General features: G+C 63.7%; 49 protein-coding genes and 1 other RNA gene. 32 read left to right on the top strand and 18 right to left on the bottom strand.

The features are described 5' to 3' along the window. Positions 1-628 precede the first annotated feature (628 nt). From U4Y90_RS30445 to U4Y90_RS30435, 3 genes are all read right to left on the bottom strand, one after another. A complete protein-coding gene (locus U4Y90_RS30445; protein ID WP_321800229.1) occupies positions 629-1,945 on the bottom strand; it encodes an MFS transporter in 1,317 nt (438 codons plus the stop codon). 177 nt (positions 1,946-2,122) lie between these two features. Further along, complete coding sequence (locus U4Y90_RS30440; RefSeq protein ID WP_321800227.1) at positions 2,123-2,899, bottom strand: SDR family oxidoreductase; 777 nt, start codon at positions 2,897-2,899, stop codon at positions 2,123-2,125. A 21-nt stretch (positions 2,900-2,920) separates the two neighbouring features. Next, on the bottom strand, positions 2,921-4,360 hold the full coding sequence (locus U4Y90_RS30435) for an aldehyde dehydrogenase family protein (protein ID WP_321800225.1): 1,440 nt from the start codon (positions 4,358-4,360) through the stop codon (positions 2,921-2,923). Positions 4,361-4,560: 200 nt separating this feature from the next. Here U4Y90_RS30435 and ppa point away from each other — a divergent pair, with 200 nt between their 5' ends. Further along, complete coding sequence (gene ppa / locus U4Y90_RS30430; protein WP_321800223.1) at positions 4,561-5,088, top strand: inorganic diphosphatase; 528 nt, start codon at positions 4,561-4,563, stop codon at positions 5,086-5,088. Positions 5,089-5,140: 52 nt separating this feature from the next. Here ppa and U4Y90_RS30425 read toward each other — a convergent pair whose 3' ends face one another. Beyond that, complete coding sequence (locus U4Y90_RS30425; RefSeq protein ID WP_321800221.1) at positions 5,141-5,434, bottom strand: GIY-YIG nuclease family protein; 294 nt, start codon at positions 5,432-5,434, stop codon at positions 5,141-5,143. 175 nt (positions 5,435-5,609) lie between these two features. Between U4Y90_RS30425 and U4Y90_RS30420 the strand changes: the two genes are divergently transcribed. The 5 genes from U4Y90_RS30420 (at position 5,610) to U4Y90_RS30400 (ending at position 12,843) form a co-directional block, all read left to right on the top strand. Beyond that, positions 5,610-6,752, top strand: coding sequence for a GNAT family N-acetyltransferase (locus tag U4Y90_RS30420; protein WP_321800219.1), 1,143 nt, complete (start codon positions 5,610-5,612; stop codon positions 6,750-6,752). Positions 6,753-6,830: 78 nt separating this feature from the next. Continuing rightward, complete coding sequence (locus U4Y90_RS30415; RefSeq protein ID WP_321800265.1) at positions 6,831-8,885, top strand: NAD(+) synthase; 2,055 nt, start codon at positions 6,831-6,833, stop codon at positions 8,883-8,885. 149 nt (positions 8,886-9,034) lie between these two features. Next, a complete protein-coding gene (glnK, locus tag U4Y90_RS30410; protein WP_008342452.1) occupies positions 9,035-9,373 on the top strand; it encodes a P-II family nitrogen regulator in 339 nt (112 codons plus the stop codon). 196 nt (positions 9,374-9,569) lie between these two features. Next, positions 9,570-11,327 (top strand): cation:proton antiporter, encoded by a 1,758-nt coding sequence (locus U4Y90_RS30405; protein ID WP_321800211.1) that lies wholly within the window; start codon positions 9,570-9,572, stop codon positions 11,325-11,327. Positions 11,328-11,487: 160 nt separating this feature from the next. Beyond that, positions 11,488-12,843: a gamma-glutamyl-gamma-aminobutyrate hydrolase family protein gene (locus U4Y90_RS30400; protein ID WP_321800209.1), complete on the top strand. Its 1,356-nt coding sequence runs from the start codon at positions 11,488-11,490 to the stop codon at positions 12,841-12,843. 110 nt (positions 12,844-12,953) lie between these two features. Here the strand turns inward: U4Y90_RS30400 and U4Y90_RS30395 are convergent, their stop codons facing one another. From U4Y90_RS30395 to U4Y90_RS30385, 3 genes are all read right to left on the bottom strand, one after another. Next, on the bottom strand, positions 12,954-13,688 hold the full coding sequence (locus U4Y90_RS30395; protein WP_321800207.1) for a DUF2968 domain-containing protein: 735 nt from the start codon (positions 13,686-13,688) through the stop codon (positions 12,954-12,956). Between the two features lie 65 nt (positions 13,689-13,753). After that, complete coding sequence (locus U4Y90_RS30390) at positions 13,754-14,917, bottom strand: hypothetical protein (RefSeq protein WP_321800205.1); 1,164 nt, start codon at positions 14,915-14,917, stop codon at positions 13,754-13,756. Between the two features lie 184 nt (positions 14,918-15,101). After that, a complete protein-coding gene (locus U4Y90_RS30385; RefSeq protein WP_321800203.1) occupies positions 15,102-15,641 on the bottom strand; it encodes a GNAT family N-acetyltransferase in 540 nt (179 codons plus the stop codon). A gap of 244 nt (positions 15,642-15,885) precedes the next feature. Here U4Y90_RS30385 and U4Y90_RS30380 point away from each other — a divergent pair, with 244 nt between their 5' ends. Further along, positions 15,886-17,181 (top strand): MFS transporter, encoded by a 1,296-nt coding sequence (locus U4Y90_RS30380; protein WP_321800201.1) that lies wholly within the window; start codon positions 15,886-15,888, stop codon positions 17,179-17,181. Positions 17,182-17,229: 48 nt separating this feature from the next. On the opposite strand, the gene U4Y90_RS30375 is transcribed toward U4Y90_RS30380, so the two are convergent. Further along, positions 17,230-19,089, bottom strand: a complete 1,860-nt coding sequence (locus tag U4Y90_RS30375; RefSeq protein ID WP_321800199.1) for a tetratricopeptide repeat protein — start codon at positions 19,087-19,089, stop codon at positions 17,230-17,232. A gap of 124 nt (positions 19,090-19,213) precedes the next feature. Between U4Y90_RS30375 and U4Y90_RS30370 the strand changes: the two genes are divergently transcribed. The 3 genes from U4Y90_RS30370 (at position 19,214) to U4Y90_RS30360 (ending at position 22,401) form a co-directional block, all read left to right on the top strand. Then, positions 19,214-19,573 (top strand): metalloregulator ArsR/SmtB family transcription factor, encoded by a 360-nt coding sequence (locus tag U4Y90_RS30370; RefSeq protein WP_321800197.1) that lies wholly within the window; start codon positions 19,214-19,216, stop codon positions 19,571-19,573. Between the two features lie 22 nt (positions 19,574-19,595). After that, entirely contained in the window at positions 19,596-20,591 is a 996-nt protein-coding gene (locus U4Y90_RS30365; protein ID WP_321800195.1) for a cation diffusion facilitator family transporter, read from the top strand. Between the two features lie 73 nt (positions 20,592-20,664). Continuing rightward, positions 20,665-22,401 carry an FAD-dependent monooxygenase gene (locus tag U4Y90_RS30360; RefSeq protein WP_321800193.1) on the top strand — a complete coding sequence of 579 codons (1,737 nt, stop codon included), beginning with the start codon at positions 20,665-20,667 and terminating at the stop codon, positions 22,399-22,401. 46 nt (positions 22,402-22,447) lie between these two features. Here U4Y90_RS30360 and U4Y90_RS30355 read toward each other — a convergent pair whose 3' ends face one another. From U4Y90_RS30355 to U4Y90_RS30340, 4 genes are read right to left on the bottom strand one after another with little or no spacing between them, the layout of a single operon-like run. After that, positions 22,448-22,693 carry a formate dehydrogenase subunit delta gene (locus tag U4Y90_RS30355; RefSeq protein WP_321800192.1) on the bottom strand — a complete coding sequence of 82 codons (246 nt, stop codon included), beginning with the start codon at positions 22,691-22,693 and terminating at the stop codon, positions 22,448-22,450. A gap of 3 nt (positions 22,694-22,696) precedes the next feature. Further along, positions 22,697-25,627 carry a formate dehydrogenase subunit alpha gene (gene fdhF, locus U4Y90_RS30350; protein ID WP_321800191.1) on the bottom strand — a complete coding sequence of 977 codons (2,931 nt, stop codon included), beginning with the start codon at positions 25,625-25,627 and terminating at the stop codon, positions 22,697-22,699. Positions 25,628-25,642: 15 nt separating this feature from the next. Continuing rightward, the gene (locus tag U4Y90_RS30345; RefSeq protein WP_321800190.1) at positions 25,643-27,199 is read right to left on the bottom strand and encodes a formate dehydrogenase beta subunit; all 1,557 of its coding nucleotides are present in this window, start codon (positions 27,197-27,199) and stop codon (positions 25,643-25,645) included. Next, the gene (locus U4Y90_RS30340) at positions 27,196-27,684 is read right to left on the bottom strand and encodes an NAD(P)H-dependent oxidoreductase subunit E (protein ID WP_321800188.1); all 489 of its coding nucleotides are present in this window, start codon (positions 27,682-27,684) and stop codon (positions 27,196-27,198) included. Before U4Y90_RS30340 ends, U4Y90_RS30345 begins: the two co-directional genes overlap by 4 nt. A 127-nt stretch (positions 27,685-27,811) precedes the next feature. Here U4Y90_RS30340 and U4Y90_RS30335 point away from each other — a divergent pair, with 127 nt between their 5' ends. After that, positions 27,812-28,882: a substrate-binding domain-containing protein gene (locus U4Y90_RS30335; RefSeq protein WP_321800187.1), complete on the top strand. Its 1,071-nt coding sequence runs from the start codon at positions 27,812-27,814 to the stop codon at positions 28,880-28,882. A gap of 144 nt (positions 28,883-29,026) precedes the next feature. Further along, on the top strand, positions 29,027-29,299 hold the full coding sequence (locus U4Y90_RS30330) for a hypothetical protein (RefSeq protein WP_321800185.1): 273 nt from the start codon (positions 29,027-29,029) through the stop codon (positions 29,297-29,299). A gap of 431 nt (positions 29,300-29,730) precedes the next feature. On the opposite strand, the gene ssrA is transcribed toward U4Y90_RS30330, so the two are convergent. The 4 genes from ssrA to ompA form a co-directional block, all read right to left on the bottom strand. Next, positions 29,731-30,089: a transfer-messenger RNA gene (gene ssrA / locus U4Y90_RS30325) on the bottom strand. 81 nt (positions 30,090-30,170) lie between these two features. Further along, positions 30,171-30,935, bottom strand: coding sequence for a phosphoglycolate phosphatase (gene gph, locus U4Y90_RS30320; protein ID WP_321800183.1), 765 nt, complete (start codon positions 30,933-30,935; stop codon positions 30,171-30,173). Between the two features lie 4 nt (positions 30,936-30,939). Continuing rightward, complete coding sequence (gene ubiG, locus U4Y90_RS30315) at positions 30,940-31,638, bottom strand: bifunctional 2-polyprenyl-6-hydroxyphenol methylase/3-demethylubiquinol 3-O-methyltransferase UbiG (RefSeq protein WP_321800181.1); 699 nt, start codon at positions 31,636-31,638, stop codon at positions 30,940-30,942. A gap of 193 nt (positions 31,639-31,831) precedes the next feature. Continuing rightward, positions 31,832-32,491, bottom strand: coding sequence for an outer membrane protein OmpA (gene ompA, locus U4Y90_RS30310; protein WP_321800180.1), 660 nt, complete (start codon positions 32,489-32,491; stop codon positions 31,832-31,834). A gap of 694 nt (positions 32,492-33,185) precedes the next feature. Between ompA and gyrA the strand changes: the two genes are divergently transcribed. From gyrA to cysM, 16 genes are all read left to right on the top strand, one after another. Continuing rightward, positions 33,186-35,831 carry a DNA gyrase subunit A gene (gene gyrA / locus U4Y90_RS30305; protein WP_321800178.1) on the top strand — a complete coding sequence of 882 codons (2,646 nt, stop codon included), beginning with the start codon at positions 33,186-33,188 and terminating at the stop codon, positions 35,829-35,831. 161 nt (positions 35,832-35,992) lie between these two features. After that, positions 35,993-36,607, top strand: a complete 615-nt coding sequence (locus U4Y90_RS30300; RefSeq protein ID WP_321800263.1) for a DUF2059 domain-containing protein — start codon at positions 35,993-35,995, stop codon at positions 36,605-36,607. A gap of 197 nt (positions 36,608-36,804) precedes the next feature. Next, on the top strand, positions 36,805-37,887 hold the full coding sequence (serC, locus tag U4Y90_RS30295; protein ID WP_321800176.1) for a 3-phosphoserine/phosphohydroxythreonine transaminase: 1,083 nt from the start codon (positions 36,805-36,807) through the stop codon (positions 37,885-37,887). Positions 37,888-37,928: 41 nt separating this feature from the next. Further along, a complete protein-coding gene (gene pheA / locus U4Y90_RS30290; RefSeq protein ID WP_321800175.1) occupies positions 37,929-39,011 on the top strand; it encodes a prephenate dehydratase in 1,083 nt (360 codons plus the stop codon). Between the two features lie 79 nt (positions 39,012-39,090). Next, positions 39,091-40,017, top strand: coding sequence for a prephenate dehydrogenase (locus U4Y90_RS30285; protein ID WP_321800174.1), 927 nt, complete (start codon positions 39,091-39,093; stop codon positions 40,015-40,017). A gap of 33 nt (positions 40,018-40,050) precedes the next feature. After that, complete coding sequence (aroA, locus tag U4Y90_RS30280; protein ID WP_321800173.1) at positions 40,051-41,355, top strand: 3-phosphoshikimate 1-carboxyvinyltransferase; 1,305 nt, start codon at positions 40,051-40,053, stop codon at positions 41,353-41,355. Between the two features lie 75 nt (positions 41,356-41,430). Next, complete coding sequence (gene cmk / locus U4Y90_RS30275) at positions 41,431-42,111, top strand: (d)CMP kinase (protein WP_321800261.1); 681 nt, start codon at positions 41,431-41,433, stop codon at positions 42,109-42,111. 121 nt (positions 42,112-42,232) lie between these two features. After that, positions 42,233-43,963, top strand: a complete 1,731-nt coding sequence (rpsA, locus tag U4Y90_RS30270) for a 30S ribosomal protein S1 (protein WP_321800171.1) — start codon at positions 42,233-42,235, stop codon at positions 43,961-43,963. A 22-nt stretch (positions 43,964-43,985) separates the two neighbouring features. After that, complete coding sequence (locus U4Y90_RS30265) at positions 43,986-44,315, top strand: integration host factor subunit beta (protein ID WP_321800169.1); 330 nt, start codon at positions 43,986-43,988, stop codon at positions 44,313-44,315. A 281-nt stretch (positions 44,316-44,596) separates the two neighbouring features. Then, positions 44,597-44,890 carry a LapA family protein gene (locus U4Y90_RS30260; RefSeq protein ID WP_321800168.1) on the top strand — a complete coding sequence of 98 codons (294 nt, stop codon included), beginning with the start codon at positions 44,597-44,599 and terminating at the stop codon, positions 44,888-44,890. A 42-nt stretch (positions 44,891-44,932) separates the two neighbouring features. Continuing rightward, on the top strand, positions 44,933-46,108 hold the full coding sequence (gene lapB, locus U4Y90_RS30255; protein WP_321800167.1) for a lipopolysaccharide assembly protein LapB: 1,176 nt from the start codon (positions 44,933-44,935) through the stop codon (positions 46,106-46,108). 82 nt (positions 46,109-46,190) lie between these two features. Next, positions 46,191-47,594, top strand: a complete 1,404-nt coding sequence (locus U4Y90_RS30250) for a UDP-glucose/GDP-mannose dehydrogenase family protein (RefSeq protein WP_321800166.1) — start codon at positions 46,191-46,193, stop codon at positions 47,592-47,594. Continuing rightward, a complete protein-coding gene (gene rfaE1 / locus U4Y90_RS30245) occupies positions 47,560-48,534 on the top strand; it encodes a D-glycero-beta-D-manno-heptose-7-phosphate kinase (RefSeq protein WP_321800165.1) in 975 nt (324 codons plus the stop codon). The genes U4Y90_RS30250 and rfaE1 overlap by 35 nt, the downstream gene beginning before the upstream one ends. 19 nt (positions 48,535-48,553) lie before the next feature. Then, complete coding sequence (rfaD, locus tag U4Y90_RS30240; protein ID WP_321800163.1) at positions 48,554-49,546, top strand: ADP-glyceromanno-heptose 6-epimerase; 993 nt, start codon at positions 48,554-48,556, stop codon at positions 49,544-49,546. A gap of 75 nt (positions 49,547-49,621) precedes the next feature. After that, on the top strand, positions 49,622-49,996 hold the full coding sequence (locus U4Y90_RS30235) for a helix-hairpin-helix domain-containing protein (protein WP_321800161.1): 375 nt from the start codon (positions 49,622-49,624) through the stop codon (positions 49,994-49,996). A 290-nt stretch (positions 49,997-50,286) separates the two neighbouring features. Continuing rightward, positions 50,287-51,189, top strand: coding sequence for a cysteine synthase CysM (cysM, locus tag U4Y90_RS30230; RefSeq protein ID WP_321800159.1), 903 nt, complete (start codon positions 50,287-50,289; stop codon positions 51,187-51,189). Between the two features lie 74 nt (positions 51,190-51,263). Here the strand turns inward: cysM and mltB are convergent, their stop codons facing one another. Beyond that, positions 51,264-52,436 carry a lytic murein transglycosylase B gene (gene mltB / locus U4Y90_RS30225; RefSeq protein ID WP_321800157.1) on the bottom strand — a complete coding sequence of 391 codons (1,173 nt, stop codon included), beginning with the start codon at positions 52,434-52,436 and terminating at the stop codon, positions 51,264-51,266. 307 nt (positions 52,437-52,743) lie between these two features. On the opposite strand from mltB, the gene U4Y90_RS30220 reads away from it, so the two are divergent. Further along, positions 52,744-53,667: a histone deacetylase family protein gene (locus U4Y90_RS30220; protein ID WP_321800155.1), complete on the top strand. Its 924-nt coding sequence runs from the start codon at positions 52,744-52,746 to the stop codon at positions 53,665-53,667. Here U4Y90_RS30220 and U4Y90_RS30215 read toward each other — a convergent pair. Continuing rightward, positions 53,664-54,548 carry an alpha/beta hydrolase gene (locus U4Y90_RS30215; RefSeq protein WP_321800153.1) on the bottom strand — a complete coding sequence of 295 codons (885 nt, stop codon included), beginning with the start codon at positions 54,546-54,548 and terminating at the stop codon, positions 53,664-53,666. The two genes, U4Y90_RS30220 and U4Y90_RS30215, sit on opposite strands and share 4 nt — an antisense overlap. Positions 54,549-54,713: 165 nt before the next feature. Between U4Y90_RS30215 and U4Y90_RS30210 the strand changes: the two genes are divergently transcribed. The 3 genes from U4Y90_RS30210 to U4Y90_RS30200 are packed head-to-tail and all read left to right on the top strand — an operon-like array spanning position 54,714 to position 57,200. Next, positions 54,714-55,748: a methionine ABC transporter ATP-binding protein gene (locus U4Y90_RS30210; protein ID WP_321800151.1), complete on the top strand. Its 1,035-nt coding sequence runs from the start codon at positions 54,714-54,716 to the stop codon at positions 55,746-55,748. Then, positions 55,738-56,391 (top strand): methionine ABC transporter permease, encoded by a 654-nt coding sequence (locus U4Y90_RS30205; protein WP_061120486.1) that lies wholly within the window; start codon positions 55,738-55,740, stop codon positions 56,389-56,391. The genes U4Y90_RS30210 and U4Y90_RS30205 overlap by 11 nt, the downstream gene beginning before the upstream one ends. 14 nt (positions 56,392-56,405) lie before the next feature. After that, complete coding sequence (locus U4Y90_RS30200) at positions 56,406-57,200, top strand: MetQ/NlpA family ABC transporter substrate-binding protein (protein ID WP_321800149.1); 795 nt, start codon at positions 56,406-56,408, stop codon at positions 57,198-57,200. The last annotated feature ends 192 nt before the right edge of the window (positions 57,201-57,392 follow it).

The following is a 57,392-nucleotide window of genomic DNA, read 5'->3' as shown; positions in this document are numbered from 1 at the left end:
CTTTCTTTGCTGCTGCAAAGAAAGTAACCAAAGAAAGCAGCTCTCCCCATCCAAAGTACCTCACACCGGCCGCGGCACAGGCGATTGGCCTAATGGTCCGGCAGTAGAGAGCGCCCTCACAAGCAGAACACGGCTTGGACCGCGCACGGTCCGTCCCATCGCACCACACAACCAACTGGTACAGCACAAGACTGCTCCGGCCCGCTTCGCGGCCGATGGGTTCATCGGGGATGCGTGTGCTTCTTTGCTAACGCTTCCATCTCACTGCATGCGCAGCCCGCTGGTTTCCCTTGTGGACCCGGCGGCAGCGCGTAGCGCTGTGCCGGTGCAGTTTTGTGCTGAACCGGTGCCCTCGAATTACTAGCTTGTCGGATCGTGCGCGAGCCAAGCCCGGTTCGGTTTTGGGGGCACTCGCTACAGGCGGACCATTAGGCCAATCGCCTGTGCCGGGGCCGGTGTGAGGTACTTTGGATGGGGAGAGCTGCTTTCTTTGGTTACTTTCTTTGCAGCAGCAAAGAAAGTGACTGCCGCCCCGCACAGGGGCAGTGCTAATAGACCGACGCGAAATCGGGATCCGGCGAAGCCAAGCACCAGCAGCCACTCAAGAGAAAGAGAGAGAGAAGAGCCCTCAGCGGTTAACCAGCCGCGCCGGCACACTCAACACGAGCACCGCGCCGAGCACCAGAAACCCCGCGAGCATATACATCCCGCTCGCATTGGAAGCTGTCGTCTGCTTCAGCCATCCCACCAGATACGGACTCAAAAACCCCGCCAAATTCCCGAGCGAGTTGATCATCGCGATACCCGCAGCCGCGCCCGTGCCAGCGAGGAAGGCCGTCGGCAGACTCCAGAACAGTGGCAGCGTGGTGAGAATGCCCATCGTCGCGAGCGTGAGGCCCAGCATCGCGAGCGCGGTGTTGTTGAGCCACACCACCGACAGCACCAGACCGATCGCGCCGATGAACGCCGGAATCGCGATATGCCAGCGACGCTCGCCGGAACGATCCGCGCTGCGCGCCGCGCACAGCATGCCGATCACCGCCGCGCCGTAGGGAATCGCCGAAAGCAGGCCCACGTGGAGCGCATCCGAAATGCCCATCGACTTGATGATGGTCGGCAGCCAGAAGCTCACGCCGTAAAGCCCCATCACGAACGAGAAGTAGATGAGGCTCATCAGCCAGACCTTCGGGCTCGACAGAATCTTGCCGAGAGACAGATCCTCTTTCTCGACGTTATCCGCCGCGATATTGCGTTCGAGCAGTTCGCGCTCTTCCTGCGTGAGCCACGACGCCTTCGCGATGCGATCGTCGAGCTTCAGGAACACGACGATGCCGACCACGATCGACGGAATGCCTTCGAGCAGCAGCAGCCATTGCCAGCCGTGCCAGCCGTTCTTCATGTGAAACGCGTCCATGATCCAGCCGCTGATCGGCCCGCCGATCAGACCCGACAGCGCGATCGCCGTCATGAACAGCGTCGTGATGCGCCCGCGGCGCTGCGCCGGAAACCAGTACGTCAGATAAAGAATGATGCCGGGGAAGAAGCCCGCTTCCGCCGCGCCGAGCAGAAAGCGCATCACGTAGAACATGGTCGGCGTGGTGATGAACATCGTCAGCGCCGAAATGATGCCCCACGTGATCATGATCCGCGCGATCCAGACACGCGCGCCGACCCGATGCAGGATGATGTTCGACGGTATCTCGAAGATGAAGTAGCCGAAGAAGAAAATGCCCGCGCCGAAGCCGTACACCGCGTCCGACAGTTGCAGGTCGGCGGCCATCTGCAATTTGGCGAAGCCGACGTTCACGCGGTCGAGATACGCAACCACGTAACAGATGAGCAGGAGCGGCGCGAGCCGCCAGACGACCTTTCGGTAAGTCGCCTCCTCGAACGCGGAAGGCGCGCCCGCGCCGGGGCGAGGCATGGGATTGGCGGTGCTGGCCATGGTGCTTGTCTCCAATAATTATTGTGTGCGCCAGCCAAACGGATGGGCCCGCTCGCGATTACAGGCGCGTAAGGATTCTAGCCCTTCGGCAACGACGCCAAGCGGCTGGTCCTGCTAGGGAAAGCACCGATGCTCGAACGCACGCCGCATGTGTCGCGCGGCGTGCGCGGACCGGGCTCAGACGCAGCGTCCTCCGTCCACTTCGAGCGCGACGCCGGTGATGAACTCGGCATCGTCGGAGGCGAGATAGAGCGCCGCGTTGGCGATGTCCTGCGGCGTCGAAAGGCGGCCGAGCGGTATCGTCGCGAGAAACTTGCGGCGGTTCTCGGGCGTGTCTTCCATGCCCATGAACTCGGAGAGCAGGGCGGTCTCGCCCATCACCGGATTGATGCAGTTCACGCGGATGCGATCCGCGCCCAGTTCGACGGCGAGCGCCTTGCTCGCGATGATCACCGCCGCCTTGCTGCCGTTGTACCAGACGAGCCCCGGGCGCGGCCGCACGCCCGCCGTCGACGCGACATTGATGAACGCGCCGCCGCCTTGCTCGCGGAAATACGGCACGAACTGCTCGACGCTCCAGTAGATGCTCTTCACGTTCACCGCATAGACGCGGTCGAACTCGGCCTCGGTCACGTCGAGCACGGGCTTGTTACGGTGCGTGGTGCCCGCGTTGTTCACGACGACCTGCACGCTGCCGAAGTCCTGAATGGCCGCATCGAAGAGCGTTTGCCAGTCGGCGCGTTTCGTCACATCGCCCTGAACGGCGATCGCGCGGCCGTGCTTCACCTCCGGCGACGACGCGAGCGCGATCTCGCTCGCCACGCGCTCGGCGGCCGGCCCGTTCAGATCGTTGACGACGACGTTCGCGCCTTCGCGCGCGAAGGTCTTCGCGATGCCTTCGCCGAATCCCGAGCCGCCGCCCGTCACGATCACCGTTTTGCCTTGCAGTCGCATGCCTGTCTCCTGTTGTTCACGTTATCCATGTTTGATGGCAATGGTCTTCAGCGTCGTGAAGCCGTACAACGCCTCGAAGCCTTTTTCACGTCCGTGTCCCGAATGCTTCACGCCGCCGAACGGCAATTCGATGCCGCCGCCCGCGCCGTAATTGTTGATGAACACCTGCCCCGAGCGCACGCGGCGCGCAAGGCGCATCTGCCGCGCGCCGTCGCGCGTCCAGATGCCGGCGACGAGGCCGTAGTCGGTGCCGTTCGCGAGCCTGAGCGCGTCGGCTTCGTCGTCGAAGGGCATCGCGGCGAGCACCGGGCCGAACACTTCCTCGCGCGCGAGACGGTGCGTCGGCGGTACGTCGCGCAACAAGGTCGGCGCCTGATAGAAGCCCGCTTCGGGCGCATCGCCGACGACTTCGCCGTGCGCGGCCATCGGGATGCCGTCGTGCTGCGCATCGGACAGGAAGTCCCACACGCGCTGCTGCTGCTTCGCGCTGATGAGCGGGCCGCAGTCGAGATCGAGCTTGCTCGGGCCGACCTTCAGCGCCGCGAACGCGTGCGACAGGCGCTCGATCAGCGGCTCGTACGCCGCGCGCTCGATCAGCACGCGGCTGCCCGCCGAGCACGTCTGTCCGGCGTTCTGCACGATCGCGGCGACGAGCACGGGCAGGGCGGCGTCGAAATCGGCATCGGCGAAAACGATTTGCGGCGACTTGCCGCCCAGTTCCAGCGTGACCGGCACGTGATTGTCGGCGGCCATCTTGGTGACGGCCGCGCCGGTCGCGGGCGAGCCGGTGAACGAAATATGATCGATGCCCGGATGCCGCGCGAGCGCCGCGCCCGCTTCGTGTCCGTAGCCGGTGACGATGTTCAGCGCGCCATCGGGCAAGCCGGCTTCCGCCGCCAGTTCCGCGATGCGCAACAGCGACAGGCACGCGTCCTCCGCCGGCTTCACGACGCACGCGTTGCCGGCGGCGAGCGCCGCGGCCACGCTGCGCCCGAAAATCTGCAGCGGATAGTTCCACGGCACGATATGGCCCGTCACGCCGTGCGGCTCGCGGATCGTGAGCACGGTGTAGCCGTGCTGATAGGGCAGGGTTTCGCCGTGAAGCTTGTCGGCGGCGCCCGCGTAGAACTCGAAATAGCGCGCGATGCCGGTGACGTCGGCGCGCGCCTGCCTGAGCGGCTTGCCGGTGTCGCGCGCCTCGACCTGCGCGATTTCCTCGTGGCAGGCGGCGATCAGCATCGACAGGCGCGCGAGCACGCGTCCGCGCTCGGCGGCGCTCGTGGCGCCCCAGCCGCCGTCGAAGGCGGCGCGCGCGGCGGCGACCGCGCGGTCGATGTCGGCGGCCGTGCCCCGCGCGATCTGCGCGAAGATCTGGCCGTCGGACGGATCGACGACGGGAATCGTCTCGTTGCCCGATGCCGCGACCCAGCGGTTATCGATGAAATGCTTCGCGTCTTCCATGCATGTCTCCTGAATTCGTATGTTCTTCTGCGTCAAACCGGCGCTGAGCCCGATTATCGCGCCAACGCCCGGCGTGCGCCGGGCGTACAAAGGCGATTGGCTATAATGACGTATTCAAGCGCCGACACGCGCGACGGGCCGCGAAAGACCGTCCGCCCGTGCGATTCCATCTCCGACCTCAACTTCTCCAGAGAGTGCTCATGAGCTTCAACAACGTACCTCCCGGCAAGGATCTCCCTCAGGATTTCAACGTCATCATCGAGATTCCCGCGCAGAGCGATCCGGTCAAATACGAAGCGGACAAGGACATGGGCCTGCTCGTCGTCGACCGCTTCATCGGCACCGGCATGCGCTATCCGGCCAACTACGGCTTCATTCCGCAGACGCTGTCCGGCGACGGCGACCCGGTCGACGTGCTCGTCATCACGCCGTTCCCGCTGCTCGCGGGCTCGGTCGTGCGCGCGCGCGCGCTCGGCATGCTGCAGATGACCGATGAATCGGGTGTGGACGCTAAGCTCATCGCCGTGCCGCACGACAAGATCTGCCCGATGACGGCGAACATCAAGTCGATCGACGACGTGCCCGAATATCTGAAAGACCAGATCAAGCACTTCTTCGAGAACTACAAGGCGCTCGAAAAAGGCAAGTGGGTGAAGGTCGAGGGCTGGGCCGGCATCGATGCCGCCCACAAGGAAATTTCGGAAGGCGTCGCGAACTTCAAGAAGTAAGCGCGTTTGCCCGACGAAACGCCGCCGCCTGATCGAAGGGCGGCGGCGTTTTTTATGCTTCTTCGCTTGCCTCGTCCTGCGGCAGCAACGATTCGAGCGTCCTTTCCCCCGCGATCAACGCGCGCTTTTGCTGCGCGCTCAGCCGCTTCACGCGATACTCGGCGCGCAACGCCTCCGATTTCCCCGCCAGCTCGAACGACGCCAGCACGCGCAACGCTTTTCTCGCCCGCGTGTAGCGCGCGCCCTTGCCGCTCGCGTGCGCGATGAAGCGCGCTTCGACGTCCGTCGCGATGCCCGTGTAGAGGCTGCCGTCGGCGCATTCGATCAGATAGAGGAACCACGGCATCGCGTGTGATGGGCGCTCGTGAAGGATGTGCCGCGCATTATCGCCGAAAGCACCGCGCCGGGGCGCTTTTGTCCGCTTCGGCGAGCCGCTGCGACTTGCGCGAGAATAGCCGCTTTCGGGCGCGTGTCGCGGGGTATCGAGCGCGCTCGTCGATCCATCACAGTGAGGTAGCCTGTTGAATCGCGAGGTCGAAATTCATGTGGTCGATGCGCTCGCCGACATCCCGGCCGGCGACTGGAACTCGCTCGCCGGCGATAACCCGTTCGTGCGGCACGCGTTTCTCTCGGCGCTGCAGGAGACGGGATGCGCCGTCAAGCGCAGCGGCTGGCGCGCGCATCATCTGATACTGAAGCGCGGCGGCGCATTCGCCGGCGCGATGCCGCTGTATCTCAAGTCGCACTCGCGCGGAGAATACGTGTTCGATCACGCGTGGGCCGATGCCTTCGAGCGGCACGGTCTGCGCTATTACCCGAAGGCGCTGTCCGCCGTGCCGTTTTCGCCGGTGACGGGCCCGCGCCTCATCGCCGCGCATCACGAGGATCGCGTGTTGCTCGCGCGCGGCGCGATCGAATTGACGCGGCGGCTCGAACTCTCGTCGCTGCATGTGCTGTTTCCGCATGCGCAGGATGTCGAGGCGCTGACGGACGCGGGCTATATGTTGCGCGAAGGCGTGCAGTTTCATTGGGAGAATCTGCCCGGCGACGGCTACGAGAGCTTCGAAGCCTTCCTCGCGACGATGAGCCACGACAAGCGCAAGAAGGTGAAGCAGGATCGCCGGCGCGTGGCGGACGCGGGCGTCACCTACACATGGCTGCGCGGCACGCAGATCGATGAAGGCGCGCTCGACTTCTTCTACGACTGCTACGACAACACGTATCGCGAGCACTGGAACGCGCCGTATCTGACGCGCGAATTCTTCGGCCGGATTCACGCCGATGCCCCCGACAGCATGCTGCTCGTGATCGCGCAAGCCGACGGCGAGCGGCTCGCGTGCGCGCTCAACATGATCGGCGGCGACACGATGTACGGCCGATACTGGGGCACGCGCGAGTTCGTCTCGGGGCTGCACTTCGAGACGTGCTACATGCAGGGCATCGCGTATTGCATCGAGCACGGGCTCGCGCGCTTCGAGGGCGGCGCGCAGGGCGTGCACAAGATGTCGCGCGGACTGTTGCCTACGCCTACGTGGTCCGCGCACTGGATCGCGGATCAGCGTTTCGCGCACGCGATCGCCGAGTTTCTCGATGCCGAAACTCAGGCGATGGATCAGCATATCGAGGAACTCGAAGCGCACACGCCGTTCAGAAAAAAAAGCTGAAATGCGATAATCGTCAGCGCTTTTCGCAAGGTCCAACCGCATCGCTTTCGCCGCAACACGCGCACATCCATGTCGACCATGAGCAGAAACTTCTTCAACCTGTATAGCCACGACTTCGCGCGCGTCGCGGTCGGCGTGCCGTCCTGCAAGGTGGCCGATCCGGCGTTCAACGCCGCGCGGACGATCGAGCTGGCGAGCGAGGCCGCCACGCACGGCGCGGTGCTCGTCGCGTTTCCCGAGCTCGGCGTTTCCGCCTATACGTGCGACGACCTCTTCCATCAGCGCGCATTGCTCGACGCCTGCGAAGATGCGCTGCAAAGCATTCTGGACGCGTCGAAGACGCTCGATATCGCGATGATCGTCGGCGCGCCGATCAGGGCCGGGCACAAGCTCTTCAACTGCGCGATCGTCATCGCCGGGGGCTTCATTCGGGGCGTCGTGCCGAAGAGCTATCTGCCCAACTACGGCGAGTTCTACGAGGCGCGTCAGTTCAGCCCGGCCGATGCCGCGGTCGCCAACACCATCACGCTCTGCGGCCAGGACGTGCCGTTCGGCGCGTCGCTGCTGTTCCAGATCGAGGATCTGCCGCTCTTCCGGTTCCACGTCGAAATCTGCGAAGACGTGTGGGTGCCGATTCCGCCGTCGTCGTTCGCGGCGCTCGCGGGCGCGACCGTGCTCGTGAATCTGTCGGCGTCGAATATCGTCGTGGGCAAGTCGGCGTACCGGCATCAGCTCGTCGGGCAGCAGTCGGCGCGTTGTGTCGCGGCGTATCTGTACACGTCGGCGGGCAACGGCGAATCGTCCACCGATCTGGCCTGGGACGGGCAAGGCCTCATCTACGAGAACGGTGAACTGCTCGCGGAATCCGAGCGCTTCTCGGACCGGTCGCATCTCCTCTATGCCGATGTCGATCTCGAACGGCTCTCGCGCGAGCGCATGCGGCAAACCACGTTCGGCCGCTCGACGCATCGGCATGCCGAGGAAGTCGCGCGGTTCGACGTGATCGAATTTCCGCTGCCGATTCCGGCCGACGGGAAACTGCCGCTCGAACGCCGCGTCGCGCGCTTTCCGTACGTGCCCGCCGACGCGGCGCGCCGCGACGAACGATGCAACGAGGTCTACAACATCCAGGTGCAGGCATTGCTGCAACGGCTGCAGTCGTCGGGCATGTCGAAGGTCGTCATCGGCATATCGGGCGGACTCGATTCGACCCATGCACTGCTCGTGTGCGCGAAAGCGATGGATCGTCTCGGACTGCCGCGCTCGAACATCCTCGCCTACACGATGCCGGGCTTCGCGACCAGCGACCGCACGCTCAAGCAGGCGCGCGAGCTGATGGAAGTCGTTGGCTGCACGGCGAGCGAGATCGACATTCGCCCGAGCTGCGTGCAGATGCTGTCCGACATCGGTCATCCGCACGGCACCGGCGCCGAGCAGTACGACATCACGTTCGAGAACGTCCAGGCCGGCGAGCGCACGAGTCACCTGTTCCGGCTCGCGAACTTCAACAATGCGATCGTCATCGGCACGGGCGACCTGAGCGAGCTGGCACTTGGTTGGTGCACCTACGGAGTGGGCGATCACATGTCGCACTACAACGTCAACGCGAGCGTGCCGAAGACCCTGATCACGCATCTGGTGCGCTGGGTCGCGGAGTCGGGGCAGATCGGCGGCACCGGAACCGACGTGCTCGAAAACATCCTGAGCACCGATATCAGCCCGGAGCTCATCCCCGGCAAGACGAGCGGCGTGGTGGAGCAGAAAACGGAGAGCGTCATCGGTCCGTACGAACTGCAGGACTTCAATCTCTACTACACGCTGCGCTTCGGCTTTGCACCAACGAAGGTCGCGTTTCTCGCGCTGCATGCGTGGCGCGATCGCGATGCGGGCGCGTGGCCGGAAGGCCCGACCGTCGCGCGGAATCAATACGACCTCGGCGAGATCCGCAAGAATCTGCGGATCTTTCTGGATCGATTCTTCCGCACGAGCCAGTTCAAGCGCTCATGCATTCCGAACGCGCCGAAGGTCGGCTCGGGCGGCTCGCTCTCGCCGCGCGGCGACTGGCGCGCACCGAGCGACGGACAGGCGACGGTGTGGCTCGCGGACCTCGAACGCGTCCCCGCGAAAGAGTGATATCGCGCGTTATTCGATCATCTCGTGGACACCTCGCGATTTTCCGGACCGCCTGCTCGATGAAACGCGGCTAGAATCGAAGTCATCTGTCCCGCGAGGGACACGACCTTTTTCGAACCCCTTGAATCGATATTTTCGCGAGGCACGCCATGAAACGCATCACCGCCATCATCAAACCGTTCAAGCTCGACGAAGTTCGCGAAGCGCTCGCCGAAGTGGGCCTCACGGGTCTCACGGTCACGGAAGTGAAGGGCTTTGGCCGCCAAAAGGGGCACACCGAGCTTTATCGTGGTGCAGAGTATGTCGTCGACTTCCTGCCGAAGGTGAAGATCGAAGTCGTCGTCGCGAACGATCAAACCGATCAGGTCATCGACGCGATCATCGGCGCCGCGCGCACCGGCAAGATCGGTGACGGCAAAATCTTCGTCGCCGATGTCGAGCGCGTGATCCGCATCCGCACCGGCGAGGAAAACGAAGCGGCGGTCTGAGCGCCGTTTTTTCACGCCATGCCGGCCCGCCGTTCGCGCGGGCCTTCTTTTTCGCGTCTTCCGGATCGCGCATGCACCAGCGCGATGCGCGCCGTCATCCCTGATTTTTTCAACCGCATCGCTTGCGAGAAGGCAGGAATTCGCCTCCGTGCGGTAACATCGGTTATCCCATAATCATTCTGTAAGGAAGTAGTTGATGCATCACGCGATCGGCTTCATTCAGGATCTTGCGGTGATCATGGCCATCGCGGGCGTCGTGACGGTGCTGTTTCACCGGCTGCGGCAGCCGGTCGTCCTGGGCTATATCGCGGCGGGAGTGATCATCGGGCCGTACACGCCGCCGTTCAACCTCATCCACGACGAAGCGACGATCCAGACGCTCGGCGAGCTCGGCGTCGTCTTTCTGATGTTTTCGCTCGGCCTCGAGTTCAGCCTGCGCAAGCTCTTCAAAGTGGGCGCGACGGCCTTCGTCGCCGCGCTCTCGGAAATCGTGCTGATGATCTGGGTCGGCTACGAGATCGGGCGCTGGTTCGGCTGGAATTCGATGGACTCGCTCTTTCTCGGCGCGATGCTCGCGATCTCCTCGACGACGATCATCGTGAAGGCGCTCTCCGAGCTCGGCATGAAAGGCGAAAACTTCGCGCAGATCGTGTTCGGCATTCTGATCGTCGAAGACATTCTCGCGATCGCGATGCTCGTGCTGCTTTCCGGCATCGCGCAGACGGGCTCGGTGAGCGCGGGCGTCGCGGTCGTGACGCTCGGCAAGCTGCTGCTTTTCATGACGGTGTCGCTCGTCGTCGGCATTCTCACGGTGCCGCGCGCGCTCAACTATGTCGCGCAGGCGAAGAGCGACGAGATGCTGCTCGTCACCGTGCTCGGGTTCTGCTTCGGCTTCTGCCTGCTTGTCGTGAAGCTCGATTACTCGATCGCGCTCGGCGCGTTCCTGATCGGCGCGATCATGGCGGAGTCGCGGCATCTCGCGCGCATCGAGCATCTGATTGCGCCGGTGCGCGACATGTTCTCGGCGATCTTCTTCGTCACGATCGGCTTGCTGCTGAATCCGACGGTGCTCGTCGATTACGCATGGCCGATCGCCGTCATCACGATCGCGGTCGTGCTCGGCAAGATCGTGTCGTGCGGGCTCGGCACCTTTCTCGCGGGCAAGGACGGACGCACGTCGATGCGCGTCGGCATGAGCGTCTCGCAGATCGGCGAGTTCTCGTTCATCATCGCGTCGCTCGGGCTGTCGCTGAAGGTCACGAGCCCCTTTCTCTATCCGATCGCGGTGGCCGTGTCCGCGCTGACGACGCTCTTCACGCCGTATCTGATCCGTGCCGCCGATCCGATCACGATGCGCCTGTCGCGCGCGATGCCCGCGCCGCTCGCCCATACCTTCGGCCTGTACTCGCAGTGGCTCGCGAGCCTGACGCCCGTCTCCGGCGGCCCGACGCTCTTTTCGATGACACGGCGCATCGTCTTGCAGATCGCGGTCAATCTCGCGCTCGTCGCGGCGATTTTCCTCGGTGCGTCGTATTCGGCGCCGTTCGCCGCGGGCTATCTCGCGCGCTGGCTCGACACCGACAACGCGCAGCGCGTCGTGCTGTGGAGCGCGGCGCTCGTCGTGGCGTTGCCGTTTCTGGTCGCCGTGTATCGCAAGCTCGAATCGCTTGCGCTGCTGCTGGCGGAAGTGAGCGTGCAGCCCGCGAAGGCGGGGCGCTTCACGCGTGCGATCCGCTCGGCGATTTCCGGGCTCATTCCGATCGTCGCGATGTTCGGCGTCTTTCTGCTCGTCGCGGCGCTGTCGGGCGGCATCCTGCCGCCGTTCGGCCTGATGCTCGGCGTGCTGCTGTGCGTGGCGCTGTTGCTCACAGTGCTGTGGCGCTGGTGCGTGAAAATTCACGCGACGATGCAGATCGCGTTGCGGGAAACGCTCGAGGAGCCGCGCGACCATTGACGGCTTTCTTCACGGGATAGCCCTGACAGCGGCGCGCGGCGGGTTCCCGCGATAATGTGAGCCAATGTGACCAAATGTGTGCTGGTTTGCCCCGTGCTGGTCCGAAGCGGATAATTGGGGTTTGTCCATTCTCCTTGGCGTTCGAGCGCCTGAATCCGGAATGAGCGATAACAAAACGTCCAACGACGCAAGCAGCACCGACGCGCGCCGAAGCGGCGCCGATTCTCAGGCCGCGCCGCGAAGCGCGAATCCCACGGCGCCGCCCGAAGCGGCGGCAGCGGCTTCGGCGCCCGGCCCGAAGGCGAGCGCGACCGAAAGGGCATCGACGGATGCGCCGTCGAGCGCATCGAACGTCGAAACGGTCGATCCGTTGCCGGCCGGGCGCAATGACGTGCAAGACGCCGCCGTGCACGAAAAGCCGCGCGCGCCGGCAAGGCCCAGGGCGAGCCTCGCGGAGAATCTCGAAGCCGCGACCGAAGCGGAGGCCGCGAGCACGGCCAACGCGCAATCCGCCGCCTCCGATTCCCCGACGGGCCGCGCCACGGTCCTGCCGCCCGAATTCACCGAAGCGCCGGACTTCGGCAAGCTCAATCCGCCGCCGCTGCCGTCGATGGAACAGGCGTCCGCGGCGGCGCAACCCGCGTATCTCAAGCAATCCGACTCGGCGTGGTCCGTGTTCGGCCGCGTGATCGCGGCGCGCGCGCGTCAGATTTTCGATCGCGCGGGACAGCGGATGACGCAGCGTACGTTGCGCATCGGCGTATCGGCGCGGATCTTTCACCCGGAGCCGGGCGCGAAAGGCTTGCGCGGCAAGACGCTGCAGTACCTCGAGGAATCCATCGCGCATTGGGTGATGTCGCGCGACGTGCTCGTGTTCATGATTCCGACGGTCGGCAATCAAGGCATGCTGCACACGAGCAACATCCGTCTGCGCGATTACGCGAAGCATCTCGACGGGCTGCTGCTGCAAGGCGGCGCGGACGTTTCTCCGCAGTCCTACGAGGAAGCGACGACACGTCCCGAATGGCCGGGCGACCGCGTGCGCGACATGTACGAGCTAGAGCTGCTGCACGAGTTCGTCGAGTCGGGCAAGCCGGTGCTCGGCGTGTGCCGCGGCTGTCAGCTGATCAACGTCGCGTTCGGGGGCACGCTCTACGGCGACATCGCGACCGACGTGCCCACGGCCGGCATCCACGTCAACGAACAATACGACCAGCATCGCCATTCGATTCGCTTTCCCGATGGCTCCACGCTCGCCAACATGTTCCCGCACCAGCGCGAGGCGATCGTCAATTCGATTCACCATCAGGCGGTGAAGACGATCGGGCGCGATCTGAACATCGAGGCGGTGTCGGCGTCGGACGGGATCATCGAGGCGGTGCGGTATCGGAAAGCGCCGTTCGTCGTCGGCGTGCAGTGGCATCCGGAGTTTCATCGCGCGGGCGGCGCGGAACTGCTCGATTGCACGCCGCTGCTCGATACGTTCCTGCGCGTCGCGCGCGAAACCCGCTTTTGACGGGAAGCACGTTCTTCGTGCATGTCGCAAAGCAAGAAGGCCCGCTCGGTTCGAGCGGGCCTTTTTCGTATCGGGCGGGTGCTGCTTCGTGTTGCTTGGTGTCGCTTCTATCAGCGAGACGGCGTCACGCTCACCGGCGCGAGCCCTGCTTCCGTCTGCTTCTGAAGCTGTTCGACCTGCAATTGCAGCGTGCGCAGCTTGCGTTCGGCTTCGAGCTTGTCCGACTGCAGCACGGCCGATTCGGCCTGCAACTGCTGCTGACGCTGTGATACCTGCGAATCCTGCTGCTGCGCGAGTTCGAGATCGGCGGTGAGGCGATTCGCCCGATCCGCCGACTTCGCGATCACACGCTCGAGCAACGCTTTCTGCGCCTGCAATTGCGTGCGGCTGATTTCGCCGTCGGCGAGCTCGAAGCTCTTGCGCGAAAACTGCGCGTAGATCGATTCCGCGCGGGCCGCGTCCTGCGTCTTCACGACGCGCCACCAGCGCGCGTCCTGCGACAGCGCGACGTAATAGAGCATCTCCTGCGCAAGGAAAAAGAGCCGCGCGCCGTAGCTGCCGTTGCGGGTCGCGCGCAATTCCGTGAGGGTTCCGGCTTGCACGAGATTCTGCAATTCGGCGATGTTGCCTTCGACGCGCGGCGCGTTCGAATCGGCATTCAGGTCGGACAGGTCTACGGTCGCGACCTGCGCGGAATCGGTTGCCGAGGACGCCGGTTGCGTGGCCTTTGCGCCGGCTTTCGCGGTCGCAGGCGCGGCGAACGTGCTCGTGTACGGCGCGAAGAAGCCAAAAATGGACAGGGCGAGGGTGAGCGTCGCGTAACGGAGAAAACGTAGTTGCTTCATGTTGGCGTCGTGGCCGAAAGGGTTGATTGGGCTGGCGCTGCGTGTTGCGCTGCTTAGTGCGCTGCTTAGTGCGCGCCGTTCGCAGCGCCGCCGGACGAGGCCGCGTTGCTGTCGAGAGTCGGCGAATGCTGGAGCATCTGATAGAGGGTTGCCGGGTCCATCGACACGGAAGGCTTCGACGGCGCCCTTGCGATCGTTTCGACCGGCTTCGCGCGCACGTGCCGTATGGCCCGTGGCCTCACGGCGGGCTCGATGGCTACGTGGGCGCGGTCGGGAACGGCCTCGGTGTGCGGCATCGGTGCAGTTCTGACGTGGGTGTCGTGCTTGCGCTCCGCGGTTGCCACGACCGAAAGCCTGACCGGTTTTGCCGGGGCGGTCGCGACGCGGGCGTGTCGGGCTTCTGGCAACGCAGAGGCGCTGGTGGTGGCGCCATGAAGCGCGCCGGACGCCAGATGCGTCGGTTTCGCTGACTTTCGTGGCGTCGTCTTCATTGCCGATGTCTGCTCGAACTTGGCACGGCGATGCGGTGTGGACGCGATGGTGGACGCGGGCGCTGGTGCGGTAACCGCTGCCGGCTCCTGCTTGACTTCCACGGGTTGATACGGCGCGGATGCGATGGTGGAAGTAGGCACCGTCGTCGTCCCCGCAACCGACGTCTGCTCGGGTCGATTCGGCGCGGGTTCAACCGTGGTCGTCGACACTGCTGGCACCGAGGCGTTCTCTCCCGGTTGTGCGCGCTGCGAGATTTGCTCGGGCAGCGCGGCGCTCGTCCCGTCCTGCGAAGCGGGCCCTTGCCTGAACAGCAGCCATACGATGAACACGCTACTGGCAGCCGCAATGGCCGTGACGACCGGTTTGCTGAAGCGAATCTTTCGCGCGGCCGCCGGCGTGCCGACCGACAAATGGATGGGGTCGGGACGCGCTCCGTCGGCGTCGACTTTAGCGTGCAAGCCTTGCGTCAGGTGCAGCATCGCGCGCGGTATCTCTTCCTTGGCGAAGACGCCCCACAGGCTCGCCGTGCGGTAGGGCGAGTCGACGTCGGACAGGCCGACAGCCGGCACATACGCCGTGACGAAGCGCGCGGCGAAGAGCGCAAACTCGGAGCGCGACTGAACGGGGCGCGTAGGCGCGGGCAACCACTGGAAACCGTAGTTCAAGGACGGGTCCGTCAGCGCGTGCAGCGTCGGCAGACGCAGATTGCCTTCCACTACGATCAAGGGTTCGGACATGAAGATTCCACATGCATGAGCCCGGGCGCGGGCAACGAGACAGCCCGCCCGGACCGTCGTGGCGCATGAACACAGCACCGCGGGCTCGACGCGAGGATGACCGAAATTTCGACCCGCGATCATACGAAACGCTGGCGTGTCCGACGACCAGAAGAATCTTATTGTCTGTTTTTGACAGGAATGCTTATTGACCGGTTTGGCATTCTTGTGCTTGATCGAGTGGGTACACGTAGCGCAGCGAAAAGAGGTCGATGCCTGCCATGTGGTCCGCTTCGCGCTCGGCGAGCTTCCAGCCGCGCGATTCGTAGAAACCGATCGCCGCTGCGTTTTGTTCGAGCACGGAAAGATACAGTTGCCGCGCCCCTCGCGCGCGCGCCCAGCGCGCTGCTTCGGCGAGCATGACGGTGCCGGCGCCGAGACCGCGATATCCGGGAAGCGCGTGCAGATTGTCGACGAGCACGTTGCCTGCTTCATCCGGCTCGACGAGGCAGACGAAGCCGACCGGTGCGCCCTCGTGTTCCGCGATGAAGACGCTCGCCGCGCCGGCAGCGACATCCTTCATGCGCGCCTCCCAATAGGCGGCGCGGTCCGCGCTCAGATCGCGATCGAGATACGTGTCCGGCAGGATGCCGCGATACGCCGACACCCAGCTCCGCGCATGCATCGACGCGATGAGCGCCGTTTCGTCGGAGCGAGCCGCGCGAAGCGAAATTCGTGTGTCCATGTTTTGTGTGTCGTCAGATTTTAGTTAGATACATGTAATGCTATTTTAAGCAATTTTAGGCGATATAGAGCGAAGTTGCGTGCAGCCGTGGGCGAGGCGGCGTTAAGATTGGGGGCATCGCATTTACAAAAAAACGAAACAGAGTCGACCTCCGTCGTTGCGGCCGGCATGCCCCCGGCGGCCGTGAACGGTTCTTGCGCCGCGCAGAACCGAAGTGCGCCCACAAAAGTCTTTCGAGAAAGTCATGTCCACAGCCCACGTAGCACCCGCCAACGAGTCCAAATTCAAGACCGTGTTTCGCGTCGTCAGCGGAAACTTTCTTGAAATGTACGACTTCATGGTCTACGGCTATTACGCTTCCGCGATCGCCAAGACCTATTTTCCGAGCGGCAACGAATTCGCCTCGCTGATGCTCGCGCTGTCCGTCTTCGGGGCGGGCTTTCTGATGCGGCCGGTCGGCGCCATCGTGCTCGGCGCGTACATCGACCATCACGGACGGCGCAAGGGTTTGATCCTCACGCTCGCGCTGATGGCGGTCGGCACTGCGTGCGTCGCGCTCGTGCCGGGCTACGCGACCATCGGTGCGCTCGCGCCGATCGTCGTGCTGGGCGGGCGGCTGCTGCAAGGCTTCTCGGCGGGCGTGGAACTGGGCGGCGTCTCGGTGTATCTGTCCGAGATCGCGACCAAGGGCAACAAGGGCTTCTATTGTTCCTGGCAGTCGGGCAGCCAGCAAGTCGCCGTCGTGTTCGCCGCGCTGATCGGCGTAATCATGAACCGCCTCCTGCCGCCGGAGCAGATGACCGCCTGGGGCTGGCGCGTGCCGTTTTTGATCGGCTGTCTGATCGTGCCGTTTCTGTTCATCATCCGCCGGTCGCTGCGCGAAACCGACGAGTTCCTCGCGAAGAAGCATCGCCCGAGCATGGGCGAGATCGCGCGCTCGATCGGGCAGAACTGGGGCGTCGTGCTCGCCGGCATGGGCATGGTCATCATGACGACGGTGTCGTTCTACATGATCACCGCGTACACGCCGACCTTCGGCAAGGAAGTTCTGAAGCTGTCCGCCGTCGATGCGCTCGTCGTGACGGTGTGCGTCGGCATCTCGAATCTGGTCTGGCTGCCGGTGATGGGCGCGGTGTCGGATCGCGTCGGGCGCCGTCCGGTGCTGCTCGTATTCACGATTCTCACCATTCTGACGTCGTATCCGGTGGTGCAGTGGCTCGTCGCGGATCCGTCGTTCGCGCGCCTGCTGATGTGCGAGCTGTGGCTGTCGTTCCTGTACGGCAGCTACAACGGCGCGATGGTGGTCGCACTGACCGAAGTAATGCCCGCCGATGTACGCACGACCGGATTCTCGATGGCCTATAGCCTCGCCACGACCATAGGCGGCTTCACGCCGGCGATCTCCACGTACCTGATCCACACGACGGGCAACAAGGCCGCGCCCGGCCTGTGGATGGGGCTTGCCGCGATCTGCGGCCTGATCGCGACGCTCGTGCTGTATCGCTCGCCCGAGGCGCGCAACCAGTACAAGACGGCCTGACGCATCGGAACGGTCAAGAGACATCCCTCGCTTCGGCGGGGGATTTTTTTATGAAGGGAGCGAAGCCAGCGCCGCTGCCGTCTCCTCGACGACCTCGCGCCATAGCCCCGGCGCGCGCTGGCGCACGAGCCGCGCTTTGGGATACCACGCGCTCTCCGCCGTGTCGACGCTCCAGCGCCAGTCGGCGGCGAAGGGCAGCATCACCCAGACCGGCGTGCCGAGCGCGCCTGCGAGGTGCGCGACGGACGTGTCCACCGATACGACCGCGTCCAGACGATCGACGATCGCGCCCGTATCGGCGAAGTTCTCGAGGCGATCTTCCAGCAAGTGAATCGATTTCGCGTTCGGATGCGCACGCAGCACGTCGCGCTCGCGGCCGGTGAGAAACGGTTGCAGCACGATCCAGTCGATGCCCTCCAGCGCGAACAACGGCGCGAGTTCGGCGACGGGCACCGATCGTGTTTCGCCGGGCTGCATCCGTCCGGACCACGCGACGCCGATTTTGCGCCGCGCCTGGCCGGCGATCGACCCGCGCCACTTGCGCCGGTAGTCGGCGGGCACGACGAGATAGGGCGCACGCGCCGGAATCGCATCGAGCGAAGTCATGCCGAGCGCGAGCGGCAGGCTGAGCAGCGGGCAGAACATATCTGCCTTCACCGGGACGCCATCCGCCTTGCTCTTCAGTTCGACGCGCGCGGCATGCGCGGCCGGCGCGAGCAGCGGCACGAGCGCGGGTTGCACCTCGAGCACCAGCTTGCCGACGCGCTTCGCCGCGAACGGCACGAAGCGCGCGAACTGCAAGGTGTCCCCGAATCCCTGCTCGGCGCGCACGATCAGCGTGCGTCCGGGCATCGGCTCGCCGTTCCAGCGGGGCAAGCGCGGCGCGGGTTCGCTGCCGGGCGTCTGCAGACGCCATTCGTAGGCCGGGAGACCGCGCGCGTAATCGCCGGTCGTGAGCAGCGCGAGCGCGCGATTCAGCTGCGCCGCGGGCATCGAAGGATCGATGCGCAAGGCTTCGTCGAACGCGCGCAGCGCCGCGCGATGCGCGCCGAGCGCGAGATGCGTGTTGCCGAGGCAGAGCCACGCGACGCCGTATTTCGGATCGAGCCCGACCGCGCGCTCGAAGTGCGGCACGGCTTCATGGTGGCGGCCGAGCTTCGAGAGCGCGTGACCGAGCCCGAAATACCCCGGCGCGAAGTGCGGATGCAAGGCGACGGCCTTGTGCAGCACGGGCAGCGCGTCTTCGGGATGGCCGTTCGCATCGAGCAGATTGCCGAGATTGAAGTGCGCGGCGACGTAGTTCGGCTCGGCGTCGAGCGCGGCGCGAAAGTGCGCGATCGCGCCGAGCGTATCGCCGAGCGCATTGAGCGCCATGCCAAGATTGTTGTGCGCGCCGGCGTGCCGCGGGCGCAGCGCGAGCGCGCGCTTGAACGCGTGAGCGGCGTCCTTGAAACGCTGCAGCGCCGAAAGCGAATTGCCGAAGTTGTTCCACGCCGCCGGGTCGTTCGGCTGCAGGCGCAGCGCCTTTTCGAACGCATCGGCGGCATCTTCGTGACGGCCGGCCGCCGTGTAGGCATTGCCGAGGTTGTACTGCGCGAGCGGAAAACCCGGCGCGAGCGTGAGCGCGTTGCGAAAGCGCTCGATCGCGTCGTCGAGGCGGCCGAGCGCCTTCAGCGCATTGCCGAGATTGAGTTGCAGGCCGGCATCGGTCGGGCGCAGGTCGACGGCGCGGCGCACGAGCTCGGCCGCCTCCGCGTGCTGCCCCTGTTGGTGGCGCAGCACGCCGAGGTAATGCAAAGCGTCGACGTGTTGGGGTTCGGCGGCGAGCGCGGCCTGATAGTCGCGCTCCGCGTCGGTCAGGCGACCGTCACGATGGGCCGCGAAACCGCGGGCGAATACGGTGTCCATGACGGGGAGAAACTTCTGTCCCGGAAAAGCAAACCCCGCATTTTCCCACACCGGCGAGCGCGACCCGCCAAAGCGGGATTGACATGTTGCGGTGATGGTACTTAACATATGAACACTTATTCATATGTTATCGATATCCGTGCCTTCCGATTCGCTTTCCACCGCCGGCCCGATCACGCACGATGACCGCGTCGTGCCGCTCGCAGACCTGTTCCGCCTGCTCGGCGACCCGACGCGCCTGCGCATCGTGCTCGCGTGCGTCGAACAGAAACGCGCGGTCGGGGCGATCGCGGAGCTGCTCGGGCTGTCGGCATCGCTGGTGAGCCATCATCTGCGGCTCCTGCGCGCGGCGCGGATCGTACGGGCCGAACGCCAGGGCAAGCAGGTGTTCTACGTGGCGGCGGATCGCCACATCAGCGCGATGCTGGGCGAGTTGCTGGAACACGTCGCCGAGCCGCAGGCCGACGCCACGGATATCGAATGAACCTCACCGAAAGACGAGCACGATGAGCACGCATCAGCACGAAGAACACGAACATCACGACGGACACGCTCATGGCCATGAGCACGGCCATTCGCACGATCATGGACATGGCCATCACCACCATCACCACGCGCCGCAGGAAGGGCAGGGCCGAACGTTCGCGCTCGCGGTCGGCCTGAACGTGCTGATCGTGGTCGTGCAGGCCGTCTACGGCTTTCTCGCGCATTCGACCGCGCTGCTCGCCGATGCCGGCCACAATCTCTCCGACGTGCTCGGCCTGCTGCTCGCGTGGGCCGCCGTTTGGCTCGGCAAGCGCGAACCGAACGCGCGCTACACGTTCGGCCTCGGCAGTTCGTCGATCCTGGCGTCGCTCGCCAATGCCGCACTCCTGCTTTTCGCGTGCGGCGCGATCGTGCTCGAGGCGATCCAGCGTCTCCTCAATCCGGCGCCGGTCGCGGGCTTCGACGTGTTCGTCGTCGCGACGCTCGGCATGATCGTGAACGGCTTCTCCGCGTGGCTCTTCATGCGCGGCAGCAAGGACGACCTCAACGTGCGGGGCGCCTTCCTGCACATGGCCGCCGATGCCGCCATCTCCGCCGCCGTCGCGGTGAGCGGCCTGATCATCATGTTCACGGGCGCGAGCTGGCTCGATCCGGTGATGAGCCTGATCGTCGTGTCGGTGATCGTCTACGGCACCTGGGGACTCGGGCGCGACGCGATGCGCCTCGCGATGGCCGCCGTCCCGCCTTCGGTCGACATGTCGCGTATCGAGCTGTATCTGAAGCAGCTTCCTGGCGTGCGCGACGTGCACGACCTGCATGTCTGGGCGCTTTCGACGACCGAAAACGCGCTCACCGTGCATCTCGTGATGCCCGAAGGCCATCCCGGCGATGCGTTCGTGCAGGGTGTCGTCACGACATTGCGCCGCGACTACGCGATGCATCACGCGACCGTGCAGGTGGAGTTCGGCGAGGCCTGCCATGCCTGCGTCCTCAGCGAACGGGGGCACGCGCACTGAGCGCGAGCGTGCCGCACCGAAAGCGGACATGGCGGGCGTACACTAGACGGCGTGACGTTCCGGGGAGGACTGCATGTTCGCGCCAAAGCTGAATCCGAACGACAAGCTGGACGTGGCGCCCGTTCTGATCGTCGGCGCCGGCCCGACGGGCCTCGCCGCCGCAATGGGGCTCGCGCGCGCACACATCCCGGTCCGGCTCGTCGACAAGGCGCGCGAGCCGTCGCCGCATTCACGCGCGATCGGCATTCAGGCGCGCACGCTCGAGCTCTTCGAGCAGCATCGCGTCGTCAAGCCGTTTCTCGAGCTCGGCCATCGCGCGCGCGTCGCGAATCTCTATTCGAACGGGCAGCGCCTCGCGCGCCTCGACTTCGATCCCTTGCAGACGCGTTATCCGTATCTGCTTTTCCTCGAGCAATCGCAGACCGAACGCCTGCTCGCCGATCATCTGGCGGGCTATCACGTCGACGTCGAGCGCGGCGTCGAAGTGGTCGACCTCTCGCAAGGCTCCGCCGGTTTGCAGGCGACGCTGCGCCATCCGAACGGACGCGACGAATTGTTGCGGCCTTCGTATCTGATCGCCGCGGACGGTGCGCACAGCTTCGTGCGGCGCCGGCTAGGCATCGGTTTCGACGGCAAGACTTTCGATCAAACGTATCTGCTCGCCGATCTCCAGGCGGACTCCGACTGGCCCGACGACGAGTTCCACATCTTCGCTTCGGGCGAAGGCCTCGCCGCGCTCTTCCCGATGGGCGGCGATCGCGCGCGCCTGATCGCGGATCTGCCGGCGCCCGTCGCGAGTGCGGTCGACGCAGCCAGCGGGAAGACCGGTCCGTCGCTCGACGAATGCCGCGCGCTCGTGGAGCGGCGCGTGCATCACAAGATCGCGCTGTCGAACCTGACGTGGTCGTCGTACTTCCACCTGAATAGCCGCATGGTCGACAAGTTGCGCGTGGAGCGCGTCTTTCTCGCCGGCGATTCGGCGCATGTGCATAGTCCCGCCGGCGCGCAGGGCATGAACACCGGCATTCAGGAAGCGTTCAATCTCGGCTGGAAGATCGCGCGCATGCTCGCGGGCGGCGCGCCGGAGCGGCTGCTCGACAGCTATCACACGGAACGGCATCCGATCGAGCGCGACGTGCTGCGGCAAACCAGCATGCTCACGCAGATGGCCGGCGCCGAGCACGGCCCGATGAAGCTGATGCGCGAGCACGTGATGCCCGCGCTCGCCGCCATCGGCCCGCTGCGCGACGCGATGCGGCGCACGGTGAGCGAGCTGTCGATCAACTATCGGAAGAGCCCGCTCACGCTGGAGCGGCTGCTCGACGGCGGCCCGCGCGCGGGCGAGCGCGCACCCGATGCGCGCGTGCATGTCGTCGACGGCCCGCTCGGGCGCCTGCCGGGCGTCGGCTGTCTCTACGACCTGCACGATCCCGGCTGCTTTTCGCTCTTTCTGCTCGTGAATCCGTCGGGCGAGGACGACATCGCGCTCGCGCCCGCGACCATCACCGTCGCGCACGCGATGCGCGACCCCGACCTCGACGGGCTCGCGACGTCCATCGAAGCGATCCTGCCGAACGCGGTGCGCGTGTGGCGCATCACCGATACACGCGGCGAGGGCGCGAATTCGCTCACCGACAACTACGGCCGCACGCGCCCCGCGTTCTATCTCGTGCGTCCCGATGGCTATATCGCCGCGCGCGGGCGAGCGCCATCGGATGTGCATGCGCTGCTGCGTCACTGCGAAATCTGGTTCGGCGCGCAGGAGACGAGCACCGAGCGGCAACCGGAACGCGAATACCGCGAAGACTAAAAAGCCCTGCGGCGCAGGGCTTGGGTCGAGGGCGATGAACGGCGCTTCAGGCTGGCGCCGTTTTCGGCTGAAGGTCGGCCTTGTGCAGGCTGAGCGCCTCCCGCACGATCGGCTCCATCGACGCGCTCGCTTCCGGATTGTCGAGCGCGGCGAGAATCGCGAGCCGCATGCGCGGTTCCCAGAAGCGGTGGATATGCTCCGCGACGCCATCGACGGCCTCGGCGCGGTCCGGCATCGAATCGAAGAATTCGCCGATGCGGTTCGCCATTTCGATCAGGTTATCGACGTCCATTCGTTATTTCCCTGAAGTGGTCGGCGCGACGTCGCGCATGTTCATCAACTCGAGTTGCTGCGTGTTGAAGCGCGAGTAGTCCTTCTGCCATTGCGACGGCTGCTCGACCGGCATCACCTGCACCGCCGTCACCTTGTACTCCGGACAGTTGGTCGCCCAGTCGGAGGAGTCCGTCGTGATGACGTTCGCGCCCGACTCGGGGAAGTGGAACGTCGTATAGACGACGCCCGGCTGCATGCGCTCGGAGATCTTCGCGCGCAACACGGTCTGCCCCGCGCGCGACTCGATGCCGACCCAGTCGTCCATCTTGATGCCGCGATCCTCCGCGTCGACCGGATGGATCTCCAGGCGATCCTCGTCGTGCCATTGCGAGTTTTCGGTACGACGTGTCTGCGCGCCGACGTTGTACTGCGACAGGATGCGCCCGGTCGTGAGCAGCAGCGGATATTTGCGCGTGACCTTCTCCGGCGTCGCGACGAACTTGGTGATGACGAAGCGTCCCTTGCCGCGCACGAACTCGTCGATGTGCATCGTCGGCGTGCCGTCGGGCGCCTTCTCGTTGCACGGCCACTGGATGCTGCCGAGCTCGTCGAGACGCTCATACGAGACGCCGTGGAAGGTCGGCGTGAGACGCGCGATCTCGTCCATGATCTCCGACGGGTTCGCGTAGTTCATCTCATAGCCGAGCGCGCGCGAGAGCTTGATCGTCACTTCCCAGTCGGAGTAGCCCGGGAGCGGCGGCATGACCTTGCGTACGCGCGAGATGCGGCGCTCGGCGTTCGTGAAGGTGCCGTCCTTTTCGAGGAAGGTCGAGCCGGGCAACAGCACATGCGCGTACTTCGCGGTTTCGTTCAGGAAGATGTCCTGCACGACGATGCATTCCATCGACGACAACGCATCGGCCACATGCTGCGTGTTCGGGTCCGACTGGACGATGTCCTCGCCCTGGCAGTAGAGGCCCATGAAGGTGCCGTGCATCGCGGCATCGAACATGTTCGGGATGCGCAGGCCCGGCTCCGGCTGAAGCTGCACGTCCCACGCTTCCTCGAAGAGGGCGCGCGTGGCGGCATCGCTGATATGCCGATAGCCCGGCAGTTCGTGCGGGAACGAGCCCATGTCGCACGAGCCCTGCACGTTGTTCTGACCGCGCAGCGGATTCACGCCGACGCCTTCGCGGCCGACGTTGCCCGTCGCCATCGCGAGGTTCGCGATGCCCATCACCGTCGTCGAACCTTGCGCGTGTTCGGTGACGCCGAGGCCGTAGTAGATCGCGCCGTTGCCGCCGGTCGCGTACACGCGCGCGGCTTCGCGGACCTGGCCGGCGGGCACGCCGGTGATGCTTTCCATCGCTTCGGGCGAGTTTTCTTCCTTCGCGACGAAATCGCGCCATTGGCCGAATGCGCGTTCGTCGCAGCGCTCGGCGATGAAGGCTTCGCTCAGCAGGCCTTCGGTGACGATGACGTGCGCGAGCGAATTGACCATCGCGACGTTGGTGCCCGGGCGCAATTGCAGGTGATACTGGGCCTTCACGTGCGGCGTGTCGACGATATCGATGCGGCGCGGATCGATCACGATCAGCTTCGCGCCTTCACGCACGCGACGCTTCAGGCGCGAGCCGAAGACCGGGTGGCCGTCTGTCGGGTTCGCGCCCATCACGACGATCACATCCGACTGCTCGACCGACGCGAACGTCTGCGTGCCGGCGGATTCGCCGAGCGTCGTCTTCAGGCCGTAACCCGTCGGCGAATGGCAGACGCGCGCGCACGTGTCGACGTTGTTGTTGCCGAAGGCCGCGCGCACGAGCTTCTGCACGAGATACGTCTCTTCGTTCGTGCAACGCGACGACGTGATGCCGCCGATCGAATCGCGCCCGTACTTGTCCTGAATCCGGCGGAACTCGCTTGCCGCGTAGTTGATCGCTTCTTCCCACGACACTTCGCGCCACGGATCGGTGATCTTCGCGCGGATCATCGGCTTCTGGATGCGGTCCTTGTGCGTCGCGTAACCCCATGCGAAGCGGCCCTTCACGCACGCGTGACCTTCGTTGGCCTGACCGTTCTTGTTCGGCGTCATGCGCACGACCGTGTTGCCCTTCATCTCGGCCTTGAGCGAGCAGCCGACGCCGCAATAAGCGCACGTCGTGATCGCCGAATGTTCGGCCTGGCCGAGCATGATGACGCTCTTTTCCTGCAGCGTCGCGGTCGGGCACGCGGCGACGCACGCGCCGCACGACACGCATTCCGACTCCATGAACGGCACGTTTTCGCTCGCCGCGACGCGCGACTCGAAGCCGCGTCCGGCGATGGTCAGCGCGAACGTGCCTTGCGTTTCCTCGCACGCGCGCACGCATCGGTTGCAGACGATGCACTTCGACGGATCGTAGGTGAAGTACGGATTCGACTCGTCCTTCTTGTCCTTGAGATGGTTCGCGCCTTCATAGCCGTAACGCACTTCGCGCAGGCCGACGACGCCCGCCATGTCCTGCAGTTCGCAATCGCCGTTGGCGGGGCAGGTGAGGCAGTCGAGCGGGTGATCGGAGATATAGAGCTCCATCACGTTCTTGCGCAGCGACTGCAGCTTGTCGGTTTGCGTGCGCACTTTCATGCCCGCTTCGACGGGCGTCGTGCACGATGCCGGATAACCGCGCTTGCCTTCGATCTCGACGAGGCACAGGCGGCAGGAACCCCACGGTTCGAGCGAATCGGTGGCGCAGAGCTTCGGCACGTTCACGCCGGCTTCGATGGCCGCGCGCATCACGGAAGTGCCGGCCGGCACCGTGACCGGCTGACCGTCGATTTCGAGCGTCACGTCGATATCGGCGTGACGCAGCGGGGTGCCGTAGTCGGTTTCGTCGAGCGGGTCGCGGCGCTGAACCGACGCCGCGCTCTTGCACGCGCAATTGCCGGAGCCGCAGCCGTTGATGGTGTTGGACATGATCGTCTCCTTGTTCTATGCCGCTTTTTGCGCGGGCTTGGCGCCCAAGCCGAAATCTTCCGGGAAGTGATCGAGCGCGGACATCACCGGGAACGGCGTCATGCCGCCCATCGCGCAGAGCGAGCCGGACACCATCGTGTCGCACAGTTCGCGCAGCAATGTGATCTGCTTCACGGACGTATCGCCTTCGCGGATCTTCGCGATGACTTCCTCGCCGCGCGTCGAGCCGATGCGGCACGGCGTGCACTTCCCGCACGATTCGAGCGCGCAGAAGTGCATCGCGTATTGCGCGAGTTCGGCGAGGTTCGATGTGTCGTCGTGAACGACGAGCCCGCCGTGGCCGACCACCGCGCCGACCTTCGCATATTCCTCGTAATCGAGCGGAATGTCCCACTGGCTCTCCGGCAGATAGGTGCCGAGCGGGCCGCCCACTTGCACCGCGCGCGCGGGACGTCCGCTCGCCGTGCCGTCGCCGTAGGTGTAGATCAGTTCGCGCAAGGTCACGCCGAACGCGAGCTCGACGAGTCCGCCCTGCTTCACGTTGCCCGCGATCTGGAAGGGCAGCGTGCCGCGCGAACGACCCATGCCGAAGTCGCGATAAAAGGCCGCGCCCTTCGCGAAGATGATCGGCACCGTCGCGAGCGTGATGACGTTGTTGATGACCGTGGGCTTGCCGTACAGACCGGTGAGCGCCGGCACCGGCGGCTTCGCGCGCACGATGCCGCGCTTGCCTTCGAGCGATTCGAGCAGCGCGGTTTCCTCGCCGCAGACATAGGCGCCCGCGCCCTTCGCGACATACAGATCGAACGCGTGCGACGTGCCGAGCACGCTCGCGCCGAGCCAGCCCGCGTCGCGTGCGCGATCGATCGCCTGGTTCAGCATGGCGATCGAATGCGGGTACTCGCTGCGCACGTAGATGTAGCCCTTGGTGGCGCCGACCGCCACGCCCGCGATGATCATGCCTTCGATCAGCATGTACGGATCGCTTTCCATCACGAGGCGGTCCGAGAAGGTTCCGGAGTCACCCTCGTCCGCATTGCATACGATGTACTTCTGGTCCGCCAGCGCGCCGCGCACGGTCTTCCATTTGATGCCCGCGGGGAATGCCGCGCCGCCGCGGCCGCGCAGTCCGGAATCGAGCAGCGCCTGGCACACGGCGTCGCCGTTCATCTCGAGCACGTTGCGCAGGCCCTGGAGGCCGCCGAGCGCGACGTAGTCGTCGATCGACAGCGGATCGGTGATGCCGATGCGCGCGAAAGTCAGACGCTGCTGGTTCTTGAGATACGGAATCTCGTCGACGACGCCGACGTTCTTCTCGTGCGCACCGCCTTCGTGGAAGCCGGCATCGAAAAGCGAAGCGACGTCCTCGGCTTCGACGTTCGAATAGCCGATGCGTCCATCCGGCGTCTCGACTTCGACGAGCGGTTCGAGATAGAAGAGGCCGCGCGAACCGTTGCGCACGAGTTGCACGTCGAGGCCGCGCTCGCGGGCTTCGCTCACGATGGCCTGAGCGACCGCGTCCGCGCCCAGCGCGAGCGCCGCGGAATCGATGGGAACGTAGATGCGCGTCATGCCGTCACCTCCGCGACTTTCGTTTGCGCAGCGGCATACAGGCGATCGAATTTCGCGGGTGTCACACGCGCGTGCAATTCGCCGTTGATCATCATCGACGGAGACAGTGCGCATTGACCGAGGCAGAACACGGATTCGAGTTCGGTGTCTTCGGCATGACCCGTGTCGAAGCGGCAACCCGTGTGCCCTTCGATGTGGTCCTTCAACGCTTCCGTGCCCATGCTGCGGCATGCTTCCGCGCGGCAGAGCTGCACGGTCACGTGCGCCGGCGGGGCGGAACGGAAGTGATGGTAGTACGTGATCACGCCATGCACTTCGGCGCGCGAGAGCGACAGCGTCTGTGCGAGCGGCGCGATCGTCGTCTCCGGCACATAGCCGACTTCGTCCTGGATGGCATGAAGAATGGTCATCAACGTCGCGCCCTGTACTGCGTGGCGACGCACGAGATCAGCGGATGCAGCGGCGGATAGCTGCGAATGTGTCATGGGCTCCTCCAACACTCGGCATATGTTTTGTTGGTACATATTTGAGGCGATATAATTACGGGTGCCGAGCCGGTAGAAGAACAATAGGCGTCGTGATATATCTTGGCAATAGGAAGGGGGAGTTCATATGGTGGACGTCGAATGCCGGGCCGAACTGGTCTTGCGGGACGCCGATGGCCGGGAAACCAGTCTCAGCGCGGTTGTGCCGCTTTTACAGCTTGTCGCGCAGACGGGCAGCATCGCGAATGCCGCGAGCGCTAAGGGTTTGTCCTATCGGCATGCGTGGGGTTTGTTGCGCGAAATCGAGGCGCGTCTCGGCGGCGCGCTCATCACCAAATCGCGCGGGCGCGGCTCCGTTTTGTCGGAACTGGGCGAGTCGGTATTGCGCGCGCAGCGCGTTTGCGGCGAGCGACTCGAAACGCCTTTGCAAGCCGTGGCGAACGACGTCGCTGTCGAGTTGAACCGGCGTCTGGCGGGCGGCGTCAGCCAGGTGAGGATTCACGCGTCGCACGGTTACGCGGTCGCGGCGCTCGTGCGCGCGCTGGGCGATCAACGCGTGCCGGTCGACATCAAGTATCGCGAGAGCGCCGAAGCGGTGAGCGCGCTCGCGCGCGGCGAGTGCGAGCTGGCGGGCTTCCACTTGCCGATCGGCGAATTCCGTTCGACTTGCGCCGATATTTACCGGCCGCTTCTCGACGGCAACAAGCATCAGCTCATCCGGCTGACGCGCCGCACGCAGGGCCTTTTCCTGCCGAAGGGCAATCCGAAACGGATTTCCGGCTTGCGCGACCTCGCCCGCAGCGATGTGCGCTTCGTCAATCGTCAGCCGGGCTCGGGTACGCGCATGCTGCTCGATCTGTCGTTGCGGCGCGTGGGCGTCGATCCGGACCAGATCAACGGTTATGCGACCACCGAGCTCACGCATTCGGCGATTGCGGCGTTCGTCGCGAGCGGCATGGCCGATCTCGGCTTCGGCGTGCAGCCGGCCGCGCAGCATTTCGCGCTCGATTTCATACCGATCATCGACGAGGATTACTTCTTCGCGTGCGAGCGCGCGCGGCTCGATGAGGCGCGGCTTGCGTCCGTGCTGCGCATCTTGCGCAGCGACGGCTTCACCGACAGCGTCGCTCATCTCGAAGGCTATGATCCGGCGCACTGTGGGGCGCTCGTCGGTATCGACGAAGGTTTGCGCGGCTGAAGTGCGCGCGTGTGGAAATGCCGAAACGCGCCGTAAGAGGGCGGGGTAGACGTAAAACTGCCAGTGACCGCGAATTGGGTTAACCTAACGCTTTGCTGTCGACTTCACCGTTCGAAGCGCGATCTGCTCGCGCAATCTACTGCCATGAAACTCTCGTTGCTCGCGTTTTCGTCCGCCGCGCTCGTCGCTGGCGCGATTTGTCTGGCTCCTGTCGCCTTCGCCCAGAATTCACCGGGCGTGCCGGGCGGCGTGCTGCAGGATCAGTTTCGTTTGAACGAGCATCCGCAGATGCAGTTCGCCGCGTCGGCTCCGTCGGCCAAATATCAGCACGGCGGCAAATCGGCGATGCGTCGCCGTGGCGACGACGGCGATCCCAATGGCTGTAATCTGAAGTGTCCGCAGGACGGTTCGAACTGAGCGCCCTGGTAAGTTCGCCCGGCGTCGTCGAGGCGCCGGCGAAAAAAACCTCGCGCAAGGCGAGGTCAAAGTACTTGGAATGGCATTTTGATTCGCTGCAGGCTTGCCAGCGCGCCAAAGTGCAATGCAAGAATAGGACGAGGACCGATGTCTGAAAATCGGAATTTACTGAGTAATGGACTCGAAGCAGGCAATTGCCGCACGGTAATGTCGATTCTTTGATCATTGACATGTGGCAATCGTATTAGGACCGCTCTGATTCGAACGTATCGTGCCGCCGCTTATTCTTCTTGGCGTAGCGAAGGTTGTCTCTGCCCTTGCTACGTCTCTCAAGGATGTTTTACCCCGCCTCGTGCGGGGTTTTTTTTTGCCCTGCGACGGGCAAAAAAAACCCGCGATGCTTGCGCGATCGCGGGTTTTTGCGGGGTGTTTGGTGGAGGCGGCGGGAATCGAACCCGCGTCCAGAAGCGCTCTACGACCAGTTCTACATACTTAGTTCTGTCATTTGATTTAACCGCAACGACGCGGACGAACACGCTGCGTTACGGCGATTCACTAAATTTTCGACTCGGGCGTCGTGACGCCACCAAAGCTTATCTGACGTATATGACCTCTCGTGGTATTGCTACCCTAACCCGTCAGCGAATTAGTGAGAGGACGGCTAGCCCTTAGGCTGCCAGTGCGAACGTATCGTCGTTTGCAGTTACGTTTTTCCCATTGATTAACGAGGTGACGGGTCCTCGGTATGCCCTGACCGCTTCACAACCCCTGTCGAAACCAGGTCGCCCCCAAAGCGGAACTGGAATTATCCCACGAAAAACCATATGAGGCGAACAGCGCGACTTTCCAGCCGCCGTTTTCACCTCCGCATCTACGCAATGTCCCGCAACAACTGCTGCAGTTCGTCCGGCGAATCGACGACGTGATTCGCGTGCCAGCGGCGCGGTGGAATATCGTCGCCGCAGTAGCCGTATGCGGCCGCCACGGTGATCATGCCCGCCGCGAAGCCGGCTTGCACGTCGCGCAGATCGTCGCCGACATAGACGATGCGCTCCGGCGCGACATCCAGCAACTCGGCTGCGTGCAGCAGCGGGGCAGGGTGCGGCTTCGAGTGCGGTGTCGTGTCGCCGCAAACAAGGCAGCCGGCGCGCATATCGAGTCCGAGCAAGGCGACCAGCGGCGACGCGAACCGCGTCGCCTTGTTCGTGACGATGCCCCAGCGCACGCCGCGCGCGTCGAGCTGATCGAGAATCTCGGCGATGCCCGGAAACAGCGTCGTCTCGATGCACAGGTCGGCCTCGTAATTGGCGAGGAATTCGTCGCGCATCGACGCGAAGTCGTGATGCTCCGGCCCGATCTCGAATGCGCCGCCGAGCAGACCGCGCGCCCCCGCCGACGCGTATGGCCGCAGCGTTTCGAGCGGACGCATTTCGAGGCCACGGTCGTGCCGCATCTTGTTCACCGCGGCGACGAGATCGGGCGCGGTATCCGCGATGGTGCCGTCGAGGTCGAACAGCACGGCCTGACACAGCCCGAGGCCGTCGCCTTCGGCGAGTCGCTGGGGCAGGGGATTCGTGTCTTCCGGAAGGGGCTTCGTATCGATTGTGCCCGTGGACAAGGGATCGTCGTTGGTCATGGCGTCAGGCTTCGCGGCGGCAAGCCATCATGTAGTTGATGCTGGTGTCGTTTGACAGGCCAAAGTGCTTCGAGATCGGCCGATAGGTGATGCCCTTGATGTCAACGGGCAAGAGCGACGCGGCGCGCGCGAAGGTGGCGAGTTCCGACGGCTTGATGAAGCGCGCGTAATCGTGCGTGCCGCGCGGCAACATGCGCGCAATATATTCGGCGCCGATGACGGCGAACAAGTAAGCCTTCGCGTTGCGGTTCAATGTGGAGAAGAACACCCAGCCGCCCGGCTTTACGAGCGCGGCGCACGCGGCGACGGTGCCCGCGGGATTCGGTACGTGCTCGAGCATCTCCATGCAGGTGACGACGTCGTAGGAAGCCGGTTCGCGCGCGGCGAGGGCTTCCGCCGAAATTTCCTCGTATGCGACTTCGACACCGCTTTCCAGACTATGGAGATCGGCGACGCCGAGCGCACTCGACGACAAATCGATGCCCTTCACGTTCGCGCCACGCGTCGCCATCGACTCGGACAAGATCCCGCCACCACAGCCGATGTCGAGAACACGCTTGCTCATCAGATGCGCATGGGCGTCGATCCAGTCGAGTCGCACCGGGTTCAGTTCGTGTAGCGGCTTGAACTCGGCGTTCGGGTCCCACCAGCGATGCGCGAGCTCGCTGAATTTCTGCAGTTCGTGGGGATCGACATTGGTCATGTTCTGAAGTGCCTTGTTTGAGTCGTGAATCGATTAGGACCGAGTATATAGGCGTCGCAATGGGCGGGCAAAAAGCGCAATAGCCAAACGCTACCTGAATCGGCGGCTCATTGAACGAATGCACAAAATGCTTTCGGGCATAAAAAAACCCCCGCCGAAGCGGGGGTTTGATCTGCGGCAATCCAACTCGCGATTACTGCTGCGGCTGACGCGTCGTGCCGACAACTTCGACTTCCACGCGACGATCCGGTGCGAGGCAGGCGATGAGTTGCTTGCGGTTCTTCTGCGTGCAGGAACCCTTCGTGACCGGGTCGCGCTTGCCCTTGCCTTCCGTGTAGATACGGTTGGCTTCGATGCCCTTGCTGACCAGGTAAGCCTTCACAGCTTGCGCACGGCGCAGCGACAGACGATCGTTGTACTTGTCCGAACCGATGCGGTCGGTGTAGCCCGTTGCAACCACGACTTCGAGGTTCAGCGCGCCGATCTTCGATGCGAGATCGTCAAGCTTTTCCTTACCAGCCGGCTTCAGGACTGCCTTGTCGAAGTCGAACAGAGCGTCAGCCTGATAGGTAACCTTCTGGCTCTGGATGGCCGGGGGCGGCGTGACCGGTGCCGGCGGCGTCGGTGCTTGCGCGACCAGCGCGCCATCGCACTTCGCGTTTGCCGTAGCCGGCGTCCAGAATGCGTCGCGCCAGCACAGTTCGTTCGTGCCGTTCATCCACACGTACTCGCCCGTACCGTTCACCCAGTTGTCGTTCACGGCTTGTCGCGAGGCCGGCACGGACTGTGCCGAGGCCGATGCAGCCATAACTGCGGTAGCTGCAATGAACGCGAGCTTTGAAAGTTTATTCATATTTCTCCTCTCGAAATTGAGATTACCGCAGGTTTACTGCGAGCCTGTAGACGAAGACAAGTCATACATTGCTCGAAGTATAACATTCCCTACGGAACAAAACGCGCTGTATAGACTTCGAGCAGTGTCTAAGTTTGTGCGTTGGCATTTTGCCATATCGTTCCCTTGCAACGATAAAAATATCCCCGCACGCTGTACGCCCGCAACCTTATGTGGTGCATGCGCAACAAGAAGGGGACAGGAGGCGGCCAAGGCTGAAGAAGGCGCAAAACGTGCGCACATTACGTGCCTGAGAGCGATTTCCTGCGTGTTTTTATCGCGGGTACTTTTTCGATAAGCAGAATGGCGAGGCGGCATGATAGCCCACCCCGATGACGAAATGACGGAACTCGTTCCCCGCTTTTTGTAAGTAATTGGTACCGCGTTGCGCATTGCGAATTCTGTGCGCGCATTCCGGTTCGAACGCGGGGCCACACTGTATGTATACAGTGGTCATCCGGGCGCGAATGTCGCGCATGGTAGAATCTCCTGATGCGCTGCGTTCGCACGCATATAAGGCATGCGCTGCACACGCAGCGCGCAGCGTACGTCGGCTACGCGCCACGCCGGCGCATCTCGCGCGGCCGGCGGGCGAGTTCCGCGAAATCGCCGCGCGCACTGCCGTGTCGCCGCTGCAAAGTTCAAGACACGGATAATGGATCAATTCGCCAAAGAGACTCTGCCAATCTCCCTCGAGGAGGAAATGCGCCGTTCGTATCTCGATTACGCGATGAGCGTGATCGTCGGGCGCGCGCTTCCCGATGTCCGCGATGGCTTGAAGCCGGTGCATCGTCGGGCACTCTACTCGATGCACGAGCTGAACAACGACTGGAACCGCGCGTACAAGAAGTCCGCGCGTATCGTCGGCGACGTCATCGGTAAATACCATCCTCACGGCGACGCGTCCGTCTACGAGACGATCGTGCGCATGGCGCAGCCGTTCTCGCTGCGCTACATGCTGGTGGACGGCCAGGGGAATTTCGGTTCGGTCGACGGCGACAACGCCGCGGCAATGCGTTACACCGAAATCCGCATGGCGAAGATCGGCCACGAATTGCTGGCCGACATCGACAAGGAAACCGTCGACTTCGGCCCGAACTACGACGGCAGCGAAAACGAGCCGCTCGTTCTCCCCGCGCGCATTCCCAATCTGCTGATCAATGGCTCGGCCGGCATCGCGGTCGGCATGGCGACCAATATTCCGCCGCACAATCTGCGCGAAATCGTCGACGCCTGTCTGCATCTGTTGAATACGCCCGAGGCCACCGTCGACGAACTCATCGAGATCGTGCCGGCGCCCGATTTCCCGACGGCCGGCATCATCTACGGCGTCGCGGGTGTGCGCGACGGCTACCGCACCGGGCGCGGGCGCGTCGTGATGCGCGCGGCCACGCACTTCGAAGAGATCGATCGCGGCCAGCGCATGGCGATCATCGTCGACGAGATTCCTTATCAGGTGAACAAGCGCACGCTGCTCGAGCGCATCGCCGAGCTCGTCAACGAGAAGAAGCTGGAAGGCATTTCCGATATCCGCGACGAGTCCGACAAGTCGGGCATGCGCGTCGTGATCGAGCTGAAGCGCGGGGAAGTGCCGGAAGTCATTCTGAACAACCTGTACAAGCAGACGCAGCTTCAGGACACGTTCGGCATGAATCTGGTCGCGCTCGTCGACGGCCAGCCGAAGCTGCTGAATCTGAAGGAAATGCTCGAGTGCTTCCTGTCGCATCGACGGGAAGTGCTGACGCGGCGCACTGTATACGAACTGCGCAAGGCGCGCGATCGCGGGCACGTGCTCGAGGGTCTCGCCGTCGCGCTCGCGAACATCGACGAATTCATCGCGATCATCAAGGCCGCGCCGACGCCGCCGATCGCGAAGCAGGAACTGATGGCGCGTCCGTGGGATTCGTCGCTCGTGCGCGAAATGCTCACGCGCACCGAAACCGAGGCTTCGGGCGGCCGGGCGGCGTATCGTCCGGAAGGCCTGAATCCGGCGTACGGTCTGCAGGATGACGGTCTGTACAAGTTGTCGGACGTCCAGGCGCAGGAAATCCTGCAGATGCGTCTGCAACGCCTGACCGGTCTCGAGCAGGACAAGATCGTCGGTGAGTATCGCGAGGTGATGGCGCAGATCGCCGACCTGCTCGACATCCTCGCGCGGCCGGAGCGGATCCGCCAGATCATCGTCGAAGAGCTGGGCCAGATCCGCGCCGAGTTCGGCGACGACCGTCGCTCGCGCATCGAGATGAACGCGACGGAGCTCAATACCGAAGACCTGATCACGCCGACGGACATGGTCGTAACCATGTCGCACTCGGGTTACGTTAAGTCGCAGCCGCTTTCCGAATATCGTGCGCAGAAGCGCGGCGGGCGCGGCAAGCAGGCGACGCAAATGAAGGAAGACGACTGGATCGACACGCTCTTCATCGCGAACACGCACGATCACATGTTGTGCTTCTCGAACCGCGGCCGCGTGTACTGGATCAAGGTGTACGAAGTGCCGCAGGGCTCGCGCAACTCGCGCGGCCGCCCGATCGTCAACATGTTCCCGTTGCAGGACGGCGAGAAGATCAACGTCGTGCTGCCGATCAAGGAATTCTCGGCCGACAAGTACGTCTTCATGACGACGGCGCTCGGTACCGTCAAGAAAACGCCGCTCGAGGCATTCAGCCGTCCGATGAAGAAGGGCATCATCGCGGTCGGTCTGGATGATGGCGACTACCTCATCGGCGCGGCGATCACCGATGGCGAGCACGACGTCATGCTGTTCTCCGACGCGGGCAAGGCCGTGCGTTTCGACGAGAACGACGTGCGCGCGATGGGTCGCGAGGCACGCGGCGTGCGCGGCATGCAACTGGAAGACGGGCAGCAGGTCATCGCGATGCTGGTCGCGGGCGACGAGAATCAGTCGGTGCTGACGGCCACCGAGAACGGCTACGGCAAGCGCACGCCGATCAACGAGTACACGCGTCACGGCCGCGGCACGAAGGGTATGATCGCGATCCAGACATCGGAGCGTAACGGCCGGGTCGTCGCGGCGACACTCGTCGAGCCGGAGAGCGAGATCATGCTGATCACGACCTCGGGCGTGCTCATCCGCACGCGGGTTTCGGAAATTCGCGAAATGGGCCGCGCAACCCAAGGTGTTACACTCATCAGCCTTGACGAGGGAACGAAGTTGTCGGGACTGCAGCATATCGCCGAAGCGGAAGCCGAGGCCGAACTCGAAGCAGACTCCAACTCGGAAGATGCGGCAGCCAAGCCTGGCGACACGGAGAACGGTGAAGGCGGAGAAAGCGCCTGATATTTTTTGTGTCGATGTCTCTCGTTATCGCTTTTGAAAGCTCGGATTAGTTAAGCTGCGCGACGTGAGTTGATTGCCGGGCCCAGTCAGGGCCGGTGTCGGAAAGACAGGCAAGGACTCGTCGCCAGGGCTGAACTGGATATTTTTTACAGGGAGTAATGATGCAAGGACGTTTCAAGCAGTGGATGTTGCTGGCCGCTTTCGTGCCGACTTTCGCGATGGCTCAGTCGCTTCAGAATCAGGCGCCCGCACAGTCGGCCGCACCGGCGGCCGCAGCAGCACCGGTTGATCCGGCCAAGCAAGCCGCGATCAAGGACCTGCTCGACGCGATCGACGCGCAGAAGCTGGTCGGTGCGATCGGTAACAGCGCGCAGATGCAATCGAAGCAACTCGTGCCGGCGATCCTCTCGGACGCGCTGTCCGAGAACAAGACGTTGAACGACAAGCAGAAGCAAGCCGCCGTTCCGACGCTGCAGAAGAACGCAGTGCCGAAGCTGGTCGATTCCGCTGGCCAGGTCTTCGCGACCGACGCATTCCGCAAGGACGCGATGCAGGCTCAGTACGACGCGTACGCGAAGTACTACTCGACGGACGAGATCAAGGATCTGACCAACTTCTACAAGAGCGCGACCGGCCGCAAGTTTATTCAGGTCCAGGACCAGGTTGGCCGCGACGTCGTCAACGGTCTGATGCAGAAGTACATGCCGCAAGCCATCAAGGCGACGCGCACGCAAGCTGACCAGGAAGTGGCGAGCGTCAAGCCGAGCGCGAAGTAAGCTCGGTGACGTCGGCCTGACGGAGATCCGCTGACGGGGCTCGCCGCCCCGCGCATTGGCGGGTTTTCAGGACAGTGCGATAATGGCTGTTTGCGCGCGAGCGCAAGCAGCCATTTCTTTTTCGGGCGCGAAATCGCGGCTATCGTTGCGTCAGCCGTTCATTTGCGCCTGCCAAGTCGGAATTCCGGGATCTCCAGATGCGCGTGTTCAATTTCTCCGCCGGCCCAGCCGCCATGCCAGAAGAAGTTCTGAGGCAAGCAGCCGATGAAATGCTCGACTGGCAAGGCAGCGGCATGAGCGTGATGGAAATGAGCCACCGCGGCGCGGAGTTCATGTCGATTCACGAAGCGGCGCTCACCGATCTGCGCGAGCTGCTCAACGTGCCTGCATCGCATCGCATTCTGTTCCTGCAAGGCGGCGGCATCGGCGAAAACGCGATCGTGCCGATGAACCTGCTCGGCACGAAGCAAACCGCCGACTTCGTCGTGACCGGTTCCTGGTCGACGAAGTCATTCAAGGAAGCGCAGAAGTACGGCACGCCGCATCTCGCGGCGAGCGGCAAGACCGAACAAGGCTTTACGCGCGTGCCGGCCTTCAACGAGTGGAAGCTGTCGGACGACCCGGCCTACGTGCATCTGTGCAGCAACGAAACCATCGACGGCGTCGAAGCCTTCGAGATTCCCGATCTCGGCGATATCCCGCTCGTCGCGGACGCGTCCTCGCACATCCTGTCGCGCCCGATGGACATCGCCAAGTACGGCGTGCTCTTCGGCGGCGCGCAGAAGAACATCGGCATGGCCGGCGTGACGGTCGTGATCGTGCGCGAGGATCTGCTCGACCGGGCGCTGCCGATCTGTCCGTCGGCGTTCGAGTGGAAGATCGTCGCCGAGAACAACTCGATGTACAACACGCCGCCCACCTACGCGATCTATATTGCCGGGCTCGTCTTCAAGTGGCTGAAGAAGCAGGGCGGGCTCTCGGCGATCGAGGCGCGCAACGTCGAGAAGGCGAAGCTGCTCTACGACACCATCGATTCCAGCGATTTCTACGTCAACAAGGTCGAGCGTCAGAACCGTTCGCGCATGAACGTCCCGTTCTTCCTCGCCGACGAATCGCGCAATACCGATTTCCTGGCCGGCGCGAAAGCGCGCGGGCTGTTGCAACTGAAGGGCCACAAGTCCGTCGGCGGCATGCGGGCATCGATCTACAACGCGGTGCCGATCGAGGGAGTCAAAGCTCTCGTCGATTACATGAAGGAATTCGAGCGCACGGGCGCTTAACGGCGACGACGCTCACTCAACCGCACAAGCTCAAGCACCGCATGGACGACGATCTCAATTCAAGACTCAAACCGCTGCGCGAGCGCATCGATACGCTCGACGCGCAGCTCATCGCGCTGCTGAATCAGCGCGCTTCTGTTGCGCTGGAAGTCGGCGAGGTGAAGAAGCATTTCAATGCGCCCGTGTTTCGTCCGGAGCGCGAGATGCAGGTCATCGCGCGTCTGCAGGAAATGAGCGAAGGACCGCTTGCCGACGAGCACATCGCGTCGATCTGGCGCGAGATCATGGCCGCGAGCCGCGCGCTCGAACAGACCATCAGCGCGGCGTTCCTCGGGCCCGTCGGCACGTACAGCGAACAGGCGATGTTCGAATACTTCGGACATTCGATTCAGGGCGTGCCGTGCCCATCGATCGACGAAGTGTTCCGCGCGGTCGAGGCGGGCGCGGCGCAATACGGCGTCGTGCCGGTCGAGAATTCGGCGGAAGGCGCGGTGTCGCGCACGCAAGACCTGCTGCTGCAGACGTCGCTCCTGATCGGCGGCGAACTCGCGTTGCCGATTCATCACAATCTGCTGACCGCGTCCGGCACGCTCGACGGCGTGAAGCGCGTCTACGCGCATCCGCAAGCGCTCGCGCAGTGCCAGCGCTGGCTTTCCGCGAACGCGCCGCACCTGGAGCGGCAAGCGGTGTCGAGCAATGCGGAAGCCGCGCGCATGGCGCTCGAGGATCCGACGGTCGCGGCCATCGCCGGCGATCGCGCCGCGACGCATTACGGCCTCGGCGTCGTGTTCTCGATGATTCAGGACGATCCGCACAATCGCACGCGCTTCGTGATCGTCGGCAAGCAGCCGACGGAATCGAGCGGCCACGATCAGACCTCGCTCATCGTCACCGTGAAGAACGAATCCGGGGCGGTGTTCAAGCTGCTGGAGCCGCTCGCGAAGCACGGCGTTTCAATGACGCGCTTCGAATCGCGCCCCGCGCGCTCGGGCACGTGGGAGTACTACTTTTATATCGACATCGAAGGTCATCGCGACGATGCCGCCGTGGCCGCCGCGCTCGACGAACTCGGGCGCAAGTCCGCGTTCCTGAAGATCCTCGGTTCGTATCCGCGGGCGCGCTGATCTGACTCTTCGCCGCTGCGAGCGTTTCGCGGCGGCTCGTTTCATCCCGCGTCGGACGACGCGCTTTTATCGAAGTCCCGTGGCTGCGTTCTCTTTTAACAAACTGGTAATTTTCGGTGTCGGCCTGATCGGCGGATCGCTCGCGCGCGCGTTGCGTGAGCGCTCAGGGCTCGCGGGCCGTGTCGTCGGCGTAGGGCGGTCGGCCGCGTCGGTCGCGCGCGCGCTCGAACTCGGCGTGATCGACGAAGCCGCCGCGCTCGACGACGACCGCGCGCTGGCAAGCGCGCTCGAAGGCGCGGACGTGGTGCTGCTCGCCGCGCCCGTCGCGCAGACCGAGCCGTTGCTCGCGCGCATCGCGCCGTTTCTCGACGCTCGCACCGTCGTCACCGACGCTGGCAGCACGAAAACCGACGTCGTCGCGGCGGCGAGGCGCGCGCTCGATGCGCGCGTCGTGCAGTTCGTGCCGGGCCATCCGATCGCCGGGCGCGAATCGAGCGGCGTGGATGCTGCGTTGCCCGATCTTTACGTCGATCGCAATGTCGTGCTGTGCCCGTTGCCCGAGAACACGCCGGCCGACGTCGAGCGCATCGCGTCGATGTGGCGCGCGACCGGCGCGTGCGTGCGCCAGATGAGCGAGGCGCAGCACGATCGCGTGTTCGCGTCGGTGAGCCATTTGCCTCACGTGTTGTCGTTCGCGCTCGTCGACCAGATACTCGATACGCCCGATGCCGATCTGAAATTTTCGTTCGCCGCCGGCGGTTTCCGCGATTTCACTCGCATCGCGGCATCGAGCCCGGAAATGTGGCGCGATATCTGTCTCGCGAATCGCGCCGCGTTGCTCGCCGAACTCGACGATTACACGGCCGTGCTCGCACGTTTTCGCGCGGCGATCGACGCATCGGATGGCGCCGCGCTCGAAGCGGCGTTCGCGCGCTCGCGCGTCGCGCGCAAGGAATGGCAGGAACGCGGCGGCATCAAGGCATCCGGCGACATCGCCGCCAAGTAAGCCGCGAAATAAGCTGTGACCCAAGGACACACTATGGAACATCTCGATCTCGGACCTTTCTCCCGCGCGTCCGGCACCGTGCGCTTGCCCGGCTCGAAAAGCATTTCGAACCGCGTGCTGCTGCTCGCCGCCCTGTCGCGCGGCGAGACGTCGATTACCAATTTGCTCGATTCCGACGACACGCGCGTGATGATCGCCGCGCTCAAAAACCTCGGCGTCGACGTACGTGAAGACGGCGAGCGCGTGATCGTCGGCGGGACGGGCGGCGCGTTTCCGTCGAAATCGGCGGAACTGTTTCTCGGCAACGCGGGCACGGCCGTGCGCCCGCTAACCGCGGCGCTGGCGGTGAACGGCGGCGAGTATCGCGTGCACGGCGTGCCGCGCATGCACGAGCGGCCCATCGGCGATCTCGTCGACGGGCTGCGCCAGATCGGCGCGAAGATCGACTACGAGCTCGACGATGGCTTCCCGCCGCTGAAAATCCACGCCGCGCGGATCGCCATCGACCGTCCGATCCGTGTGCGCGGCGACGTGTCGAGCCAGTTTCTCACCGCGCTCCTGATGAGCCTGCCGGTCGTCGACGGCCGCAACGGGCCCGTTACGATCGAGATCGAAGGCGAACTCATCTCGAAGCCCTACATCGAAATCACGATTCGTTTGATGGAGCGCTTCGGCGTGACCGTCGAGCGCGACGGCTGGGCGCGCTTCACCGTTCCCGCCGGCGTGAGCTACGCCTCGCCCGGCGCGATCATGGTCGAAGGCGATGCGTCGTCGGCGTCGTATTTTCTGGCGGCGGGCGCGATCGGTCACGGACCGGTGCGCGTGGAAGGCGTCGGGCGTTCGAGCATTCAAGGCGATGTCGGCTTCGCGGATGCGTTGAATCGCATGGGCGCGAACGTGATGATGGGTGAGGACTGGATCGAAGTCCGTGGCGTCGAATCGGACGATGGCAAGCTCGCGCCCATCGACATGGACTTCAATCTGATTCCCGATGCCGCGATGACGATCGCCGTGGCCGCGCTGTTCGCGAGCGGCACGACGACGCTGCGCAATATCGCGAGCTGGCGCGTGAAGGAAACCGACCGCATCGCCGCGATGGCGACGGAGTTGCGCAAGGTCGGCGCGACGGTGGAAGAGGGCGCGGACTATCTCGTCGTCACGCCGCCGGCGAAATTGACGCCGAACGCCGCAATCGACACCTACGACGATCACCGCATGGCGATGTGCTTCTCGCTCGTGAGTCTCGGCGGCGTGCCGGTGCGCATCAACGATCCGAAATGCGTGAACAAGACTTTTCCGGACTACTTCGAGCGTTTTTCGACGCTCGTCAAAGCGTAATCGGAGCGCTGTACCGTGAAACGCGATGAATTCGACTTCCATGACCGTAATAACGGGCCAGAACGGCCAGACTCAATGAAACCGACCCGTCCATTCGACCCCACTCCAGTGATCACCATCGACGGGCCGACGGCGTCGGGCAAGGGCACGGTCGCGGCGATCGTCGCGGCGACGCTCGGCTTTCACCTGCTCGACAGCGGCGCGCTGTATCGGCTCGCCGCGCTGGCGAGCATTCGCTACGAAGTCGAAAAGGACGACGCGGCCGGTCTTGCAAAGCTGGTCGAAGCGCTCCATATCACGTTCCGCGAAGGTTGCGCGCAGCTCGACGGCGTGGACGTTTCGGGCGCAATCCGGCAGGAGGAGGTCGGCAACCGCGCCTCCGCGATCGCCGTGCATTCCGAAGTGCGCCAGGCGCTCGTCGCGCGCCAGCGGGCCTTTCGCAAGCGCCCCGGGCTCGTCGCCGACGGTCGCGACATGGGCACCGTCATCTTCCCGGACGCCACGCTGAAGGTATTTTTGACCGCGAGCGCTGAGGCACGCGCGGCGAGACGGTATAAGCAATTGATGCAAAAAGGTTTTTCTGCTAATATGGATGACTTGCTGCGAGATTTGCGTGCGCGCGACGACCGGGACATGAACCGGAGAACCGCGCCGCTCAAGCCCGCGGCAGATGCGAAGACGCTGGACACCTCCGGTTTGTCGATCGACCAAGCGGTCGAACAGATCATCGGCTGGTACAGCGAAGTTCGCGTGTAGTGCGGTAGAAGCAAGGTGCTCCGTCGAGTGGCGGGGCGTGTGTTAAACCCTTTAACCCCGTACGGTTTCGCGCATTCCGGGTTCACCCCCGAGGTCCAATCCGGGACCATCGCGCCAGACTGTGCAAATTCAGATTTTTATGTCCGACCTGCAAACCTCCACCCCGAATACCGAATCCTTTGCGGCTCTGTTCGAAGAGTCGCTGACCAAGCAGGACATGCGCGCTGGCGAAGTGATCTCCGCCGAAGTCGTGCGCGTCGACCACAACTTCGTGGTCGTCAATGCTGGTCTCAAGTCCGAAGCCTATATTCCGCTCGAAGAATTCCTGAACGACGCGGGTGAAGTGGAAGTGCAGGCGGGCGACTTCGTTTCCGTCGCGATCGACGCGCTGGAAAACGGCTATGGCGACACCATTCTGTCGCGCGACAAGGCGAAGCGTCTGGCTTCGTGGCTGTCGCTGGAAAAGGCGCTGGACAACAACGAACTCGTGACCGGCACGATCACGGGCAAGGTCAAGGGCGGCATGACCGTGATGGTCAACGGCATCCGCGCGTTCCTGCCGGGTTCGCTCGTCGACACGCGTCCGGTCAAGGACACGACGCCGTACGAAGGCAAGACGCTCGAATTCCGCGTCATCAAGCTCGATCGCAAGCGTAACAACGTGGTGCTGTCGCGCCGCGCGGTGATCGAAGCGACGCAGGGCGAAGAGCGCGCGAAGCTGCTCGAGACGCTGAAGGAAGGCGCGATCGTCGAAGGCGTGGTCAAGAACATCACCGACTACGGCGCGTTCGTGGACCTCGGCGGCATCGACGGCCTGCTGCACATCACCGACATCGCATGGCGTCGCGTGCGTCACCCGAGCGAAGTTCTCTCGGTTGGCCAGGAAGTCACCGCCAAGATCCTCAAGTTCGATCAAGAGAAGAACCGCGTCTCGCTCGGCATCAAGCAACTCGGCGACGATCCGTGGGAAGGCATCTCGCGTCGTTACCCGTCGGGCACGCGCCTGTTCGGCAAGGTCACGAACATCACCGACTACGGCGCATTCGTCGAAGTGGAATCGGGCATCGAAGGCCTCGTCCACGTGTCGGAAATGGACTGGACCAACAAGAACGTTGCGCCGTCGAAGGTTGTTCAGCTGGGCGACGAAGTCGAAGTCATGGTTCTCGAAATCGACGAAGACCGCCGCCGTATCTCCCTCGGCATGAAGCAGTGCAAGCCGAATCCGTGGGATGACTTCAGCCGCAACTTCAAGAAGGGCGACAAGATCAGCGGCGCCATCAAGTCGATCACCGACTTCGGCGTGTTCATCGGTCTGCCGGGCGGCATCGACGGTCTGGTTCACCTGTCGGATCTGTCGTGGTCGGAAACGGGCGAAGAAGCCGTTCGCAAGTACAAGAAGGGCGACGAAGTCGAAGCCGTGGTTCTGGGCATCGACGTCGAGAAGGAGCGCATTTCGCTCGGCATCAAGCAGCTCGAAGGCGATCCGTTCAGCAACTTCGTCGCGATCAACGACAAGGGCGCCATCGTCGACGGCACCGTGAAGTCGGTGGACGCGAAGGGTGCGGTCATCACGCTGACGGCTGACGTCGAAGGCTACCTGCGTGCTTCGGAAATCGCGCAAGACCGCGTGGAAGATGCGCGCAATGTGCTGAAGGAAGGCGAGAAGGTCAACGCGATGATCATCAACATCGATCGCAAGTCGCGTGGCATCAACCTGTCGATCAAGGCGAAGGATTCGGCCGAACAGCAGGAAGCCATGCGCAGCCTGCAGGGCGACTCGAACGCCGCCGCGACCGGCACGACCAACCTCGGCGCGCTGCTCAAGGCCAAGCTCGACGGCCAGAACAGCTAAGCCCTCAACGGCAAGCTGAAGTATGACCAAATCGGAATTGGTCGCCCAGCTGGCGGCGCGGTTTCCGCAACTTGTCCTCAAGGATGCGGATTTCGCGGTAAAGACGATGCTCGATGCGATGTCGGAGGCTCTGGCCAACGGTCACCGCATCGAGATTCGCGGCTTCGGCAGTTTCGGGCTCAATCGTCGTCCGTCGCGCGTCGGGCGCAATCCCAAGTCGGGGGAGAAGGTGCTGGTGCCGGAGAAATTCGTGCCGCACTTCAAGCCGGGCAAGGAATTGCGCGAACGCGTCGACGGCCGTGCGGGCGAGCCTCTGAAGGCGTCGAATGACGACGATGCGGACGAGCTCTGATCGGTGCGCATCACCGGAGTTGTCGATCCGCGCGACTTTCGCCACGAGGCAATCGACCAGAAAAGCACCCTTCGGGGTGCTTTTTTTATGCGCGGCGTTTTCTGATCGACGGGATGACGCGACGGGTGCGTCGTTTGCTTGAATGCGTGCGGCGAACCGGTGACTGCCGGCGCTCGGGAGCATCAATTACAATACCGGTCACTTTGACCTGGGTGTTCAACCGCGCAGGCCTTGCCGAAAAGGACGGGCCGTCTGGTGCAACCGCTCTTGCGAGACCCTACATGAAATTCATCGTCTGGCTGATCCGCGTTCTGGTATTCGTGTTGTTGCTGGTGCTGGCGCTCGCCAATACCCAGTCCGCGACGCTGAACTTTCTCGCAGGCTATGCCTGGCAGGCGCCGCTGATTCTCATCGGACTCGCGTTTTTCGTCGTGGGACTATTGGCGGGGCTCGTGTCCGCAGTCCCGGCGATGGTGCGTTCGCGCATGGAAAACGGGCGGCTGAAGCGCGAATTGCGCGCAGCACGCGAGACGCCGGTGGTCAAGGAAGAGCCGCCGATGCCGCCGCTCATCTGAAGCGACGCGCAAGCAGACACCTAACATTCAACGACTAATCGCATGGATCTAGACTTCTGGTGGCTGCTCGTCATCCCCGTCGCCTTCGCGCTGGGGTGGATCGCATCCCGCTATGACCTGAAAACGCTGCTGTCCGAAAATGCGAACCTGCCGCGCTCGTACTTTCGCGGCCTCAATTTTCTGCTGAACGAACAACACGACAAGGCGATCGACGCGTTCATCGAAGTCGCCAAGCTCGATCCCGAAACCATCGAACTGCACTTTGCGCTCGGCAATCTGTTTCGACGCCGTGGCGAGACCGACCGCGCCATTCGCGTGCATCAGAATCTGTTGAGCCGCGCCGACTTGCCGATCGCCGAACGCGATCACGCGCTCTACGAACTCGGGCAGGACTTTCTGAAGGCGGGCCTACTCGATCGCGCGGAGGAAACGTTCAAGTCGCTGAACGCGGGCGAATATTCGCTCGGCGCGCAGCGCGCGCTGCTGACCATCTACGAAATCGAGAAGGACTGGCCCAAGTCGATCACGACCGCCGAGCAGATCGAAAAGATGGGTGCGCCCTCGCTGCATATGGAAATCGCGCATTTTCATTGCGAGCTCGCGCAGGAAGCGTTGCAGCGCAAGAATCCCGATGGCGCGCGCGCCGAATTGCAGCTCGCGCTGGCGTCGAATCCGGACAACGTGCGCGCGACGATCCTCGCGGGCGATGTCGAGGCGGCCGACGGCAATGTCGACGCCGCGATCGCGCACTGGAAGCGTGTCGAGGAGCAAAACGAGGCGTATCTGCCGCTGGTCGCCGAGAAGTTGATGAAGGCGTACGGCGCGCTCGGGCGCAAGGACGAGGGCGTCGATCTGTTGATCGATTACGCGACCCGCTATCCGTCGAATGATTTGCTCGATGTCGCCTACAAGCACGTTCAGGAGTTGCGCGGTCTGGATGCCGCGCACGAACTCGCGCGCAAGCAGATGCAGAGCGCGCCGAACCTCGCGGGCATGACGCGCCTGCTCGAAGCGCAAGAGGCGACGGCCGAGGAACCGCGCCGCGGCGAGCTCGAACTGATGCGTAATTTGGTGAAACAACGCACTAAGAATTTGCCGCGTTATACATGTCAAACTTGCGGCTTCCGCGCGCGTCTATTTTATTGGCAATGCCCCGGCTGCAGTGGCTGGGAGACGTACGCGCCGCGGCGGGTCGAACCCATCACGACCTCCGCTTGAGTCCGCGCGGCAAGCATGACATCGGGCGGCGCGCAGGTGCGCCGTGTCCGCCACCCGCATTTCAGGGACAACCGGAAAGCGTATGAAAGTAACCATCGTCGGCACGGGTTATGTCGGTCTTGTGACCGGCGCGTGTCTTGCCGAAATCGGCAATGACGTGTTTTGCGTGGACGTCGATCCGCGCAAGATCGAGATTCTCAACAACGGCGGCGTGCCGATTCACGAGCCGGGCCTTCAGGAAATGCTGAGGCGTACGCGCGCGGCGGGCCGCATCCAGTTTTCCACCGACGTGAAAGCGAGCGTCGAGCACGGGGATATTCAGTTCATCGCGGTCGGCACGCCGCCCGACGAAGACGGGTCCGCCGATCTGCAATACGTGCTCGCCGCCGCCCGCAACATCGGCAAATATTCGAACGGCTTCAAGGTGATCGTCGATAAGTCGACGGTGCCGGTCGGCACGGCGCTGCAGGTGAAGCGCGTTGTCGACGAAGAGTTGAAGGCGCGCGGGCTCGACGGCTCGGAGAATTACGGCTTCTCGGTCGTATCGAATCCGGAGTTTCTGAAGGAAGGCGCGGCCGTCGACGATTTCATGCGCCCGGATCGTATCGTGATCGGCATCGACGACGACGACGCGGGCAACCTCGCGCGCGAGAAGATGAAGCGGCTCTACACGCCGTTCAACCGCAATCACGAGCGCACGCTGTACATGGACGTGCGCTCGGCGGAATTCACGAAGTACGCCGCCAACGCGATGCTCGCGACGCGTATCTCGTTCATGAACGATCTGTCGAATCTCGCGGATACCGTCGGCGCCGATATCGAATCGGTGCGGCGCGGGATCGGCTCGGATCCGCGCATCGGCTATCACTTCCTGTATGCGGGCTGCGGTTACGGCGGCTCGTGCTTCCCGAAGGACGTGCAGGCGCTCGCGCAGACGGCGCGCGAGAACGGTCACACGCTGCGCGTGCTCGAAGCGGTCGAAGCCGTGAACCGCGATCAGAAGGACGTGCTCGTCAACAAGATCGTCAAGCGCATGGGCGAGGACCTGCGCGGGCGCACCTTCGCCGTGTGGGGGCTCGCATTCAAGCCCAACACCGACGACATGCGCGAGGCGTCGAGCCGGCGCATCATCGAGGCGCTGCTAAAGCGCGGGGCCACCGTGCGCGGCTATGATCCCGTCGCGCGCGACGAGGCAGAGCGCGTGTTCGCGCTCGATCTCGCGGATCGCTCCGACGACCTGAAGCGCCTGCACTTGGTGAAGACGCAGCAGGACGCGCTGACGGGAGCGGATGCGCTCGTCATCGTGACCGAGTGGAAGGAATTCAAGAGCCCGGATTTCTGGCACTTGAAGAGCGCGCTGAAGACGCCGGTGATCTTCGATGGCCGCAATCTGTACGAACCGGAAGCGATGGCCGAAATGGGCATCGACTACTTCGCAATAGGACGTCCCCATGTCGAACTCGACCGCCCCGGCAGCAGCAAATAAGGCCGATATTCCCGTCGTGCCGCTTGCGCGCATCTCGGCGGCGCGTGTGCTGGTGGTCGGCGACGTGATGCTCGACCGCTACTGGTTCGGCGACGTCAACCGCATTTCGCCCGAGGCGCCCGTTCCGGTCGTGCACGTGCAGAAGAAGGAAGACCGCCTCGGCGGCGCCGCCAACGTCGCGCGTAATGCGGCGGCGCTCGGTGCGCAGGCGGGCCTGCTCTGCGTGGTCGGTCATGACGAGCCGGGCGAGCGCGTCGTGGAGTTGCTCGGCGAGAGCAAGGTGGCGGCGTATCTCGAGCGCGACCCCGAGCTTCTCACGACCATCAAGCTGCGCGTACTCTCGCGTCAGCAGCAACTGCTGCGCGTCGATTTCGAAAACACGCCGAATCATGAAGTGCTGCGCGCGTGTCTCGCGCGCTTCGCCGAAATCCTGCCGCAGCACGACGTGATCCTCATGTCCGATTACGCGAAGGGCGGCCTGACGCACGTCACGCAGATGATCGCCGATGCGAAGCGCGCCGGAAAGCCGGTGCTCGTCGATCCGAAGGGCGACGACTGGGATCGTTATCGCGGCGCCACGCTCATCACGCCGAATCGCGCCGAACTGCGCGAAGTGATCGGCCAATGGAAATCCGAGGAAGACCTGCAAGAGCGCGTGACGAAGCTGCGCGCCGATCTCGATCTCTCAGCGCTCCTGCTCACGCGCTCGGAAGAAGGCATGACGCTCTTCACCGAGAACCGGGTGCTGCACACCTCGGCCGAAGCACGCGAAGTGTATGATGTCTCGGGTGCCGGCGACACCGTCATCGCCACGGTCGCGACCATGCTGGGCGCGGGCGTGCCGCTCGTCGACTCGATCGTCTATGCGAACCGCGCGGCGGGCATCGTCGTGGGCAAGCTCGGTACGGCGACCGTCGACTACAACGAACTCTTCGCCTGATCCTTTCTGATACTTCGCCATGACCATCATCGTTACCGGTGCTGCCGGATTCATCGGCAGCAATATCGTCAAGGCGCTCAACGAGCGTGGCGAGCACCGCGTGATCGCGGTCGACAACCTCACGCGCGCCGACAAGTTCAAGAATCTCGTCGATTGCGAGATCGACGATTACCTCGATAAAACCGAGTTCGTCGAGCGCTTCAAGCGCGGCGATTTCGGCCGCGTGCGCGCGGTCTTTCATGAAGGCGCCTGTTCGGACACGATGGAAACCGACGGCCGCTACATGATGGACAACAACTTCCGCTACAGCCGCGACGTGATGGACGCGTGCCTCGCGCAGAACGTGCAGTTTCTGTATGCATCGTCGGCGGCGACTTACGGTGGATCGAGCCGGTTCGTCGAAGAGCGCGAAGTCGAAAAACCGCTCAACGTCTACGGTTATTCGAAGTTCCTCTTCGACCAGATCGTGCGGCAGGTGCTGCCAAAGGCGCAGAGCCAGATCGTCGGCTTTCGCTACTTCAACGTGTACGGCCCGCGCGAGACGCACAAGGGGCGCATGGCCTCGGTCGCGTTCCACAACTTCAACCAGTTCCGCTCGGAAGGCAAGGTCAAGCTCTTCGGCGAATACAACGGCTATGCGGCGGGTGAGCAGACGCGCGACTTCATTTCGGTCGACGACGTCGTGAAGGTGAACCTGTTCTTCTTCGATCATCCGGAGAAGTCCGGCATCTTCAATCTCGGCACAGGGCGCGCGCAGCCGTTCAACGACATCGCGTCGACGGTCGTGAACTCGTTGCGCGCGCAGAACGGCGAAGCGGCGCTGTCGCTCGCTGAACTCGTGCAGCGCGGGCTCATCGAGTACGTGCAGTTCCCGGACGCACTGCGCGGCAAGTACCAATGCTTCACGCAGGCGGACCAGTCGAAGCTGCGCGCGGCGGGTTACGACGCGTCGTTCCTGACGGTTCAGGAAGGCGTCGATCGCTACGTGCGTTGGCTATTCGGCCAGCTATAAACGCGCGTCGAGCCTCTCTAAACTGGGTCTCACGGTCGGCGCTGGTGCCGGCCGGTTCCTCACGGAGACTCAGTCATGTTCAAGCAAGCACTCTCTTCGATCGCCGCGCTCGCGCTGATTTTTTCCATCGGCAGCGCGTGGGCGGCCGTCGACGTCAATACCGCGAACTCCGACGCGTTGCGCGGCATCAAGGGCATCGGTCCGGCGAAGGCGAAAGCCATTCTCGACGAACGTCAGGCGCATGGCCCCTTCAAGGACGCCAACGATCTCAGCACGCGCGTGAAAGGCATGGGCGGCAAGACCGTTCAACGTCTCGAAGCGGAAGGGCTGACCATCGGCGCAACGACCAGGACTGCGGCAGTCGCGGCACCGCCCGGCGGGACGAACTCGGCCGTCGCGACGCCAGTGTCGGCGTCGACGTCGGCCAAGCCGGTCGTCGTCAAGAAATAGCGCAAGACCCAATGCGCGTCTTGGTGCATGGCGCACCGGCGATCTCCTTCAGCCTTCGGATGTCTTGGGCTCCCCGCGGAGAGGCTCGCCGCGGGGTTTTTGCACGAAGGGACGGCGTGCTCGCACGACCATGGATCCGTCGCACGGCTTGCGGCCGCGGCCGGCAATCCATCCGCGCATCAGGGGCGCGCGGGCATCGGCAGAACCGGTGGGCTACAATCGACGAATCCCTATATCGAAATCCTCGCGGTGCGGCGAATCGCCCGCGGGGAATGGAATCGGCTCCGCATATGGCTTACATGACTATCGAAGACACGGTCGGGAATACGCCGCTCGTGCAACTCGTCCGCATCGTGGACGATGAAATCCGCAGCCGCAACAACGTCGTGCTGGGCAAGCTCGAAGGCAACAATCCGGCGGGCTCGGTCAAGGATCGGCCGGCTCTGTCGATGATCAGGAAGGCTGAGGAGCGCGGCCGCATCAAGCCGGGCGATACGCTGATCGAGGCGACGAGCGGCAACACCGGCATCGCGCTCGCGATGGCCGCCGCAATGCGCGGCTACAAGATGGTATTGCTGATGCCGGAAGATCTGTCGATCGAACGCCGGCAGAGCATGGCCGCGTACGGCGCGGAAATCGTGCTGACGCCGGTGACGGGCGGCATGGAATACGCGCGCGATCTCGCCGATCAGATGCAGCGCGATGGCAAGGGCATCATCCTCGATCAGTTCGCCAATCCCGACAACCCGCTCGCGCACTACGAAGGCACCGGCCCGGAGCTGTGGCGCCAGACCGAGGGACGCCTCACGCACTTCGTTTCGTCGATGGGCACGACCGGGACCATCATGGGCGTGTCGAAGTATCTGAAGGAGCAGAACCAGAAGATCGAGATCATCGGCGCGCAGCCGGAAGAAGGCTCGCGCATTCCGGGCATCCGCAAGTGGCCGGAGGCGTATCTGCCGAAGATCTTCGATCGCAGCCGCGTGGATCGCGTGGAGAATGTGAGCCAGGCAGCGTCCGAAGCGATGGCGCGGCGCCTCGCATCGGTAGAAGGCATTTTCGCGGGCATCTCGTCGGGCGGCGCGTGCGAAGTCGCGCTGCGCATCGCGCGTCAGGTGGAGAACGCGACCATCGTGTTCATCGTCTGCGATCGCGGCGATCGTTATCTGTCGACGGGCGTGTTTCCGGCTTGATGCCGCGATTCTCGCTCGCGCAATGAAAAGACCCCGGCGCGCCGGGGTCTTTTACATCAGAAGTCAACGCGAAGTCACTGCGAGTTCGCGCCCGTGTCGCCAGCCACCATGCGCGCCTTCACGGCCTCGCCCAACTGATACACCGCGAGCGCATAGAAGAAGCTGCGGTTGTAGCGGGTGAGCACATAGAAGTTCTTTAGTCCGAGCGTGTATTCGGTCGTGCGGCCGGGCGTCGGCAGATCGACGACAGTGAGCGGCGTCGGTGCTTCGGCGTCGATATTCAAACGCGGCTCGTTGAGCAGCATGCCCGCTTTCGTCAGTTGCGCGAGCGACCATTTCGGTTCCGGCGCGCCGTCGGCGGCCGCCTGAGCGATGCCCTGACTGCCGACATCGCCGGCAATGCGCCACACGACCGGACGTCCCGGCTCCCAGCCGTTCTGCTTCAGATAGTTCGCCACGCTGCCGATCGCGTCCGCCGGGCTGGTGCGCAGATCGATGTGGCTGTTGCCGTCGTAGTCGACTGCATATTGCACGATGCTGCTGGGCAGGAACTGCGGAATGCCGATCGCGCCGGTGTACGAACCGAGCACCGTCGTCGGGTCGATCTGCGAATCGCGCGTCCATACGAGCAGATCTTCGAGATTCTTGCGGAAAGTCGCCATGCGCTCGGTGCGGTTCGGCGTGTTCGGGTAATCGAACGTGAGCGTGGTCAGCGCGTCGAGCGCGCGGAAGTTGCCCATGTACTTCCCGTAGATCGTCTCCACGCCGATGATGCCGACGATCACCTCCGGCGGCACGCCGAACTGCTCGGATGCGCGTTGCAGCGTCGCCTGATTCGCGCGCCAGAACTTCACGCCCGCATTGATACGCACCGGCTCGATGAAACGCGCCTGATACGCGCGCCAGTTCTTGGCTTGCGGCGTAGGCGACGGAAGCACCAGCTTCGCCGCCGTTGCCGAGTAACTCACGCGGGCGAACAGATCGTGCAGCGCGGACGAATCGAAGTCGTAGCGCGCGACCATGTCGTTGATGAACGCATCGACATTCGGATTGTTCGCGTAGCGCTGCGGCACGATCTCTTCTTCGAACACCTGCCCTTGCGGCGTCGCGGCCTGCGGCTGCTGCGACTGCGCAAAGGCGCTGCTGCCGCAGAGAAAGCCGAGCGCGCAAATGAGAGAGGCAATGAGTGCGCGCTTTGCCGGCCTGGATGGAGCCGTGAAGTCGAACGGAGCAAACTGGAAAGTCATAGTGTGCGTGGTGGGGGCGGTTGGGGCGATACCAGATGCGCGAGTGGCCAAAACGCCTGTGAAGTTGCATCGATCTGCAACGATTCTCAACGGAACGCAACTGCCTGCAACGTGCCGCGCGCAAACGCTCGGCCGGCAAGGCGTCGGGGCAGTATAACCGACGCTTCGCGCCTATACCGGCCATGTGTCCGGGCGAGGGCGAACGCGTCGAACGGTGTGGTAACTTAACGTCAATTGCGCGACGCGTGGTCGCGTATGACGAAAAAACACGAGACGAGAGCCGACGAAAGCGGCATTGCGAGACATCATGGCCACCGGCTTTTACTCCCACCCCGACTGCCTCCAGCATGACAATGGCCAATGGCATCCCGAATGTCCGGCGCGCCTGCAGGCGATCGAAGATCAGCTGATCGCGAGCCGGATCGATTCGCTCATCGAGCGCGAGGAAGCGCCGCTCGCTGAGGAAACCGACCTCGCGCGCGTGCATACGCAGGCGCACATCGATTACATCAAGAGCCGCACGCCGGAATCGGGCCGAAGCGAGCTCGACCCCGATACGTCGATGTGTCCCGAGTCCTATCGGGCTGCGTTGCGCGCTGCGGGCGCGGCGATCGCGGCCACCGATGCCGTCATCGAAGGGCGCTACGACAACGCGTTCTGCAGCGTGCGGCCGCCGGGCCATCACGCGGAGCCTGCGCGCGCGATGGGCTTCTGCCTCTTCAACAACGTCGCGATCGCCGCGCGCCATGCGCTCGAGGTGCACGGCCTGCAGCGCGTCGCGATCGTCGATTTCGACGTGCATCACGGCAACGGCACCGAAGCCGCGTTCAGCGGCGATTCGCGCGTGCTGATGTGCAGCTTCTTCCAGCATCCGTTCTATCCGTTCAGCGGCGCCGACAATCATGCGTCGAACATGGTCAACGTGCCGCTGCCCGCGCGCACGAAGGGCATGCAGGTGCGCGAGGTCGTCGACATGCTGTGGCTGCCGCGCCTCGAAGAATTCAAGCCGCAGATGATCTTCGTGTCGGCGGGCTTCGATGCGCATCGCGAAGACGACATGGCCAACATGGGCCTCGTCGAGGACGATTATGCGTGGATCACCGAGCAGATCCGCGCGGTGGCCAAACGCCACGCGCAAGGGCGCATCGTGAGTTGTCTCGAAGGCGGCTACAACCTGTCGGCGCTCGGCCGCAGTGTCGTCGCGCATTTGCGGGTGCTGGCGGAAATCTAGCCGGACGCGTGCGTGCGCGCGTAGTCGGCGCGCACCAGCGTCCAGTCGATCAGTTCCCGGATCACGCGGTCGCGATCGAGATCGTTGAGCGTTTCATGAGCGCTGCCTTCGTGGATCGCGAGGGTGCTGTCGGTCGATCCCGTGTTCGCTTCGAACTCGCGGCTGCCAGCGGGATCGCAGATCGCGTCGGCGCTGCCGTGAAAAACCAAGAGCGGCAGCGTGATCTCGCCGCGCTTCGCCGTCACGCGCTCCATCCCGGCGAGAATCTGCGCGGCGGTGCGTGCAGGGACGCTTCCGTGCAGCACGAGCGGATCGCGCCTGTACGCCTCGACGACGCCCGGCGCGCGCGACAACAGCGCCGGGTCGATGCCGAACGCGGCGACGCGCGGCGCGACCGTTCCCACGATGCGGCTCAGCCTCGCTTTCCAGCGCGGCGTGCCCGCGCCGATCTTCAACGCCGGACTCGACAGGATCAGTCCGGCTAGCTTTCTCTCCGGCGCGCGCTCGGCGGCGTAAAGCGCCGCGACCGTGCCGCCCATGCTGTGGCCCATCAGAAAAAGCGGCGTGGCTACGGGCGGTGTGGCCGCGCACGCTTCGAGCAGGACATCGGTGTCACGCAGATAGTCGGTGAAGACGCGTACCCACGCCCGGTCGCCCGACGATTTCCCATGCCCGCGCAGATCGACGGCGATCAACTCGATGCCCGCGGCGTTCAACGCGATGGCGAGCGCGTCATAGCGTCCCGCGTGCTCGCCGAGACCGTGAACGAGCGCAATGCGCGCCTTCAGTTCGACTTCCGGCGCAGGTTGCCACCGATGCAGGAACAGTTCGACGCCATGTCGCGTTGTGACGGCGCTCGTCGAATAAATATTGCGTGACATGAGTGGTTAAATATCTCTACGTTATTAGGCGATCGGAAATCATTATTAAACAGAATGTAGCTCGTCCTGTAAAATTCGGGCGACGGTACTAAACAGCTAAGAACGAGCGGCGGCCGGCTGCGCGGGTGCGTTTCACCTGGCGAGCCTTCCGCCGCTTGCATTTTCATGATCGAAATACGCAATCTCTCGCAGCGCTTCGCGGGGCCCCGAGGCTGGGTCGAAGCGCTGCACAACGTCAATCTGACGATCCCCGCCGGCGAAGTGTTCGGCATCATCGGGCGCAGCGGGGCGGGCAAGAGCACGCTGGTGCGCACCATCAATCTGCTGACGCGGCCGAGCGAAGGCAACGTGATCGTCGACGGAAACGATCTCACGACGCTCGGCACCGACGATCTGCGCGCCGCGCGCCGCGACATCGGCATGATCTTTCAGCACTTCAATCTGCTCAGCTCGCGCACCGTGTATGGCAATGTCGCGCTGCCGCTCGAACTCGCCGGCAAGAAGCGCGCGGAGATCGAAGCGGCCGTGCTGCCGTTGCTCGAACTCGTCGGCCTGACGCAGCACAAGGACAAGTATCCCGCGCAGATCAGCGGCGGGCAGAAGCAACGCGTGGGCATCGCGCGGGCGCTCGCGAGCAGGCCGAAGGTGCTGCTTTCCGATGAAGCCACGTCCGCGCTCGATCCCGAAACCACGCGCGCGATTCTCGATCTGCTGCGCAAGATCAATCGCGAGCTCGGCCTCACGATCGTGCTCATCACGCATCAGATGGAAGTGATCAAACAGGTCTGCGACCGCGTCGCGGTGCTCGACGCGGGGCGCGTGGTGGAAGAGGGCAAGGTCGTCGATGTCTTCATGCAGCCGCATCACGAAGTCACGCGCGCGCTGATCGGCGATGTGATCGCGCACGAGTTGCCGCCCGCACTGAAGGCGCGCGTCACCGAGCGCCTGAAGACCGGCAGCGGCCATTTGCTGCGCCTCGCGTTCACGGGTTCGGGCGTCGATCAGCCGATTCTCTCCGAGACGATCCGCCGCTACGAGCTCGATTTCAACATCCTGCATGGCCAGATCGACGAGATTCAGGGGCAGGCGTTCGGCTCGCTCGCGGTGCTGGCCGGCGGTCAGCCGTTGAAGATCGCCGAGGCGATCGATTATTTGCGCGCGCAAGGCGTCGTGGTGGAGGAGTTGTCCCATGTTGAGTGAAATGTTCGACATGTTCGTGCAGTCGTTCTGGGAAACGCTGATCATGGTCGGCATCTCGGGGCTCGTCGGCGCGGCCGTGGGTCTGCCGCTCGGCGTGCTGCTCTATCTGACCGATCGCGACGGCGTCCTGCAGAACATCGGCGTGAATCGCGTGCTCGGCGGCGTCGTCAACGCGGTGCGCTCGACGCCGTTCATCATTCTTCTCGTTGCGGTGATTCCGTTCACGCGGCTCGTCGTCGGCTCGTCGATCGGCACGGCGGCCGCGGTCGTGCCGCTGACCATCGCCGCCGCGCCGTTCATCGCGCGGCTCGTCGAGACCGCGCTGCGCGAAGTGGATCGCGGTCTCATCGAAGCCGCGCAGGCGATGGGCGCGACCACCCGTCAGATCGTCTTCAAGGTGCTGTTGCCTGAATCGCTGCCGGGCGTCGTCGCGGGGTTGACGATCACCTTCGTGTCGCTCGTCGGCTATTCGGCGATGGCGGGCGCGATCGGCGGCGGCGGTCTCGGCGATCTCGGCATTCGCTACGGTTATCAACGCTTCCTGCCCGAAGTGATGATTACCGTCGTCGTGATTCTCATCGTGTTCGTGCAACTCGTGCAGTCGTTCGGCGACTGGCTCGTTCGTCGTCTCAGTCACAAATAACCACTCAAGAAACCATGCAACGTCGATTCATTCTGAAGTTCGCCGCCGCGCTGTTGAGCGCAACGCTGTTCAACGGAGCGGCGCACGCCGAGGACGCCATCAAGATGGGCGTGACCGGCGGCCCGCACGCGCAGATCATGGACGTGGTGAAGCAGGTCGCCGCGAAGAACGGGCTGAAGATCACAGTGGTCGAGTTCTCCGATTACGTGCAGCCGAACGCCGCGCTCGCCGCCGGCGATCTCGATGCGAACAGCTATCAGCATCTGCCTTATCTGGATGCGCAGGTGAAGGATCGCGGCTACAAGCTCATCAAGATCGCCGATACGGTGACTTTCCCGATGGGCATCTATTCGAAGAAGCTGAAGTCGTTGTCGGCGCTCGGCAACGGCGCGCGCATCGCGGTGCCGAACGATCCGACCAACGGCGGTCGCGCATTGCTGCTGCTGCAAAAGCAAGGCCTCATCAAGTTGCGCGCGGATGCGGGCCTGAAAGCGACGCCGCTCGATATCGTCGAGAATCCGAAGAAGCTGAAGATCGTCGAACTCGACGCGGCGCAGATTCCGCGTTCGCTCGATGACGTCGATGCCGCCGCCATCAACACGAATTTCGCAATGGAAGCGGGGCTCAAGCCGAAGTCGGACGCGATCGCGATCGAAGATCCGCGCGGCCCTTACGTGAACATCATCGCGATCCGCGCGGCCGACAAGGACAAGCCGTGGGTCGCGAAGCTGATCGCGGCGTATCACTCGCCGGAAGTGAAGCAGTTCATCGAAGGCAAATACGCAGGCGCAGTGATCACGGCCTGGTAAGCGTTTTCAGCAGTGCCGTTCGGGTTTTTGTGGATATAAATAGAACGATCGTTCGATAAAATATCGTCACTACTTACTGCACAACCAGCCGACCCCACCCGCTTTTGGAGGGGCGTGCCGACGCGTCGCTCGTATAATGACGCTGGGTTGACGTAATCGTAACTTTGGAGCGTGTGCATGAAAATTCTGGTG

It is taken from the genome of Caballeronia sp. J97, from assembly GCF_905220305.1.
In the GTDB taxonomy this organism is placed as follows: domain Bacteria; phylum Pseudomonadota; class Gammaproteobacteria; order Burkholderiales; family Burkholderiaceae; genus Caballeronia.
Note: the sequence above shows the minus strand (reverse complement) of the source record. Positions and strands in the feature narration are given on the sequence as shown.

Excerpts from the sequence above, each read along its gene's own strand:
- U4Y90_RS30445 (WP_321800229.1), bottom strand. The coding sequence starts at position 1,945 with ATGGCCAGCACCGCCAATCCCATGCCTCGCCCCGGCGCGGGCGCGCCT.
- U4Y90_RS30440 (WP_321800227.1), bottom strand. The coding sequence starts at position 2,899 with ATGCGACTGCAAGGCAAAACGGTGATCGTGACGGGCGGCGGCTCGGGA.
- U4Y90_RS30435 (WP_321800225.1), bottom strand. The coding sequence starts at position 4,360 with ATGGAAGACGCGAAGCATTTCATCGATAACCGCTGGGTCGCGGCATCG.
- ppa (WP_321800223.1), top strand. The coding sequence starts at position 4,561 with ATGAGCTTCAACAACGTACCTCCCGGCAAGGATCTCCCTCAGGATTTC.
- U4Y90_RS30425 (WP_321800221.1), bottom strand. The coding sequence starts at position 5,434 with ATGCCGTGGTTCCTCTATCTGATCGAATGCGCCGACGGCAGCCTCTAC.
- U4Y90_RS30415 (WP_321800265.1), top strand. The coding sequence starts at position 6,831 with ATGAGCAGAAACTTCTTCAACCTGTATAGCCACGACTTCGCGCGCGTC.
- glnK (WP_008342452.1), top strand. The coding sequence starts at position 9,035 with ATGAAACGCATCACCGCCATCATCAAACCGTTCAAGCTCGACGAAGTT.
- U4Y90_RS30405 (WP_321800211.1), top strand. The coding sequence starts at position 9,570 with ATGCATCACGCGATCGGCTTCATTCAGGATCTTGCGGTGATCATGGCC.
- U4Y90_RS30400 (WP_321800209.1), top strand. The coding sequence starts at position 11,488 with ATGAGCGATAACAAAACGTCCAACGACGCAAGCAGCACCGACGCGCGC.
- U4Y90_RS30395 (WP_321800207.1), bottom strand. The coding sequence starts at position 13,688 with ATGAAGCAACTACGTTTTCTCCGTTACGCGACGCTCACCCTCGCCCTG.
- U4Y90_RS30390 (WP_321800205.1), bottom strand. The coding sequence starts at position 14,917 with ATGTCCGAACCCTTGATCGTAGTGGAAGGCAATCTGCGTCTGCCGACG.
- U4Y90_RS30385 (WP_321800203.1), bottom strand. The coding sequence starts at position 15,641 with ATGGACACACGAATTTCGCTTCGCGCGGCTCGCTCCGACGAAACGGCG.
- U4Y90_RS30380 (WP_321800201.1), top strand. The coding sequence starts at position 15,886 with ATGTCCACAGCCCACGTAGCACCCGCCAACGAGTCCAAATTCAAGACC.
- U4Y90_RS30375 (WP_321800199.1), bottom strand. The coding sequence starts at position 19,089 with ATGGACACCGTATTCGCCCGCGGTTTCGCGGCCCATCGTGACGGTCGC.
- U4Y90_RS30370 (WP_321800197.1), top strand. The coding sequence starts at position 19,214 with ATGTTATCGATATCCGTGCCTTCCGATTCGCTTTCCACCGCCGGCCCG.
- U4Y90_RS30365 (WP_321800195.1), top strand. The coding sequence starts at position 19,596 with ATGAGCACGCATCAGCACGAAGAACACGAACATCACGACGGACACGCT.
- U4Y90_RS30360 (WP_321800193.1), top strand. The coding sequence starts at position 20,665 with ATGTTCGCGCCAAAGCTGAATCCGAACGACAAGCTGGACGTGGCGCCC.
- U4Y90_RS30355 (WP_321800192.1), bottom strand. The coding sequence starts at position 22,693 with ATGGACGTCGATAACCTGATCGAAATGGCGAACCGCATCGGCGAATTC.
- fdhF (WP_321800191.1), bottom strand. The coding sequence starts at position 25,627 with ATGTCCAACACCATCAACGGCTGCGGCTCCGGCAATTGCGCGTGCAAG.
- U4Y90_RS30345 (WP_321800190.1), bottom strand. The coding sequence starts at position 27,199 with ATGACGCGCATCTACGTTCCCATCGATTCCGCGGCGCTCGCGCTGGGC.
- U4Y90_RS30340 (WP_321800188.1), bottom strand. The coding sequence starts at position 27,684 with ATGACACATTCGCAGCTATCCGCCGCTGCATCCGCTGATCTCGTGCGT.
- U4Y90_RS30335 (WP_321800187.1), top strand. The coding sequence starts at position 27,812 with ATGGTGGACGTCGAATGCCGGGCCGAACTGGTCTTGCGGGACGCCGAT.
- U4Y90_RS30330 (WP_321800185.1), top strand. The coding sequence starts at position 29,027 with ATGAAACTCTCGTTGCTCGCGTTTTCGTCCGCCGCGCTCGTCGCTGGC.
- gph (WP_321800183.1), bottom strand. The coding sequence starts at position 30,935 with ATGACCAACGACGATCCCTTGTCCACGGGCACAATCGATACGAAGCCC.
- ubiG (WP_321800181.1), bottom strand. The coding sequence starts at position 31,638 with ATGACCAATGTCGATCCCCACGAACTGCAGAAATTCAGCGAGCTCGCG.
- ompA (WP_321800180.1), bottom strand. The coding sequence starts at position 32,491 with ATGAATAAACTTTCAAAGCTCGCGTTCATTGCAGCTACCGCAGTTATG.
- gyrA (WP_321800178.1), top strand. The coding sequence starts at position 33,186 with ATGGATCAATTCGCCAAAGAGACTCTGCCAATCTCCCTCGAGGAGGAA.
- U4Y90_RS30300 (WP_321800263.1), top strand. The coding sequence starts at position 35,993 with ATGCAAGGACGTTTCAAGCAGTGGATGTTGCTGGCCGCTTTCGTGCCG.
- serC (WP_321800176.1), top strand. The coding sequence starts at position 36,805 with ATGCGCGTGTTCAATTTCTCCGCCGGCCCAGCCGCCATGCCAGAAGAA.
- pheA (WP_321800175.1), top strand. The coding sequence starts at position 37,929 with ATGGACGACGATCTCAATTCAAGACTCAAACCGCTGCGCGAGCGCATC.
- aroA (WP_321800173.1), top strand. The coding sequence starts at position 40,051 with ATGGAACATCTCGATCTCGGACCTTTCTCCCGCGCGTCCGGCACCGTG.
- cmk (WP_321800261.1), top strand. The coding sequence starts at position 41,431 with ATGAAACCGACCCGTCCATTCGACCCCACTCCAGTGATCACCATCGAC.
- U4Y90_RS30265 (WP_321800169.1), top strand. The coding sequence starts at position 43,986 with ATGACCAAATCGGAATTGGTCGCCCAGCTGGCGGCGCGGTTTCCGCAA.
- U4Y90_RS30260 (WP_321800168.1), top strand. The coding sequence starts at position 44,597 with ATGAAATTCATCGTCTGGCTGATCCGCGTTCTGGTATTCGTGTTGTTG.
- lapB (WP_321800167.1), top strand. The coding sequence starts at position 44,933 with ATGGATCTAGACTTCTGGTGGCTGCTCGTCATCCCCGTCGCCTTCGCG.
- U4Y90_RS30250 (WP_321800166.1), top strand. The coding sequence starts at position 46,191 with ATGAAAGTAACCATCGTCGGCACGGGTTATGTCGGTCTTGTGACCGGC.
- rfaE1 (WP_321800165.1), top strand. The coding sequence starts at position 47,560 with ATGTCGAACTCGACCGCCCCGGCAGCAGCAAATAAGGCCGATATTCCC.
- rfaD (WP_321800163.1), top strand. The coding sequence starts at position 48,554 with ATGACCATCATCGTTACCGGTGCTGCCGGATTCATCGGCAGCAATATC.
- U4Y90_RS30235 (WP_321800161.1), top strand. The coding sequence starts at position 49,622 with ATGTTCAAGCAAGCACTCTCTTCGATCGCCGCGCTCGCGCTGATTTTT.
- cysM (WP_321800159.1), top strand. The coding sequence starts at position 50,287 with ATGGCTTACATGACTATCGAAGACACGGTCGGGAATACGCCGCTCGTG.
- mltB (WP_321800157.1), bottom strand. The coding sequence starts at position 52,436 with ATGACTTTCCAGTTTGCTCCGTTCGACTTCACGGCTCCATCCAGGCCG.
- U4Y90_RS30220 (WP_321800155.1), top strand. The coding sequence starts at position 52,744 with ATGGCCACCGGCTTTTACTCCCACCCCGACTGCCTCCAGCATGACAAT.
- U4Y90_RS30215 (WP_321800153.1), bottom strand. The coding sequence starts at position 54,548 with ATGTCACGCAATATTTATTCGACGAGCGCCGTCACAACGCGACATGGC.
- U4Y90_RS30210 (WP_321800151.1), top strand. The coding sequence starts at position 54,714 with ATGATCGAAATACGCAATCTCTCGCAGCGCTTCGCGGGGCCCCGAGGC.
- U4Y90_RS30205 (WP_061120486.1), top strand. The coding sequence starts at position 55,738 with ATGTTGAGTGAAATGTTCGACATGTTCGTGCAGTCGTTCTGGGAAACG.
- U4Y90_RS30200 (WP_321800149.1), top strand. The coding sequence starts at position 56,406 with ATGCAACGTCGATTCATTCTGAAGTTCGCCGCCGCGCTGTTGAGCGCA.